The sequence below is a fragment of the Enterococcus sp. 12F9_DIV0723 genome (assembly GCF_002174375.1).
Classification (GTDB): Bacteria; Bacillota; Bacilli; order Lactobacillales; family Enterococcaceae; genus Enterococcus_A; species Enterococcus_A gilvus.
Genome location: NZ_NIBK01000003.1, coordinates 57,672 through 115,342, shown reverse-complemented (window position 1 = coordinate 115,342; position 57,671 = coordinate 57,672). Strand labels below are relative to the sequence as shown.

55 protein-coding genes (2 of these 55 cut by a window edge) are annotated in these 57,671 nt (G+C 46.0%); 15 read left to right on the top strand and 40 right to left on the bottom strand.

Going from position 1 to position 57,671, the window contains the following annotated elements; genetic code table 11:
• The 3 genes in view from A5868_RS19180 to A5868_RS17830 are tightly spaced (at most 11 nt apart) and all read left to right on the top strand, a layout consistent with a single transcriptional unit that may run on beyond the window.
• Nucleotides 1-93: the 3' portion of a hypothetical protein gene (locus A5868_RS19180; protein WP_010779473.1), read on the top strand. The gene continues 48 nt to the left of window position 1, outside the view; 93 of the gene's 141 nt are visible here — the last part of the coding sequence; its start codon lies beyond the left edge, outside the window; its stop codon occupies nt 91-93.
• Nucleotides 93-1,406, top strand: a complete 1,314-nt coding sequence (locus tag A5868_RS17835; protein ID WP_086306318.1) for a glycosyltransferase family 2 protein — start codon at nt 93-95, stop codon at nt 1,404-1,406. The genes A5868_RS19180 and A5868_RS17835 overlap by 1 nt, the downstream gene beginning before the upstream one ends.
• Before the next feature lie 11 nt (nt 1,407-1,417).
• A complete protein-coding gene (locus A5868_RS17830) occupies nt 1,418-2,536 on the top strand; it encodes a glycosyl hydrolase family 8 (protein WP_086306317.1) in 1,119 nt (372 codons plus the stop codon).
• Between the two features lie 35 nt (nt 2,537-2,571).
• Here A5868_RS17830 and A5868_RS17825 read toward each other — a convergent pair whose 3' ends face one another.
• The 10 genes from A5868_RS17825 to A5868_RS17780 all read right to left on the bottom strand — a co-directional run bounded on the left by A5868_RS17825 (nt 2,572) and on the right by A5868_RS17780 (nt 10,894).
• Complete coding sequence (locus A5868_RS17825) at nt 2,572-3,423, bottom strand: arginase family protein (protein ID WP_086306316.1); 852 nt, start codon at nt 3,421-3,423, stop codon at nt 2,572-2,574.
• A 155-nt stretch (nt 3,424-3,578) separates the two neighbouring features.
• Nucleotides 3,579-3,695, bottom strand: coding sequence for a putative metal homeostasis protein (locus A5868_RS19175; protein WP_010779469.1), 117 nt, complete (start codon nt 3,693-3,695; stop codon nt 3,579-3,581).
• Between the two features lie 34 nt (nt 3,696-3,729).
• Complete coding sequence (locus A5868_RS17815) at nt 3,730-5,250, bottom strand: zinc ABC transporter substrate-binding protein AdcA (RefSeq protein WP_086306315.1); 1,521 nt, start codon at nt 5,248-5,250, stop codon at nt 3,730-3,732.
• A 260-nt stretch (nt 5,251-5,510) separates the two neighbouring features.
• Nucleotides 5,511-5,852, bottom strand: a complete 342-nt coding sequence (locus tag A5868_RS17810) for a hypothetical protein (RefSeq protein ID WP_176281409.1) — start codon at nt 5,850-5,852, stop codon at nt 5,511-5,513.
• Nucleotides 5,853-5,957: 105 nt separating this feature from the next.
• Nucleotides 5,958-6,557 (bottom strand): hypothetical protein, encoded by a 600-nt coding sequence (locus tag A5868_RS17805; protein ID WP_086306314.1) that lies wholly within the window; start codon nt 6,555-6,557, stop codon nt 5,958-5,960.
• A complete protein-coding gene (locus A5868_RS17800; RefSeq protein WP_086306313.1) occupies nt 6,557-7,987 on the bottom strand; it encodes a glycoside hydrolase family 1 protein in 1,431 nt (476 codons plus the stop codon). The genes A5868_RS17805 and A5868_RS17800 overlap by 1 nt, the downstream gene beginning before the upstream one ends.
• 75 nt (nt 7,988-8,062) lie before the next feature.
• Nucleotides 8,063-8,863 carry a histidine phosphatase family protein gene (locus A5868_RS17795; RefSeq protein ID WP_086306312.1) on the bottom strand — a complete coding sequence of 267 codons (801 nt, stop codon included), beginning with the start codon at nt 8,861-8,863 and terminating at the stop codon, nt 8,063-8,065.
• Nucleotides 8,864-9,220: a PTS lactose/cellobiose transporter subunit IIA gene (locus A5868_RS17790; RefSeq protein ID WP_086306311.1), complete on the bottom strand. Its 357-nt coding sequence runs from the start codon at nt 9,218-9,220 to the stop codon at nt 8,864-8,866.
• A gap of 18 nt (nt 9,221-9,238) precedes the next feature.
• A complete protein-coding gene (locus tag A5868_RS17785; protein WP_176281408.1) occupies nt 9,239-10,507 on the bottom strand; it encodes a PTS sugar transporter subunit IIC in 1,269 nt (422 codons plus the stop codon).
• A 72-nt stretch (nt 10,508-10,579) separates the two neighbouring features.
• Nucleotides 10,580-10,894, bottom strand: a complete 315-nt coding sequence (locus A5868_RS17780) for a PTS sugar transporter subunit IIB (protein ID WP_086306310.1) — start codon at nt 10,892-10,894, stop codon at nt 10,580-10,582.
• Nucleotides 10,895-11,074: 180 nt separating this feature from the next.
• Between A5868_RS17780 and A5868_RS17775 the strand changes: the two genes are divergently transcribed.
• Complete coding sequence (locus tag A5868_RS17775; protein WP_086306309.1) at nt 11,075-12,994, top strand: BglG family transcription antiterminator; 1,920 nt, start codon at nt 11,075-11,077, stop codon at nt 12,992-12,994.
• A 71-nt stretch (nt 12,995-13,065) separates the two neighbouring features.
• On the opposite strand, the gene aspT is transcribed toward A5868_RS17775, so the two are convergent.
• On the bottom strand, nt 13,066-14,733 hold the full coding sequence (gene aspT / locus A5868_RS17770) for an aspartate-alanine antiporter (protein WP_086306308.1): 1,668 nt from the start codon (nt 14,731-14,733) through the stop codon (nt 13,066-13,068).
• Between the two features lie 12 nt (nt 14,734-14,745).
• The gene (locus tag A5868_RS17765; RefSeq protein WP_086306307.1) at nt 14,746-16,332 is read right to left on the bottom strand and encodes a bifunctional aspartate transaminase/aspartate 4-decarboxylase; all 1,587 of its coding nucleotides are present in this window, start codon (nt 16,330-16,332) and stop codon (nt 14,746-14,748) included.
• Nucleotides 16,333-16,556: 224 nt separating this feature from the next.
• On the opposite strand from A5868_RS17765, the gene A5868_RS17760 reads away from it, so the two are divergent.
• Nucleotides 16,557-17,977, top strand: a protein-coding gene (locus tag A5868_RS17760; protein ID WP_441316144.1) for an IS3 family transposase whose coding sequence is annotated in 2 segments (ribosomal slippage) — nt 16,557-17,034 and nt 17,034-17,977 — 1,422 coding nt in all. Because the reading frame shifts where the segments join, the coding sequence is not laid out codon by codon here.
• Nucleotides 17,978-18,108: 131 nt separating this feature from the next.
• Here the strand turns inward: A5868_RS17760 and A5868_RS17755 are convergent.
• The 4 genes from A5868_RS17755 to A5868_RS17740 form a co-directional block, all read right to left on the bottom strand.
• Nucleotides 18,109-19,488, bottom strand: coding sequence for an MATE family efflux transporter (locus tag A5868_RS17755; protein WP_086306306.1), 1,380 nt, complete (start codon nt 19,486-19,488; stop codon nt 18,109-18,111).
• Nucleotides 19,489-19,643: 155 nt separating this feature from the next.
• Nucleotides 19,644-20,930, bottom strand: a complete 1,287-nt coding sequence (locus A5868_RS17750; RefSeq protein ID WP_086306305.1) for an L-lactate MFS transporter — start codon at nt 20,928-20,930, stop codon at nt 19,644-19,646.
• 331 nt (nt 20,931-21,261) lie between these two features.
• On the bottom strand, nt 21,262-21,693 hold the full coding sequence (locus tag A5868_RS17745) for an effector binding domain-containing protein (RefSeq protein WP_086306304.1): 432 nt from the start codon (nt 21,691-21,693) through the stop codon (nt 21,262-21,264).
• Nucleotides 21,694-21,845: 152 nt separating this feature from the next.
• Nucleotides 21,846-22,376, bottom strand: a complete 531-nt coding sequence (locus A5868_RS17740) for a helix-turn-helix domain-containing protein (protein WP_086306303.1) — start codon at nt 22,374-22,376, stop codon at nt 21,846-21,848.
• A gap of 225 nt (nt 22,377-22,601) precedes the next feature.
• On the opposite strand from A5868_RS17740, the gene A5868_RS17735 reads away from it, so the two are divergent.
• The gene (locus tag A5868_RS17735) at nt 22,602-23,054 is read left to right on the top strand and encodes a LytTR family DNA-binding domain-containing protein (protein ID WP_086306302.1); all 453 of its coding nucleotides are present in this window, start codon (nt 22,602-22,604) and stop codon (nt 23,052-23,054) included.
• Complete coding sequence (locus A5868_RS17730; RefSeq protein ID WP_086306301.1) at nt 23,039-23,449, top strand: hypothetical protein; 411 nt, start codon at nt 23,039-23,041, stop codon at nt 23,447-23,449. Before A5868_RS17735 ends, A5868_RS17730 begins: the two co-directional genes overlap by 16 nt.
• Nucleotides 23,450-23,491: 42 nt before the next feature.
• Here the strand turns inward: A5868_RS17730 and A5868_RS17725 are convergent, their stop codons facing one another.
• From A5868_RS17725 to A5868_RS17705, 5 genes are all read right to left on the bottom strand, one after another.
• A complete protein-coding gene (locus A5868_RS17725) occupies nt 23,492-23,812 on the bottom strand; it encodes a DsrE/DsrF/TusD sulfur relay family protein (RefSeq protein WP_086306300.1) in 321 nt (106 codons plus the stop codon).
• Between the two features lie 149 nt (nt 23,813-23,961).
• Nucleotides 23,962-25,074: a hypothetical protein gene (locus A5868_RS17720; RefSeq protein ID WP_086306299.1), complete on the bottom strand. Its 1,113-nt coding sequence runs from the start codon at nt 25,072-25,074 to the stop codon at nt 23,962-23,964.
• 18 nt (nt 25,075-25,092) lie between these two features.
• Nucleotides 25,093-25,833: a hypothetical protein gene (locus A5868_RS17715; RefSeq protein ID WP_044926337.1), complete on the bottom strand. Its 741-nt coding sequence runs from the start codon at nt 25,831-25,833 to the stop codon at nt 25,093-25,095.
• A gap of 15 nt (nt 25,834-25,848) precedes the next feature.
• Nucleotides 25,849-26,418 (bottom strand): signal peptidase I, encoded by a 570-nt coding sequence (gene lepB, locus A5868_RS17710; RefSeq protein ID WP_086306298.1) that lies wholly within the window; start codon nt 26,416-26,418, stop codon nt 25,849-25,851.
• Between the two features lie 16 nt (nt 26,419-26,434).
• Nucleotides 26,435-28,684, bottom strand: a complete 2,250-nt coding sequence (locus A5868_RS17705; RefSeq protein ID WP_086306297.1) for a glucosaminidase domain-containing protein — start codon at nt 28,682-28,684, stop codon at nt 26,435-26,437.
• A 786-nt stretch (nt 28,685-29,470) separates the two neighbouring features.
• Here A5868_RS17705 and A5868_RS17695 point away from each other — a divergent pair.
• Genes A5868_RS17695 through A5868_RS17685 form a run of 3 tightly spaced genes read left to right on the top strand, consistent with a single transcriptional unit; the run spans nt 29,471 to nt 33,377 of the window.
• Nucleotides 29,471-29,905, top strand: coding sequence for a MarR family winged helix-turn-helix transcriptional regulator (locus A5868_RS17695; RefSeq protein WP_010779443.1), 435 nt, complete (start codon nt 29,471-29,473; stop codon nt 29,903-29,905).
• A 9-nt stretch (nt 29,906-29,914) separates the two neighbouring features.
• Nucleotides 29,915-31,636, top strand: a complete 1,722-nt coding sequence (locus tag A5868_RS17690) for an ABC transporter ATP-binding protein (RefSeq protein WP_086306295.1) — start codon at nt 29,915-29,917, stop codon at nt 31,634-31,636.
• Nucleotides 31,578-33,377, top strand: coding sequence for an ABC transporter ATP-binding protein (locus tag A5868_RS17685; RefSeq protein ID WP_176281407.1), 1,800 nt, complete (start codon nt 31,578-31,580; stop codon nt 33,375-33,377). The genes A5868_RS17690 and A5868_RS17685 overlap by 59 nt, the downstream gene beginning before the upstream one ends.
• Nucleotides 33,378-33,425: 48 nt before the next feature.
• Here the strand turns inward: A5868_RS17685 and A5868_RS17680 are convergent, their stop codons facing one another.
• From A5868_RS17680 to A5868_RS17625, 12 genes are all read right to left on the bottom strand, one after another.
• Nucleotides 33,426-33,893: a VOC family protein gene (locus A5868_RS17680; protein ID WP_086306293.1), complete on the bottom strand. Its 468-nt coding sequence runs from the start codon at nt 33,891-33,893 to the stop codon at nt 33,426-33,428.
• 169 nt (nt 33,894-34,062) lie between these two features.
• Nucleotides 34,063-34,767 (bottom strand): D-allulose 6-phosphate 3-epimerase, encoded by a 705-nt coding sequence (alsE, locus tag A5868_RS17675; protein WP_086306292.1) that lies wholly within the window; start codon nt 34,765-34,767, stop codon nt 34,063-34,065.
• A gap of 18 nt (nt 34,768-34,785) precedes the next feature.
• Nucleotides 34,786-35,886: a PTS fructose transporter subunit IIC gene (locus tag A5868_RS17670; RefSeq protein ID WP_086306291.1), complete on the bottom strand. Its 1,101-nt coding sequence runs from the start codon at nt 35,884-35,886 to the stop codon at nt 34,786-34,788.
• A 13-nt stretch (nt 35,887-35,899) separates the two neighbouring features.
• The gene (locus tag A5868_RS17665) at nt 35,900-36,349 is read right to left on the bottom strand and encodes a fructose PTS transporter subunit IIA (protein WP_010779437.1); all 450 of its coding nucleotides are present in this window, start codon (nt 36,347-36,349) and stop codon (nt 35,900-35,902) included.
• An 11-nt stretch (nt 36,350-36,360) separates the two neighbouring features.
• Entirely contained in the window at nt 36,361-36,678 is a 318-nt protein-coding gene (locus tag A5868_RS17660; RefSeq protein ID WP_086306290.1) for a PTS fructose transporter subunit IIB, read from the bottom strand.
• A gap of 12 nt (nt 36,679-36,690) precedes the next feature.
• A complete protein-coding gene (locus A5868_RS17655; RefSeq protein WP_086306289.1) occupies nt 36,691-37,119 on the bottom strand; it encodes a PTS sugar transporter subunit IIA in 429 nt (142 codons plus the stop codon).
• Complete coding sequence (locus tag A5868_RS17650) at nt 37,106-38,593, bottom strand: BglG family transcription antiterminator (RefSeq protein WP_086306288.1); 1,488 nt, start codon at nt 38,591-38,593, stop codon at nt 37,106-37,108. The genes A5868_RS17655 and A5868_RS17650 overlap by 14 nt, the downstream gene beginning before the upstream one ends.
• A 339-nt stretch (nt 38,594-38,932) precedes the next feature.
• Entirely contained in the window at nt 38,933-40,246 is a 1,314-nt protein-coding gene (locus tag A5868_RS17645) for a TPM domain-containing protein (protein WP_086306287.1), read from the bottom strand.
• Nucleotides 40,247-40,262: 16 nt separating this feature from the next.
• A complete protein-coding gene (locus A5868_RS17640; RefSeq protein ID WP_010779432.1) occupies nt 40,263-40,835 on the bottom strand; it encodes a LemA family protein in 573 nt (190 codons plus the stop codon).
• 228 nt (nt 40,836-41,063) lie between these two features.
• Nucleotides 41,064-42,050: a hypothetical protein gene (locus A5868_RS17635; protein WP_086306286.1), complete on the bottom strand. Its 987-nt coding sequence runs from the start codon at nt 42,048-42,050 to the stop codon at nt 41,064-41,066.
• A gap of 231 nt (nt 42,051-42,281) precedes the next feature.
• Nucleotides 42,282-43,313, bottom strand: coding sequence for a C39 family peptidase (locus tag A5868_RS17630; protein WP_086306285.1), 1,032 nt, complete (start codon nt 43,311-43,313; stop codon nt 42,282-42,284).
• A gap of 84 nt (nt 43,314-43,397) precedes the next feature.
• Nucleotides 43,398-44,237, bottom strand: a complete 840-nt coding sequence (locus tag A5868_RS17625) for a LysR family transcriptional regulator (RefSeq protein WP_176281406.1) — start codon at nt 44,235-44,237, stop codon at nt 43,398-43,400.
• A gap of 175 nt (nt 44,238-44,412) precedes the next feature.
• Here A5868_RS17625 and A5868_RS17620 point away from each other — a divergent pair, with 175 nt between their 5' ends.
• On the top strand, nt 44,413-45,420 hold the full coding sequence (locus tag A5868_RS17620) for a YeiH family protein (protein ID WP_086306283.1): 1,008 nt from the start codon (nt 44,413-44,415) through the stop codon (nt 45,418-45,420).
• Nucleotides 45,421-45,453: 33 nt separating this feature from the next.
• Here A5868_RS17620 and A5868_RS17615 read toward each other — a convergent pair whose 3' ends face one another.
• Nucleotides 45,454-45,876, bottom strand: a complete 423-nt coding sequence (locus A5868_RS17615) for a RidA family protein (RefSeq protein WP_086306282.1) — start codon at nt 45,874-45,876, stop codon at nt 45,454-45,456.
• Nucleotides 45,877-46,403: 527 nt separating this feature from the next.
• Here A5868_RS17615 and A5868_RS17610 point away from each other — a divergent pair.
• From A5868_RS17610 to A5868_RS17600, 3 genes are all read left to right on the top strand, one after another.
• A complete protein-coding gene (locus A5868_RS17610) occupies nt 46,404-47,195 on the top strand; it encodes a TraX family protein (RefSeq protein ID WP_086306281.1) in 792 nt (263 codons plus the stop codon).
• Between the two features lie 677 nt (nt 47,196-47,872).
• On the top strand, nt 47,873-49,243 hold the full coding sequence (locus A5868_RS17605) for an MFS transporter (RefSeq protein WP_086306280.1): 1,371 nt from the start codon (nt 47,873-47,875) through the stop codon (nt 49,241-49,243).
• A gap of 98 nt (nt 49,244-49,341) precedes the next feature.
• Nucleotides 49,342-49,788, top strand: coding sequence for a helix-turn-helix transcriptional regulator (locus A5868_RS17600; protein ID WP_086306279.1), 447 nt, complete (start codon nt 49,342-49,344; stop codon nt 49,786-49,788).
• A 35-nt stretch (nt 49,789-49,823) separates the two neighbouring features.
• Here A5868_RS17600 and A5868_RS17595 read toward each other — a convergent pair whose 3' ends face one another.
• Entirely contained in the window at nt 49,824-51,032 is a 1,209-nt protein-coding gene (locus tag A5868_RS17595) for an MFS transporter (RefSeq protein ID WP_086306278.1), read from the bottom strand.
• A 210-nt stretch (nt 51,033-51,242) separates the two neighbouring features.
• Here A5868_RS17595 and A5868_RS17590 point away from each other — a divergent pair, with 210 nt between their 5' ends.
• Nucleotides 51,243-51,596 (top strand): winged helix-turn-helix transcriptional regulator, encoded by a 354-nt coding sequence (locus A5868_RS17590; protein WP_010779422.1) that lies wholly within the window; start codon nt 51,243-51,245, stop codon nt 51,594-51,596.
• A gap of 74 nt (nt 51,597-51,670) precedes the next feature.
• Here A5868_RS17590 and A5868_RS17585 read toward each other — a convergent pair whose 3' ends face one another.
• The 5 genes from A5868_RS17585 to A5868_RS17565 all read right to left on the bottom strand — a co-directional run.
• A complete protein-coding gene (locus tag A5868_RS17585) occupies nt 51,671-52,387 on the bottom strand; it encodes an MIP/aquaporin family protein (protein WP_010779421.1) in 717 nt (238 codons plus the stop codon).
• On the bottom strand, nt 52,388-54,226 hold the full coding sequence (gene glpO / locus A5868_RS17580) for a type 1 glycerol-3-phosphate oxidase (protein WP_086306277.1): 1,839 nt from the start codon (nt 54,224-54,226) through the stop codon (nt 52,388-52,390).
• Between the two features lie 18 nt (nt 54,227-54,244).
• On the bottom strand, nt 54,245-55,744 hold the full coding sequence (gene glpK / locus A5868_RS17575) for a glycerol kinase GlpK (RefSeq protein WP_086306276.1): 1,500 nt from the start codon (nt 55,742-55,744) through the stop codon (nt 54,245-54,247).
• A gap of 213 nt (nt 55,745-55,957) precedes the next feature.
• Nucleotides 55,958-57,427 (bottom strand): helix-turn-helix domain-containing protein, encoded by a 1,470-nt coding sequence (locus tag A5868_RS17570; protein WP_086306275.1) that lies wholly within the window; start codon nt 57,425-57,427, stop codon nt 55,958-55,960.
• Nucleotide 57,428: 1 nt separating this feature from the next.
• A protein-coding gene (locus A5868_RS17565; protein WP_086306274.1) for an FAD-dependent oxidoreductase crosses the window boundary here: on the bottom strand, nt 57,429-57,671 show its 3' portion. The gene runs 1,047 nt beyond the window's last position; the window shows 243 of its 1,290 coding nt (coding positions 1,048-1,290); the start codon falls outside the window, past its right edge; the stop codon is at nt 57,429-57,431.

Genomic DNA, 57,671 nt, shown 5'->3' with positions numbered 1-57,671 from the left:
GGTATATTTTTTGTGGCAGCCGTCGTCTTATTCCTCTGTCTGCTCGTCATCAAGGATCGGATCTGGCGTTATTTTAGGAGGCGTGATTACTGATGGCAAGTATTCTATTGATGTTTGGGATTATTTCTATTTGGTTTTCACTGCTGATTACTTTGGTCGTCTTATTCGGGGCTGTGTTTTTCCTGCTCAAGAATATTCGCCCGCCAAAAAATCGGTTGGACCCGCTGCGCGCATATCCGATCGTGACGATCGTTGTCCCTGCCCATAATGAAGAGATCGTTATCCAAGATACCGTGAAGGCGATTTTAAACATGAACTATCCCAGAGAAAAGATGGAGATACTGGTGTTTGCAGATAATTGCGACGATGCCACGTATGAACGGGTCCAGTCGATCTTGCAGCAGCCAGAATATACCGGCTATTATCTGACTAATGTCATTGACCGCCGAGGCACCGGAGGAAAAGCCGGTGTATTGAATGACTCCTTAAAAATCGCTCACGGAGAGTATCTTTGTGTTTATGATGCCGATGCGATGCCTGAACAAAATGCCCTGCATTTTTTGATCGAACGGGCATTAGAAGACCCGGAGCGTTACGGTGCTGTTTTTGGTCGAAACAAAACACGGAATTACAAACGGAATTTTTTGACCCGTTGTATCAATTTAGAGATCGTGACAAGTCAACGAATCATTCATACTGGCATGTGGCAGCTTTTTAAAATCGGACAGATTCCCGGTACAAACTTCATTATTCAGACAAAAATGATCCGCGACTTAGGCGGCTGGGATAATGGGGCCTTGACCGAAGACACCGCTTTGAGCTTTAGAATCATGAAAATCGGCAAATTGATTGCTTTGGCCTCCCGTGCAGAAGCTTTTCAGCAGGAGCCAGAGACGCTGTCCGTTTATTATCGGCAGCGAAAACGCTGGGCAAAAGGAAATTATGAAGTCATCGTCAATAACCTAAAAAACTTTTTTGGCGGCTCCAATTGGCGTATCCGTCTGCAAAGTGTTTATTATTTTAACACCTTCTTTTGGTTTACCAGTGCGATCATTCTCTCGAACATCATGTTCATCGTCAATTTTATCGCGATGATCTTACACCTTTGGTTTCCGTCCATCGACGTGATCTTTACCTTTGGCGGCAGCAATCGTCAGATCGGCGCGCTCTTATTCGTCAATTGGGCGTTGATGTTTACGATCTATTTGTTACAGATCCAACTGGCGTTATCTAGCCAATTTGGACAGGCCACGACGGCGAATTTCTTCTATGCCATCGCGTCCTACTTTACCTACTCCCTACTCTTTATCGGCATCTCGATCGCAGCATTCTTTTCCTATATAGGAGACAAGCTGTTTCGACGTGACGGTACGAAGTGGTACAAAACTCAGCGTTTCGATGATTAGGAGGCGAACGTATGCGCAGACGTCCTGCAATTATGTGGCCGCTGCTGGCATTGCTCTTTTTTTGCTATGTCGCAGCCGTCATCATTACTATAAAAGACAATCAGAAACAGTTAGAAAAAACGACCTATCAGCAATGGCAAACCGCGTATGTCAAAGAATCTGGCGACGGTTCTTATGTCCAAACCAATCCAGAGGAGAAAGAAGCAGTTTCACTCTCAGAAGGTCATGGCTACGGGATGTTGATCACGATGCAAGCGGCCAAACGCGGCTGGGCTTCGGAGAAAGAGTTCCGCGATTTTTATCGCTATTATGAACATTTTCAGCTTAGCGACGATGTGCCGCTGATGAGCTGGCGGCAGAAATTCGAAGACGAACGCTTGCTGGAACAAGAAAAGACCAATGCGACGGACGGCGATTTGGATATTGCCTACGCCTTGATCGAGGCAAGCAAGCAGTGGCCAGACAGTCAAACGAATTATAAGGGTGCCGCTAAAAAATTACTTACAGCGATCAAAACCAAAAACTATAATTCAACCAATAAGCTGTTGACCGTCGGCGCGTGGGCGACAAAAGAGTCTGATTCCTACGATTTGATCCGCCCTTCAGATATTATCCCAAGCTATTTCGATGCCTTTGCTTCTTTTACAGGCGATGATTTTTGGAGGACGCTAAAAAGCCATTCGCTAGTGGTCCTAGAAGACCTCAGCAAACAGCATAAAAGCGGCTTGATTCCTGATTTTGCCGTCGTGAAAAACAACCGTGTCGAACCAGCAGAAAAGAATCTGATCGCTGGTCCCAACGATGGCAATTACGGCGCCAACGCCTGCCGCATCCCATGGCGGTTGGCTAGCTCATCCGACAAACGCAGCAACCAAATCTTGAGCAAAATGATGAATTTCTTTTTGAAACAGGGCAGTATCGCTGAAGGCTATACCCTCTCAGGACAACCCTTGTCCCAAAATTTATCGAAAAATTTCTCTGCGCCCGTTTTATTTGCGGCGGATCAGAAAAAAGCTTATGGCAATCTCGTAACGACAGAATCGTGGGTCATCAATGACGGGATATCGAAAAATGATTATTACGGTGACACATTGACAACCTTGATCACTCTGCAAATGGATCAAAAATAAAGACGGGAAGAGGCAGGCCTCTTCTCGTCTTTTTCTTATCGAAAAATATCAAATCCGTTTAGCAGATTCTTCAAATTCTGTGCATCCCATGGCAACAGCTCTGCGATAGTCAACCCGACGATCTCGCTTTGCTCTGCAATGGCCTGCATCGTTTCCTTCACTTCCAGCAGGGACATCTTCCCAGCCTCTGCCGAATGCTTCGCAGTAGCGGGTTCTGAAAAGTAAAGCGAGCGGAATTCATTTGGATCTAGAACATCCAAATCAAAATGAACCGCAACTTTCGTAAATTCGTTGTGCTTCAACCATTGGATGATCGTTTCCGGTGCGAGCCGTGACTGTGCTTGGACTTGATACTGAAGGCCTAACCGCTGCATGATCGCTTCCTCATCTACTGTCGGCTGCTGCAATCCCACATACAAAATATCTTTTGCCTCAAAGGGGTGCTGCACCTTTTCCGCTAAGACAGGGTCTCCATCCTTCAATAAATTGCCTAAAACCATCGCATGAGCATTGAAAAAAATAGCCGGTGTCGAAATGTCCGGATGGGCATCTAGCCAGATGATCCCGAGCTTGTCCTCGTATTTGCCATGCAGGTAGTCAAACGGAGCCTGTGAGACTAGACAATCACCACCCAGTGTAATGATTTTGTCAGGCGCCTCCTCTTGGATGATCGCCGTCATCTTATCGACATTCTCCGCAACGACAGACTGACCAGTCACACCGTTTTCTCTGATCAAGGGTTCTTCCAACTCAGAAATCGGCACGATGATTTCTTTTTGTTCCAAATTCTTAGGGGCTAGAAAGGAAAGAATATCTGCACCCAGTGCGTAAGTGAGATTGTTTCCTCCCTGCCATTGAGGGACTTTCAATCGAGTGGTTTTAGTCAATGGAACCTCTCCTCTGTAGGGGTATTTGATACGTTCATCTTACCCTTCTTTCCTCTGCCCATGCAACTCTTCGTGCTCGACTTGTTGAAAAGCAATCCCCTCTTTCTAACGAATCCTGCGGGACTTTGTTAAATCTCAGAAGCTGTAAACTGTACTTATTTCTTTCCTGATTGTCGTTTATTCTCTTTGATAATCTTTAATGCACGCTTGCGTGTCTTGATATTGGGGCTTTTTAAGCGGCGGTAGGCACTTGATACATCTGATTTTTCCATGGATTCTTCCTCACTCTTTCTTCGATCGTCTTGATTAATGCGCCATCATTTCTTGGGCAATCTCCGGACCACTCATCGTTTTCGGATAATACGTAGGCCAGTGGTCCAGCTCCTTCAGCAATTCCTTTTGACTGCTTCCCCCAACATAAATATGGAAGTGGGCGGCTTTTGCCGGCGCGATCCCGTGATCGCTGAATTGAACATACCGATAGTCCCCTGCGTCTGGGTCTTTTGTCTCAAAGGTAAAGCGAACACCGCGATTGCCTTTTTCGTAAGTCAACACTTCGTGACCGGCGTATTCATAGGTATACTTGTGGTGTTTACCATCCACGAGAAAATCAATCTGATTGTCTGTGATTTTGATTTCATTTACATCGGTTTTGTAGCCTGTTTCATAATAGTCTTTATATTCCTCCGGTGTTTTATCTTTTTTCAGCTTCGCTTTATAATCGAATACTTGATCCAATGTTCCCTTTTCCAACAATGGATAAACAGATTGCCAATCACCGGCGTAATCGGACAATGGACGGTCTTTGACCTGCGCATCTTTGAAGTAGCCATTATAGACAGTCTGTTCCTGTTTTGCAGCTGTTTCAGGCGTTACTTCTTTTCCGGGTGTATTCGTTGTTTTCTTCAAGGCAGACAAGTTTTCTTTCATGACAGAGATATAATCCTCTCCGGCGTCCATTTGCTTTTGCGTCAAGCTTTCTAATGGATTCAGCACGGCAAGTGTCACGTTGGTTTCATCCGCCAATGTCTTCGCAGCTTTTCCTTGATTGTTGTTTTCGAAGTAAATGTACTTGATGCCATTGTCCTCGACATAGTGCTTCAGCTCCGCGATTCTCGAAGGATCTGGCTCCTGATCGGGATTCAATCCTGAGATGCCCACTTGATTCAGGCCATAATCCACCGCAAGATAGTTGAAGGCGGTATGCTGTGTGACGAAATCCTTTTGTTTGGCGTTCTTCAATTCTGCTGAAAATTCTTTATCCAAAGCCTCTAGCTTCGTCAAATAGTTTTGCGCATTTTTTTCAAATGTCGCTTTTTTATCTGGGTATAATGTGATCAATTGGTCCTTGATCGAAGTCACTTCCTTGATCGCTCGATGAGGAGACACCCAAGTATGGGGATCGAGTTCATGGTGGTGTCCCTCTTCATGACTGTGGTCGTGTTCTTCCTCGCCGCCTGGCAGCAAGACCATTCCTTTTGTTCCTTCAATAACATTGGGTGCGCCCTTTTTCCAAGATTTGATCGCGCTGGGAACCCAGCCCTCCATGTTTTCGTTGTGATAGACAAAAGCATCTGCTTCCGAGATCTTTGCCATATCTTTTGCAGAAGGCTCATAATCATGCGGCTCTGATCCTGCCGGCATCAATAGACTCACGTCGCCGGCATCGCCGACAATATGTTTCGTAAAATCATACATGGGATAGAAGGTCGCTACGATATGCAGTTTGTCTCCCTTGCTATTGCTTGATGCTTGATTATCCTTGCAGGCACCTAAACCAAAAAGTGCCAATAAGCCGATGATGAGAATACCTATTTTCTTTTTCATTTCAAACCTCCAGTTGATTTCTGCTCTGAGCACTCGTCGGTCCACAGGGTCTGTCGATTACTATTTGCACCAGACAAACCGTAACGATTACTATTTAAGCAGAAATACTTTACCATCTACTAGAAGGTACGTCAAGATAAAATAACATGAAATTCTATTCATTTGTATCCTCATTCATATGAGGTTCCTCGTCTTATTCGTATTCTGGATCTGTGACTATTTATTTTTATTACAAAAAAAGCGATTGAGATCACTGGATCTCAATCGCTTCTATGTCTTTTCAAAATCACTGTAGTCACGTCGCAGAGTGCTGCACAGACCAAACAAGCAATTGTCGCCGCAAGCACCTTCTGATCCGCCGATATAGCAAAAAACTGGAAGCTGAGATACAGGAGGATCCCGAGAACGACAAAGAGAATACCGAAGAGTCGATTGGAAAACTGCCAGATTCGTTTGCCATAGATCAAAAATGCAATCCCTCGATAACCAAGACCACCTGTATAGCCTTGCAGACTAACAACAATCGTCAGCACTCCTGCTGCCGCAAAAAGGAACGGTACCCAATCAACCTCTAGACGCTCTATGATTCCTATAACGATCATCTTCTCCCTCCTACTCGTACTTCATAAATAAAGAATACCTGAATTTTATAAATAATCATACCCATCAAAAAAAGGATTCAAACGTTTCCGTCTGAATCCTTTTTCTTACCCTAACAATGGTGACATTTTTTCTCCACAATAGCTGCTTGTTCGCTTCAATAGAGGCCCGATCAATAGGACACCCACGAATGGTCCGATCATAAATTTTCCACCGAGGACCATGCCAGCGATAAAGCAGATCAGATCCAAGCTCATTCGCACTTTTGCCAGATCGACTGAAAGACGATGACTCAAGGCAAAACTTAGCGCAATGTAGCCTTCTTTGCCTGCATTGGTTGCGGCGGCGATCCCAGACCCGATGCCGATGAATGAGATCCCAAGGACAACCAGCAGGAATTTCACGATCACAGGACCCTCGATCGTCCATTGGCGAATCATCCAGTCGGTAAAAATACTGGTCGTAATAGGATTGAACAAGGTTGCTGCGCCTAACTCGTTTCTATCGATCACCAGTACCAGCAGCAGGCACGTACAAGTGACTAACAAAGACGCTTGTCCGACGGTGATCGGCAGATGCTTGGCCAGTCCTTCCCACAGGACACCCAGTGCATCCGCACCGAGGCCTGTAGCAACGCAAAGCCCAACGCCCACGCCTACTAAAGAAGAACCCAGAATAGAAATCAGATTTCGTAAAAGCATCTTCATCAATCCATCTTCGTGCCGTTAGACGCGATCACTTCTTTGTACCAATAGAAAGAATCTTTTCTGATTCGTTTGCATTCTTTTACATCGTCGTCTGTACGATCCACATAGATCAATCCATAACGCTTCTTGTAGCCATTGCTGGTGGACAGCAGATCGATCGCTGACCACGGCATATAGCCGACTACTTCTACGCCTAGATCCATCGCACGTTTCGTCGCTTGGATGTGTTCCCGTAAATACTCGATGCGATAATCGTCATGAACTTTGCCGTCAGGCGTCAACTCATCGTAAGCACCTAAGCCATTTTCAGTGATCATAAATGGTACGCGGTAACGAGTGTAGAGATCTCGGTAAACATACTCTAAACCGATCGGATCGATCGCCCAATCCCAGTCTGTTGTGCGCAGCTCTGGATTTGAACACATTTGATAAAATCCAGGATGTGTTTCAAAACCAGACATATCGCCTTTTTTACCCGATAAATTGTAGCCGGACCAACGGCGCTCTTCCCCTTCAGGACACGCATGAGCACACTGACTGTCGTAATAATTGATGGCAAAAAAGTCCGATAAGTTTTCCGCGAAGAAGGCTTCATCCCCTTCTTCCATTTCTGGTGCCAACCCTGCTTGCTTCAAGTAAGTCAACGCTGCGACATTGTAGTAGCCGCGGAAATACACATCCAAGTAATACGCATTACGTAGGTCATTCGCGTTCAAAGCCGCTAACTGATCTTCTGGTTTGCAGGTGCGGGCATACACAGGAGCATAGCCTAAGGCAGGACCTGCTTTTGCGCCCACCTCATGCGCAGCTTTCACCGCGACTGCTTGCGCCAAATTCATGTGGTGATTGATTTGATACCGTAGTTGATTGTTATCTTGATATTCTGGCAATACATAGCATTTTTGTGTCCAGTATTGCACGATGATGCTTTGCTCGTTGATGGTGATCCAATATTTGATGTCGTCTTTGAATTCATTGATCACGTATTTCGCAAAGACTTCAAAATCCTTCACCACTTCACGAGACAGCCAGCCGCCATATTTTTCAACTAAAGGCCATGGCAAATCATAATGATACAAGGTTGGGATCGGTTCGATACCATTGTCTTTCAATTCCTTGATCAGATCGCGGTAAAATTGGATGCCCGCTTCATTGACTACATCATCCCCATTTGGGAACACTCGTGACCACGCGATCGAAAAGCGGTAGCTGGTGAAGCCCATTTCTTTGAACAAAGCGATGTCTTCTTTGTATTTATGGTAATGGTCGCTGGCGACACTCGCATCGGCAAAGCCGAATTTTTCGTGGCGTTCGCTGTTGATGATATCTTGTTGGGATAGTCCTTTCCCATCCTCTTGTGCTGCGCCCTCTACTTGGTACGCGCTGGTTGCTGCTCCCCACAGGAAGTCTTTTGGAAATTCGTTGTTCATCGTTTTCGCTCCTCATCTTTTTATTTAAAACTGAAGGATGAGTCATTTACCGGACTGCTTCAGGTTTTCCATAGGTTATTCTTTTTGGTCAACAAAGCTAGTATCACCGATCGTATCGATCGTGTATTTCCCATCATTATAGGTCAACGTAGTGACACTGCAATTGGCGATTTTTTCTCCTTGATAGCTTCCAGGGGCGATGCTTTCCAGTAAGATCGGAATGATACCGCCGGATGAAACGATCAAAACATTTCCGCCTTTTTTGGTCACTTTTTTCAATGCTTGCGGCATTGCTTTTTCTACACGCTGCTTCATTTGATCGTAAGTTTCAGCCGTCTTCGTTGGATCGACCTCCGCTACTTTATTTGCCAGCTCTTCTTCCGTCAGTTGCTCCTTTAAGAAATCCCACAGCTCATCGCTGCCTTCGGGATAATCCAGATTCAACGACTTGGCAACAGCGAGATTCATGTCATCATTGGACTGACCTTCAAAGCCGCCAAAATTCTTCTCTCTAAAGCCTTTGTTCTCAATGATTTGCGGTGTTTTCTTGTTGTTCTGCTCTAAAATCAACTGGGCTGTTTTTCTTTGGCGACCTAAATCACCGGAATACGCCGCGCGGAATTTGACTTCTTTCAACCCTTCACCGACTAATTTTGCCTGTGCTTCCCCTTCTTCCGTCAGCAAGCTGTCGCAAAATCCTTGGACTTGATTCTGCGTATTGAACCACGTTTTTCCATGTCTGACTAAATAAATTGTCGTTTCCTTGGGTTGCTTGGCTTCTTTGGCTGCTGCTTCACTTACTCCGCTGGTCACTGTTCCGGCAGCGACCAGCAGAATGCTCATCAGGAATAATAGCCCTACTAATTTCTTCTTCATTTAAACGGTCTCCTGCTTTTTCATCACTACTTCAAACAGATCGACTAAATCTCTGGTCATATTGACTTCGCTGGTGATCGTCATCAAATGATCTTGCGCATGGGTGAAAAGCAAGCTAGGCTGATAGCTTTTTCCTGCTGCTTCATTTTGGATGATCGCAGTTTGAGAGCGATGGGCCAACACGATATTGTCCTTTGCTTCCTTCAGCGCGTCATGAGCCGCCCCGAAATCTTGTTCTTTTGCGTATTTAATGGCTTCTTGCGCCTTTGTTCGGCCGTTGCCTGCGTGTAAAATGATTTGCATGGCTACCGAGATCAGTTCATTTTCTTCTTCGAGTACTTCTGTTTCTTCCATCATTTTTTTCACCTCATCCTTTTATACAGCTTCTACAGGTGCCGTTAATTCCGCACCTACTTGCTCTTCTTTGACTTCTTCAGCCAGCACTTCTCTTTCATACACTTTGAAGAATGGGTACCACGTCAACAGGTACATCGCGAACAATAGGACATACCAGAGGATCGCGCGGAAATCTTGCAGGATCATCACACTGGAGATCGGTGCTGGGATCTGCGCCACTTGCATCAGCTCTTGGGGAATATTCAGCAAGCCGCCTCGCATCGCGAACCAAACAACGATGCTTCCTGTAATCGAGTTGATCCACATAGGCATCATCAAGATCGGGTTCATCACTACGGGAGTACTGAAGACGACGGGTTCGTTGATGTTGAATAACGAAGGACCGATACAGATGCGTCCCAATGTTTTTAATTTCTTCGCTTTTGAGAAGCACATCAGCAGATTCAGCGACAAGGTTGCTCCTGTCCCGCCCATCATGATCAAGCCCAAACTATAAACGGTCTCATTCGTGACGATATTCATGCCGGTATCTCCGCTTTTCAGAGCGAGGGCGTTGGCCGCGATCCCGGCGATAAAGATCGGGTTTTGGATGGCTGACCATAACCATGTTGAGATCCCCATCGAGTAGAAAAAGGCTGGGATCAATACAAGCAGGATCAGTCCTGGCAATGATTGCCCGAAGCTTTGGATCGGCTCAAACAGATTGATGATGACTTCGAAAACATCGATCTTCAAGGCGAAGATCAGCGTGGACCATAACGCCAAGCTTAAGAAAATTGGGATGATGTTGTTGATCCATTCAACAACGAAATCCGGCAATTCTGAATTTCGCAATAAGTGAAGCTTGCTGAAATAATGGAAGATCACGCTTACGACTGCGCCGACGATTACCCCAATCAAAATCCCTGTGGGTCCGACACGTCCCATGTCATAGACGCCTTCTTCGGCTCCGACTGGCTGCAAGGTCATCATCAAAACACAGACTGAGACGATCCCTGCGGTAATTGAGTAATTCGCATGTTTGAATTTCTCCATATACTGATTCGCTACCATGAACGCGGCAATCAACCCAATCATGCCGAATGAATAATTTGAAATATTGCCTAAATCTGGCAGCTGCGGAATGTACGAGCGAAAAACATTGTAAAAGAAGACGATCGATCCCGTCATAATGAAGGGAATCAATTTTTGCATCGCACTCGATAATCCAGCAACGGACGGGCGCTGCGTCAGATTTTTTGCTTTTGGCGCAAACGAATTGGCCAGCCAATCCATAAATTTTTTCATTTTTTGTTCCTCCTATTTTTTATACCGTCTCTTCTCTAACGAAACAGCTACGAGAAGACGGCGATCTTTTCATTACTTCTCCAGTTTGCTAAGAGCAAAATCCAACAGCCCTTCGCCATCTAACATGCCGTAAATATCTTGAGGAATGACGTCCACCACCACATTATAGGGCGCTGCCTGCTCAGACATTTCTTCTTTGAATGACGCGTAATGCGGGCCTAAAAGTAAAATATCGATCGCATCTAGATAAGAAGCCACTTCACTTTCACTTCTTGCATCGATAGACCCTGAGATCTTGCGCTTCTTTGCAGCCTTTCGTGTTTTTTGAGCTAAGAAACCACTAGACATACCGGCACCGCAGCAAAGTAAATTATTGATCGTTTCCATAATAAAATCCTCCTAAGAATCTATTTTTTTCTGTACGTGCTGTTCTCTTTACACCCTCATTATTCCGATTTTTCACATTTCCCTCAACCAGACTCTTGCACGCTGACCGTGCAACTCTCTATTTTATCTTCTAGTGTTTCACGATATAATAATAAAAAGCATTTATGAGGGGATGAGGAAATGAAGGAAAAACAAGACTACCTGCTGAGATTGCTGCTGCAGCAAGATACTCCTGTCTCTTCCAGAATTTTGGCTGAAAAAATGGGCGTTTCTATCCGAACGGTGAAAAATTATATCTATCAATTAAATAGATTGGGCTCTGTGCCCGTGATCCATTCCTCCAATCTAGGCTACACGATCGTCCCGGAGGAAGCCGCGAAGCTATTAGCCACGCCGCAAAATGAAAACGATTTACCTCAAACCTTCAAGGAACGGTCTTTCTTTATCATCAAACAAATCTTGATGGAGCATCAACAGCTAAACATTTTTGACCTCTCCGATGAATTATTCGTGAGCTATTCCACAATAAAATCAGATCTTGCCCGAATGAATAAGGCATATGAGAAATACCACGTGAAGTTCGTACTCAAGCAAGATGAGATCCAGATCGTGGGGGAGGAAAAGAAAAAACGCCGGCTGATCTCTTATATCATCTTTGAAGAAGTGCCCCATAAATTTATCGACAAGCAAATTTTAGAAGCCACCTTCGATAAGGCGGACATCGAAAAATTATCCACTATTATTCACAGCATCATGCACGAATCTAATTATCATTTGAATGACTTTTCCTTTGTCAATTTGATGCTGCACTTATTGATTCTGCTAGATTCTGTGCGGAACGATAAATCTTTAGTCACTCGAAATTGGTTCAGCTCCTGGCTGCGGGAAGACAAAGCGCAGCTAGTCACACAAATGATCGCCATGATCGAAGAGGCGTTTGAGTTGTCTTTGAATAGTTTGGAAAAAGAAGAGATTCACATGATCTTTCAAGCCAACGCCAACTATATTCCTTCGAATAATTTGAAGGAGCTGGAGCAGATCATAGGAAGCGATATTTCTCAGGCAGTGGATGAGGTGTTGGAGGATGTCCGGCAAACCTTTGGGATCAATCTCATGAGCGAGAATTTTCTTGTTCCCTTCTCGCTGCATATCAGTGGGCTGTTCTCTCGTGCCAAGCAGGAGACTTCTTTGAAAAATCCCATGCTTGAGTCGTTGAAAAAGAGCTTTCCGATGGTCTACGATGTCTCGGTCTACCTGTCGTTACGGTTAAGCGCCTTGTTTGATATTTCCATCAGCGAAGACGAGACCGCCTATATCGCCTTGCATATCGGTTCTGAACTGGAGGGGCAAAAGCGCAACCTTTCAAAGATACGGACGGTTCTTTTATGTCCAAAATACATGAATCTAGATGAACAGCTTTATGAAAAGCTGCATCAACACTTCGGCAATGAGCTGAACATCCAAACCGTCGTCTCCAAATTTTCTGAGGTGGCAGAATTGGATTTTGAACTGTTGATCACTACGTTGCCTGTTTCTGATTCACAGGACTTTCTCGTGATTAATGTTTCTCCGATCTTTACAGAAGAACAGCGCGTAATGCTGCTTAATGAGCTGGGAAACATTCGACTGGATCGAAAGAAGAGCATCCTGCGCCAAAACTTTGACGATTACTTCAACGAAATCTTTTTTACCAGTGACCTGAAGGCGGATAATTCAGATGAGGCGATCACTGAGATGTGCCATGTATTAGAAAAAGAAGGCGTGATCCCCGCCGTGTTCACGACCCATGTATTAGAAAGAGAGCACGCGTCTTCAACAGCCTTTGAAGCGATCGCGATCCCCCATTCTGTCTATATGGATGCCCATCGAACCGTCATTAGCATCGCCATTTCTGAAAAAGGGATCGCTTGGGGAAATCAAAAGGTCCACATCATCCTATTGGCTGCGATCAACGATGTGGATCGTCGGAGGTTCACGGACATTTACGAGGCCTTGATCTCTCTTTTCGAGACGGCTGACGGCTACCAAGAAATCAAACGGATCAAAAATTTTTCTGCCTTTCGCTCGTTTATTTATGCGAAGATCAAACGGAAATATTAAACAAAAAAAGACTTCATGAACCCGCTCGATCAATGACTGATGGAGCGAATTCGTGAAGTCTATTTTTTTCGTTAATGTGCCAGCAACGCTACGACTAAAGGACCCATTACGGTGAGTGTAATGTTCCCGATCGCATAGGCTGGGGTGAAACTCAATGAAAAGACACTGCTTTGTGTTTCCTCACTGATGGCATTTAACGCCGCGTTGATCGTCCCAACGCCGGCTAAGGAGCCAATGTTGTCGACTGCGTTCAGCTTCAATACATACTTGCCGAACAGCAGCGTGAGCAAATGCGGCAAAATCGAGATCACCGCACCGATCAGCAATACTTGGATTCCCATAGCGCCTAATGCCTTGATAAATTGACTGCCTGCTTCTAACCCGACGGCAGCTATAAACAGGTTTAGGCCGACACTTTTTAAGAACCAGCGAGTAGCACTGGGAATATTCCCCAAATATGCCTTTTTGTTTTGGTACCACCCAAAAAACAAGCCGCTGAACAAGGCGCCTCCGCCAGCTCCCAGCGTTAATGGCACCCCTTTGACGGTCAGTACCAATAACCCGATCAGAAGACCGACGATCAGTCCGATCGATAGAAAGCTGACATCTGTTTCTGCGCCATTTTCCACAGGATAGCCGAGTGTAGGCAAGACCTTCTTGATCGAACGGGCAGGACCGGCAAGCGTGACCCTGTCTCCTGGCTTCAACGTGGACAACTCTGTCACCTTAGTTCCCTCATGCATAGCTTCAGCGATCACGATACTGTGATCCGTCAAACGAGACAGTGCAGAATAGCTGTATTCGTTCGTCAGCATGACTTCCACAGTCAGCAATGGAATCTTACGATACGCATCGTCGAAGACCTCTTTGTAGTTGACGCCCTCTTTGATGAGCTTCCATAGATCCTCGCTGTCTCCTAGAACGGTGACTACCTGTCCTTTTTTCAATAAGGTCTGAGCATCAAAGTCCACGGGTTTCCGTTGGCTGAATAGCTGTTGAAGGACGATCTTGTCATGGAACTTCTTTTCAAAGGCCGCCACTGTCATGTTTTCTTGAGGCAGTTGGAGGATCTCAAAGGAGCGGGTCGCAAGTGTGCTTAATAAGGGCGAACTGCTGTCAGAAGTATCCAGATTTAACGACTCCATCATTTTTTTCGTTTCATCTTTTAAATTGACTCGTAAGATCGCGGGGGCAATATTCTTCAAAAAGATCACTACACCCATCGTTCCGAAAACATAAGTCACTGCATAGGCAATGGCTACATTCGAAGTCATCGCAGATTTTGCCGCAGCCGATATCGCCAGCCCGTTGATCGCAGAAGTCGCCGTTCCGATCGTGGCTGACTGTGTAAGTGCTCCGGCAATGATCCCGCCAGCTTCACCAGCATCGATGTCCGCTATTTTGAAAATGACCATCGCGATCCCAAAAGCGACCACCGAGAAAAAGAGAGATTGGATCACGAGCTTGATCCCTGATTTTTTCAGACTTTGGACAAACGCGGGGCCAACTTCATAACCGACAACAAAAATGAATAGATCAAAGAAAATACTTTTTAGTATCGGCGCGATCGTGAACGCTCCGACTTGGCCGATCAGCAGTGCCACTAACAGCACGCCGACGGTCGATCCCAGACTGAAGGATTTGATTTTTAACTTTCCGATATAATAGCCCCCTGCAAGGGCGAGAAAGAGACTAATGATTGGATTAGCCAATAAAAACGTGCTGATCTCTTTCCACATCATTGTTCCTCCTTAGTGTTGTAAAAATTGCGCATGGTATTCACCAAGCAATTCAAGAATTTGTTTTGCCAAGATCTCATAGTCCTCATCTGGCAGATTGGCTTCTGATACACGCAGTTCTCCCGGTTGCGTCCCGAAACCAACGCCATCCATCAGAACCACGCCATTTTTCTCTGACAGATTATAGAGGAAATCTACCTGTTCAAAATTATCGACTAAATAATCCTTGAATGCTGAACCGTACAATTCTTCAGCAAGGCCATAAATATCAATCAGGCTATAATATTTACTGTTTTCTTTGCTTGCGTTTTTTTCGATTTTCAAGCCTTTATACAAGGCATCGTAGCGTCGATCAACGATGGCTTTTGACGCATCAATGTAGGCATCCTTTTCCCGATTCAGCAAATGGGTCAATGAAAACAATACTTCCATGATTTGCTGCGGTGTCGACAAGCCGGATGTATGGTAAAGTCCCACGGAGCGGCTGTCTGCCACCATTCGGTCGATGAAGGACATCTTTTCTGGATCGATGACATTGATGGCGTAGCGGGTATTCAATTCTTCCTTGTCTTTTTCGTCCAATTTGCCGATCAATCGATCAAAGACATTGTCTTTATTCGCTGCGATCACGCCTAGTCGCCAGCCGGTCGCACCAAACAATTTTGAATACGAGTAGACAAGCAAGGTATTGTGGGGAACGACACTGTACACTGTTTTGAAGTCCGTCACGAAAGTCCCATACACATCGTCAGTAATGATCATAAAATCGGGGCGTGCCTCGACGACCTTTTTGATTTCAGCTAAAGCAGCATCGTCAAAAGCCATCGCACCTGGATTTGAAGGGTTCACGATAAAGAAGGCTTTGATATCTTTGTCGTTTAATTTATCGATTTCGGAAGCTTGGATTTCCCAATTATTTTCTTCCGTCGAACGCAAATCAACTTCGACCATGTCATAGTCGTTTAGTTCAGGGATTTGCAGATATGGCGTGAAGATCGGTGTGTTGATCGCGATCTTATCACCTTTCTTGATAAGCTTGTTTTCCTTTAATGAATTAAAAATATACACGATCGCTGCGGTCCCGCCTTCTGTAGGGAACAGCTCCGTTTGATCAGCTAATTTTTCACCGCGATACAAAGCAGATTCCAAATACGCGTTGATCACACGCTCGCTATTTTTCAATATTCGGCTAGGCACTGGGTAATTATTTCCTATCGCACCATCGACCAATTCTTTCACGAATTCATCTTTGTCTGCACCAAGCTGATCGTGGGCATAGTCAACTGCGTCTAACAAAAAGCGGTCGATCTCGCTGGATTCCGAATCTAAAAACGTCTCTAAGCGTTCACGGATTCCTTCCAAAGTCGTGTAGCCAGCCAAATCTCCCTGATCCATCGTCCGTCTTGATTCCTGTGCACCAAATTCAATGATCCGTGCAAAAGCCAAACGAGCCTTTGTGTTGATCCAGTTAGGATTGCCTCTGCCGGCGTTCAAAAAGATATTGTTCTTTTCATTGTGCTGCGCCAGTTTCAACATGTCATTGCTTATTTCAAATGCGCCAAGTGTTTCTAATTGTTGTTCTTCTTTTTTTGTTACCATGCGGATCTCCTCCTACTGTGATTACTCTTTCCTTTATCAGACTAGCACTTCCCTATTTTGTTAGGAAATAAAGCGACTCTATGTAAGCCTTTGCTCCACAAAATCTTCATTATTCGAAAATCAAAACCGTTTCCAATAAACAAAAAAAACACCTTATTTTTGACCTTTCTGAGCCGACCCCCAAAAGTTAGACCAAAATCTAACTCTTGGAGGTCGGTATTTTTATGGCTAAATATAGTTTTGAATTCAAATTGAAAGTAGTTCAAGAATACTTAGATGGGAAAGGTGGTTATAGCTATTTAGCAAAGATACATTCGGTTAAGGATAGGAGACAAATACTAGATTGGGTGAACTCCTACCGGGAATTTGGCGAAGAAGGTCTTCTCAGAAAACGTAAAAATGCGAATTATTCTGTTCAATTTAAGTTGGATGCGATAGAGTTATATCAAACTAGTGAGCTGTCTTATCGTGAAATTGCCAATGTACTTAAAATGAATAATCCGTCTCTCATTGCCAATTGGATGAGAAAATTTCGGGATGATGGTATCGATGGACTCACAAAAACGAAAGGATGTCCATCCGCCTTGGCTGAGAAAAAAGAACAGAAAAAGAAACGTTCAATTGAGTCAACACCGGAAGAACAAGACCGTATTAAAGAATTAGAAAAACAAGTGCGTTCCCTTCAGATTGAAAATGCCTTTTTAAAAGAGCTGAGGAAGCTGCGAAAACAGGAAGCCCAACAAAGACGAACGAATCAATCGCACGAATCATCAACAGCCTCCGAGGATCATTCAAATTAGTTGAGCTTCTTGAGACGTTGAACTTTCCTAAAGCGACGTTTATGTACTGGCAAAAACGATTTGACAGAGAAAATCCCAATCAAAGAATCGAAGCCGAAATGCTTCGTATTCGTAAAGAACACAAAGATTATGGCTGTTTACGAATGACCAACGAACTAAAAGATCGAGGCTTTCATGTCAATAAAAAGAAAGTTCAACGTTTGATTCGAAAACTAGGGATCGAAGTCCGTTCCTACACACGGAAATCACGTCGCTACAGCTCTTACCGAGGAAAGGTCGGCAAAGTGGCGAAACACCGAATTCGTCGTCATTTTTACACGAGCATTTGTCATCAAAAAATTACGACCGATACAACAGAATTCAAGTATTTTGAAATAGATACCAAAGGCGTGATCCGACAAAGAAAGTTATACCTAGACCCGTTCATGGACATATATAATAGCGAGATTCTTTCGTACCGCATTTCAGAAAAGCCGAATGCCTTGGCAATTATGGAAGGTTTAGAAGAAGCCATCGCGATCACGGCTGATTGCCCCTATCGCCGCACCTTCCATTCGGATCAAGGTTGGGCTTATCAAATGAAGGACTATCGTCAAGAACTAAAGAAACAGAAAATCTTTCAAAGTATGTCTCGCAAAGGAAATTGTTTAGATAATTCAATCATGGAGAACTTCTTCAGTCTTCTGAAACAAGAAATCTTTCATGGAGAAACCTATCACAGTTTTGATGAACTAAAAAAGGCGATCGATGACTATATCTATTACTACAACAATCACCGGATGAAACAGAAATTGAACTGGAAAAGCCCTGTTCAATTTCGAAAAGCTGCACAGAAAGCGGCATAATTGCCAGCTTAACAAACAAAAAACGGAGTAGAGAAATCTACTCCGAAATAAGTCTAACTTTTTGGGGTCACTTCATTCTTCACAAAAAAAGACTTGGAGATTTTTTATCCCCAAGTCTTGTATCCCTCGCTTTATTCGATTTCATAATCCAACCGATCCCCCTCGGCTTCTTCCTTCGTCAGCCGTTTGATGCCGCCAATGTAAAAAACGGCTGTCAATAATCCGGCAGCGGCATCTGAAAAGGGTGCCGCGTGGAGCAGGCCAGCCATCCCCCATGTTTGGGAAAAAAGCAGGATGGCTGGGATCAACAGGATGATTTGACGCGTCAGCGTTAGAAAAATAGCTGACCTTGTGCGCCCAGTCGCTTGGAAGAAATTTGACGCTACGATTTGGAAGCCAATGATCGGCAACCCTAGGAACCACGTCTGCAATGCTTGTGTGCCAAAGGCCAACAATTCTGGTTCGCTGTTGAACAGCCGAACGAGCGGCTCCGGGATGATCCTCGTTGCCAGCCACCCGATACCAACGATCGTAGTGGCAATCAGGATCGCATATTTTTGCGTTTCTCGAACGCGATTGAATTTTTTAGCCCCGAAATTGAAGCTGACGATCGGTTGAGCTCCTTGGACCAGTCCTGTGATCGGCATCAGTAAGATCGTCTGGAGGCTATTGACGATGCCCATGCCCGATACAGCAATATCCCCGCCATAGCTCAGCAACGTCATATTCAACACGACGTTCAGCACGCTGTTTCCCAATTGCAGCAGAAAATTAGGCAGTCCCAATGCCGTGATCCGAATCGCGGTCCCCCACTTGAGCACCATATTTTTCAGGCGAATGGGATGATGGCTTCGCTTGCTGAAAAAATAGGTCAATATCCAGACCATTGAAATGAACTGCGACAGGATCGTCGCCAACGCCGCGCCTGCCATGCCCATATCAAAGACATAAATAAAGACTGGATCGAGGATGATGTTGACCCCCGCCCCCATAAACATCGTCACCATCGCCAGCTTCGGTTGCCCGTCTGCCCGCAAAAAGTTGTTTAAGCCAATACTGACGATTTGGAACACGGCGCCCCAAAAGATGATGCGCATATACCCGATGGCATAAGGCAAAACTTGCGGACTGGCACCGAATGCGGCCAGCAGCGGGGACAGAAACACCTGTCCAAGAACCATGAAAAGAACCCCGCTGATCAGCAGCAGGGAAAAGGCATTCCCTAACGCAAGCTCCGCCTCTTCTGTTTCCCCGGCGCCCAATTTCATGGAAAACAACGTCGCACCGCCAACACCGAACAATATTCCGATCGACAACAAAATGATCATGATGGGAAAGCCGATCGTGATCCCCGCTAACCCGTTCGCTCCTAAACCCGGCGCATTTCCAATGTAAATACGGTCCACGACATTGTACAACGCATTCACGACCATCCCAGTGATCGCCGGAATGGAGAACCGCCATAACAACCGCGAAACTTTTTCAACCCCTAATGGATTCGTTCCCTCCATTTTTTATCCCCCTTTTCCCTTTTATAACTCACTGTTTCAAATTAAAGATACGTCAAAATTTCTCCCAGCCGCCCAAGCCAGTGTCCGATCTTGATAGATTTTTCTTGTTCAAAAAGCGGTCAAAACCTGTCGGCTCTGACCGCTGGAACGATTTTTTAAGCATGTTTCGTCTTGTCGTAATTTGATCCTTTCGGTGTGCCGTGATCGTCCGAATTTGCCAGCTTTTTGATTGACGAACGAATCAGCATCGACGCCGCAAAGCCCACCAGCGCAAGCACCGCGAAGATCCGTAAAACCGCGGTATAGGAGTGGAACATTTCCGTGACTTTGCCCAAAAAGATCGGACCAAACATCCCCGCCGCTGCCCAAGCAGTCAGGATATAGCCATGGATCGCACCGACCTCCCTAGAACCGAAAACATCGCCGATATACGCCGGAACGATCGAAAATCCCGCCCCGTAGCAGGTCATCAATAGACAGATCAACGCTGCGAAAAGAAACGGCGAACGCACGACAGAAAGGCTTAGTAATACCGCAATATCAATGATGAAGAGAATCGTAAACACATTTTTCCGCCCGAGAACATCGGAGATCAACGCCCAGAACAATCGCCCGCAGCCATTGAAGACGCCCATTACGCCCACCATCGTTGCTGCCATGCCGGCAGACATCCCGGTGATTTCCTGCGCCATCGGAGACGCTTCGGAAACCAAAGAGATCCCGCACGTGATATTCAAAAAGAGCATGAACCACAAGAGCCAAAAAGTCTTGGTCCGAATCGCTTGATTGGCGGTCAGTTGAATGCCTTTATATTGGATCGTTACTTCTTTTGTAGGATTCGGTGCCTCAAAGCCCTTTGGCGCCCAATCCGCCGCAGGCTTTTCTAAATAGCGAGAAGCCGTGAACATCACTAAGAAATACGCAACGCCTAAGATATAGAAGGTTTTAGCAACGCCGACATGCACCATGAGCTGCTGAGCGATCGGTCCTGTGATCATGGAGGCAAATCCAAAGCCCATGATCGCCAGTCCCGCGGCCAGCCCTTTTCTATCCGGGAACCAGCGGATCATCGTGGACACAGGTGTCACATACCCGGCCCCTAATCCAATCCCCCCAATGATCCCATAGGTCAGATACAGCATCGGCAGCGAGTGGCTGGAAATGGCAAATCCTGTTGATACGATGCCCAATCCGAACAAAATCGATGCCACTGTGCCTGTTTTCTTAGGGCCAAATTTTTCCACAAATTTCCCCATAAATGCCGCGGATATTCCTAAACAGAAAATAGCTAAACTAAATGCAAAAGAGATCGATGATTTGTCCCAACCAGTCAGCTCTTTGATTGGCTCTTTGAATACACTCCATGCGTATGCCGAACCGATAGACAGATGAATCGCCACACCGGATAAAGCGATCAGCCATCTATTTTTTTCCCTGCGCATTCTTTTCCCTCCTGATTTCAATCCATTTGTATGTGTGAGTGCCTGTGATAAAACAAATAACTTTTGTTCTGTCTTTTTCATCAAAAAAATAGTTTTTTCAAACACTCAATAATCACGAGTATACGCTCCCATTTTGTTAAATTCAATAAAAAAATTAATATAATCCGAATACATTCCTTCTTATTAAAAAAAAAAATCGAACCCGCTCATTTTATGTATTTTTCTCTTATTTTTTAAATTACCACAGTTTTCTTTTACTTTTTTTCCATAAAAAACTGCCAAACCGTCGTGGCTTGGCAGTCTTCCTTTATCAATTTTCTTCAGCGATGCTTTATTTTTCTTTCTTTTGGACAGGGACGTAAAAGGAGACTTTCCCCACACCTGAATATTCTTCCAGATTAAAGTTTCCGGCGACTTGATACGCGTCACTTTGCATGACTTCCGCGTAACTATGACCAATCAGTCGATCCAGCTCTCCTTGATCGGTGTAGGTCAAGTCAAAACCGGCATAGCTCCCAGCCGGCAGCTCGAATTCTGAAGGACGCGTCTTTTCAGTATCACTATTTCCGATCAAATAGCATTGGTCCCCATTGATCACAGCATTCACTGCGTACAGGTCCCCTTCGATTTTCGACGCGTATTCCTCTTTTGCCCGCATCTTCTGTTTGCTCATTTCTATCAATTCATCCGGTGAATCCATCGAGTGCAGCGTTGTGATCCACCCGTGAATCGTCAGATCGTCTCTTTCAACTAGCTTCAACATCACTAAGCGCCTTCTTTCTTTTCATATAATTGACCAGCAACCCTTCGTTTCTCAAAGAAAACCAGAGAGTCATCCATTACAGGCTAAATATATGCCCCTTATTTCCCCAATGCAATAAAAACGCTTACTGACATCTGTTCCTATTTCCTCCATTAAAAATAAATGACGCCCATCAATGCAAGGATCAAAAGCACCAAACAAAAGAATGCTGTGACGAATGTCCCTATCAAGAAAATACTAACGACCATCCCAATCGAAGCAGTCATGTCCTCCTTCAAATTTTTGAAATGGATGACACCGACCCAAATCGCAGCGACGGTGATCCACAGTTGCTCTGGAAGAATATAGGCGATTTTTCCGCCATTGAATGCGGCGACCAACGTGACCATCGAAAGCAAAAACAGGATTCCGCCAGCAATCACTGAAAATAAGCCCATCCGAATCGACTGCATCAACCTAGCCTCTTTCTTCATCTTCGCCATATACCTGTTGTCCCCTTTCATCAAATAGTCCAAAGAGATTTCATAATACTCGCTGATTGCCACCAGTGTCGGAATGTCTGGATAATTTCTTTCATTTTCCCAATTTGAAATGGTTTGACGTGTCACATTAAAAATTTCTGCCGCTTCCTGTTGCGTGATGCCTTTTTGTTTTCTTTCTCTTCGTAAAATTTCGGCAATCATGCTGCATCTCCTCCTAACTTGATGATAGAATCCTCACTTCAAGTATACTAGAGCGCGTCGCTTTCATCGCTGCTTTTTTCCGCAAGGGATGTTTGACATCCTGCTTTTTTGCAACAAATGGTTGTTTTCTTGCAACAAACGAAAAAAAGATTCTTTCTCCGCAAAAACCTTGCTATGCTAGGTTCATGAAAGAGAGACATACAGAAAACAAAAGGAGGAGAATGAGTGAACATCCACTTTACTTGGGTAAAAGAAAAAGCCATAAACGAAATAGATATCTTTGCACATCCAGAAAACAAACAACAATTGCTTCAACTTGAAAAACAACTCCAGCAGGAAAGGGCGCTCATCGCCATCGATCCAAAAAACAATCGTTCCGTCAAACTGCCCATGAGTCAAGTCGTTGCCTTTGAAACGATGGGACACCTTGTACAGGTAACGTTGTGTGATCAGCGCACGTATCTTTTACAAAAACGGCTCAAGGAATTGAGCGGGCTCGAAAGTCTGAATTTTTACCGTATCAATAATTCGCAGATTTTAAACTTAACGACGGTTCAAGCGTTTCAACTAGGCGAGCACGCGCGCTTAGAGGTCCACACGAAAACAAATGCCGTGTATGTCGTCAGCCGCCACTATGCCAAAAAAATTAAGGAGAGACTCTCATGTACAAACAATTAAAAAATAATTTCTTTCAAGCTGCTTTCGGATCATTGGTTTGGGTCACACTGCTTTGCTCGTTCACCGATCTTTTTTCTCAGGTCGCCTTTAGCTACTTCTGGCATCTGATCGCCATCAGCCTAATCATCGGCTCGGTATTCGGCATACTGTATCCTTATTTGTGGAGCTACGCGACCTTGAAAGCACCTCTTACGATCCTGATATGCACAGTGATCAATACGTTGTGCGGGTTTGCTTGTGTGTATTTATATTCCCCTCAAATGTTTGAGCTGGTTCGCCCCTTCTTCTTTGCAGTATTGCTGTTGACGTTGGTTTTACACATCCTGATGTTCTATTTTTATTCCAAGTACGAGAATAAAAAAATGGCCATGACATTGAATCGCTTGCATCATTAAAAAAATCCCCGGCTTGAACCCAAGCTGGGGATTTCTTGCTCTTTAAAACGTGACGACTTTGTCTGCCCATTCCACCATTTCGACACAATCGACCATTGTTGAGATCGGACAAGACGTTTGTTCTTCTAACTGCCGAGAGTTTAAACACGTCCCGCAGGCCAGCAATTCGCCCCCTTGCTCCGTCAGCTTCTTCATTTGCGCAGGCACATCGTACGCCTCATCCTCGATACTTTCGACTTCTACCGCTTCCCCCATCAAGAAAAATTTCACGTGATGCCTCTTGTTTAAGGCGGCTACTCCAAACCGAAACGCGTTCCACGCTTTCTCATGTTCCTTTGTCTCCAAAATGATCGCTACGTTCATTTTATTCCCTCCTTCGTCTGCTTGCTGGTTTCTCTCTTAAAGTATAGCGGTTTCATAAATCAAAGACAATCACCGCAAAGGCGCGTCGTCTCCTCGCTAAAAAAAAAGACACCCGCCGATTTAGGAGGATGTCTTGAGGCGTCACAAAATTATTTTTCAAAATTGATCAACTTATTATTTGTTACATCTTCTTGCATTTTTCCTTGCGCAAGGATATTTACTCGAGTTTGTAACTCTTCATACATAGAAAGAACCGATTGACGAGATTCATTGACTTCTTCAGAGATTTCTTTGGCTTGCTCATTGATCGTCGCCAATTCATTTTTGGCTTCTTCAATGATCCGATACGCTTCCATCTTTGATTTTTCAACCATCCGATTGGCTTGTTTCCGAGCGGTGATCAAGACCTCCCCGATTTCTTGTTGGGTCGAAGTCGCCTCTTGCTTCAGCTCCGCATTTTCCGCAGCTAATCCAGCCATTTTTTCCCGCAGCTCTGCTAATTCCTTTTCATAGCGCTCATTGGCTGCCTGTTCTTCCGACATTTGATCGATCGCTTGATCCTTTTCGACGATTACTTTGTCCAGTTGAGAATATTGTTCATCCTTTTCATTGATCTCAACTAACAATTCGTTGATCTGCGCTTCTAGCTGATGGATTTTTTCCAGACGTTGGACTTCTTCGTCTTTTTGCTGAGCAATCAAGGCCTGATGCTCTTCATGGATCTCTTGCAGTTCCTGTTCGACGGTCGCCAGATGGGCAACAGAATTTCTTAATTTCTCGTTTTCTTCCTGCACTTGCTCTAATTGCTGCTTCAAATTGTCTAATTCCTGTGTCTCTTTCAGACGCTGGACTTCTTGCCGTGCACGTTGGACTTCGGCTTCCAGGTCTTGGATCTGCCGCCGATTTTGGGCTTTTTCCTCGCCCATTCGTAAAACAGATTGCCGGTAGTTTTCATTTTCTTTTGTCAGCTGCTGTGTTTGTGCCGCCGACTCTTTTTTGTACTTTTGCAGCACCTGTTCTTTTTCAAAAATCAATCGCTTCAATTCTTTGATCTCTTCTGCTTGCCTTTCCGGCGACTCAGGAACGGTGTTGTCAGAGACCATTTTTAATGTCGGCGCAGGTTTTGCTTGTGAGTGCGCTTGGGCCTGCGGCTGGACATGGGTCGGTGTGTCAGTTTCCACTTTCTCTTCAGGAACGGAATTAATCTCATCGATAATGTTTTTATTGAAAAACCATCCGTTCTTTTTTTGCTGTGCTACCATCTTTTTCCCTTCTTTCCATTAGTCTTCTTGGATCATCGCAAATTTATCTTCTCCATTCTCACGAGAGAAAGTGCAGCTATAATCTTGCGTTTGTTTCTCCCCATCCCTTACATTCAGTTGGAACGTGATTTGTGTCAGATTCGATACCCCCTCTGCTTCAGCAGCAAAGGCCTTGATATTTTCTTTGATCTGTTTCCGATTGGCTTCGCTGGTCAAATCGCCAGCCAAAGCAATGTTCAACGTTTGAGTCGGTATATCTAAGACGATCAGTGTCGTCGGTAAACCAAAGTAAGGACTGAGTTTATTCGAAAGGTCGCTTTCCATCGTGTATTGCGTCTCGCGACTTTCTTCGGAGAACAATTCCTTCCAAGAATAGTCTTGTAAGCCGATGCCCTCTGGCGGGTACTCTTTGACCGGTAGTTTATTGACCAATTTTTTTTGTTCCTTTTTCATCAATTGTAACTCATCCTTCAACAGACTGTTCTGCTCGTTTAATGCGTAGAGCTGCTCCTGTGTTTGGGAGGTCTTATAGGTGGTCAAAAGTATCCCCAGTGCTAAACAGAAGGTAATGAACAGCAGCGACGATACGTGTTTGGCTTGCTGGATCTGCTTGACGTAATCCAGCTTTCGCTGAAATGTCACCGAAGCATCTCTTGGCGGTTTGATCATCTGCAGCCGGACATTGATAATCATTCGAAATCCCCACACGAGGAGTGCTAGAATGATAAGTCCAATGCAGATCCAATTAATGATCATCACGTGTTTTCCCCTTTTCTATTCGTTATTCGGACGAGCAAGATGGATCGCTGGAAAGCGAAATTGGACGGTCCCTTCGATGGCTTTTCGATGGACAAATCCAAAAGTCCGACTGTCTTTAGAAACATCCACATGATCACCGATCACAAAATAGGCCTCTTCTGGAATAGTGTTGAGTGTTTGAAATTCCTCCGCCACCGTTGGTGAAAGCTGATACGTGTAGGTCGTTTCAAAATCTCCCTGCTCTCCCAGGTCCAACATCATTCGTTCATTTCGTATAAAGATCTTGTCGCCAGGCAGCCCGATCACGCGTTTGACAAACATGCCCTCTTCCTTTCGGACAGAAAATGCAACGATGTCGTAGCGCTGGATCAGCGTCTTCTTTTTTACGAGAACCTGATCCTTTTCAGTCAATGTCGGTGTCATGGACGTTCCTGAGATCGTGTGGACGCTGTAATGCTTTTGCACTTGTCCTCTCACTACAAGCAGCAGCGTTACAGACAGGAGAACTAGGAACACCACCGTCAAAAGCTTGTTTCTCCTGTCATTTGGCGAATCTTCTGCGTGTCCATAGTGCGTATTTGCCACGAGTGATGGCACCCCTTTATTTTGCTTTGATATACGTAACTAAATCTGATTTCGCTAAATTCGCATCAATGACGCGATAAGAAATGACTGTTCCCCCATAAACATTGCCTTCCGAGATCAAGATCCCCTCCGGCTTGACTGCTTCAACAAACGCTACGTGTCCGTACCGGGGATCTGAGCCTGCGGTGCCTGGTGTAAAGGAGATCAACCAGCCGGCTTTCGGTTCGCGGCTGACTTCATACCCCAGAGCCTTTCCTTTCGCTCCCCATTCTCCGCCGTTGCCCATGAAATCATCCACGCTCTTGCCTAGCTGCTTCACCCGATTAAAGGCATACCAAGTACATTGGCCGACTGGATAAGAGCCCGACGTGTTGTAATTTACGCCATTATAATCTGGGTAACGCATCAGAGAACGGTATTCTGCTGGGATTTCTGCTTTTCCTTTAATGAAGACGCCGGAGGATTGATCCACCTTCGGACGGTCATATTGCGTCAAATGGTACACAGCAATGATCGAATTCAGCTTTCTATTATAAGAAGTATCGGTAGCGTAGGTGCCCGTCAAGGCTTGGGTCGACCGCAAATAATTCTTTGCCGTAGAGCGCCAGGTCTTTTGGTAATAGCCGTCATTTCCAGAGATCCCGCCCCGCAGCAACTGCACATAATCCCCTAATGAGGCTGCATAATTCGGGTATTTTCGGAACGCCGAATTGATTGAATAGAGCGCGCCATTTCCGCGGTCTTCTTGCGTTGCCATCGAAACAGCTTGTCCTTGGTAGGTTCCTTTGATCCCAAAGAGATTGTGATTCGGCGGCAAGGACAGTCCGCTGGTCCCCGAACCGCTCTCTAACAAGGCTTGCGCGATCATCACGGACGCAAAAACATCGTATTCCTGTCCCAGCTTGCGAGCGTCTTCTGCGACCTTTGAAATAAAGGTCTTCGCCCCTTCATTTTCAGTGAAATTGTGGGACGCCGGATACTCCTTCAAGATCGTCTGACCATATTCTGTCAGCGTCACGTCTGGCAAAGGCTGAACGAATAGCTCGTCTTCCATTGACATCGGCTGAAGAACGACCTGCCGCTGTTTTTCTTTTTTATCGGTTTTCTTTTCTTTTTCCTTATTCTCTGCGTTCGAGTTCGCTGTTTCCGTTGGTTCGGCAGAGGCGTCCACGTCGACATCTTCGACAGTCAAGTAATACTCTTTGCCGATAGACACACCCACCACTTTTAGCTGGTCTTTTTTCTTTTGATAGAGCAGACTGCCGGCGCTGATCTCATCCTTCATCTTCACAGGTGTTCCTGCGATCTCGATCGCGAAAAGGTCTTGGTAGAGAGTAGCCGCCAGTTGTTCAGCAGTGAATTCTGCGGGCTGCTCTTTCCCTAGCTTTTTGATCCCGTCGTAGATCAAGGCTGCTTGCGCTTTATTCTCAATACTCGAAAGCAGCGGCAATTCATAGCCCTTCAGATCTGACTGTGCCACTTCCGACGTTTTCAGATCACTCGGCAGCTGCAAAGTGCTGGTCTCCGAGAATGCGTCAGGTGTCTCTTGAGTGATCGCCGGGCTCGTCTGAACATTTGGCTCGCTTGGTGCAGGCGGTGCTGGCACCTGCTGCGGCGGTACATCACTAGGTGTTGGCGGACTAGGTTGCGGGTCTTCCTGACTAGCGCTTGGCGTCGTAGAAGACGGGGTCGTTCCCGTACCGCTTGACCAACCGCCGATCGTGCTGCTGCTCGTACTCGGCGTCCCCGTACCGGCACTTGACGTCGAGGGTTGTTCTGTCGGCGGCGTTGTGCTGGTCGTAGTCGATGTTTGAGGTTGGCTGGTCGTAGTGCTGGTACTGCTCTCGCTTGCCGAGCTGCCACCACTGGAACTCTCTTTACTCGTACTTTCACTTGATGGTTGTTCGACCGTGCTGCTTTCCAGTGTTGCCTCCCCCGCAGGTTCCTTCGGCGGCACCGTCTCTTCCGCCGGCTGCTCGACCGGCACTTCTGGCACCGCAGCAGACTCCGCTGCGGGGGGCTCTGGTGCAGGATTTTCCGGCGCTGGCGCAGGTTCTGGTGCCGGCGCTTCTGATGGCGGCTCCGGTGCTGGAACGGCTGGCGCTGGCGCTTCCACAGGTGCAGCGACCGAACTTTCTGGCACAGTCGTTTCAACAATGGCAGATTCTTGAAGCAGTTCGTCTGCTTTCAATGCTCCGCTGCGCAGGCTGGCAACTCCCCAACAAACTACTGCTGCCCCGCAAATGACCATAACAATCTTTTTCATGAATAACTTCCCCTTCTTTCCTTCTTGAATCCCTAAAGCCTCTCTCTAGCTGTTGAAGACGATCAGTGAACTGAAAAAAATCAAGGATGCTGACACCGATCCGCATCCTTGATTCCTTCTTCGATAATGATGCATCCCATCCATCACTTAAAAGTCCTTCAATGAGTGCTGATCATTCCCCACCGTTCATTCCTAACAGTGTAAGCTTCACCTGAACGTCCTCTTAGTTCTCTGACTTGCGGCATCTTCCCATCTATCAAGGAGAATGCGAAAGAACAGAGTCACTGATCGAGTCCCCCTCACCCTTCAGCATGCTGTCACTATTAAAATTACAATGAACGGATTTCTTATGTAGGTTTGTTTTATAAACTTCTATACTGCTTGGTTCTGGAAAAAATAGGCCGCAGTCCTTTCCCGCGACACGACCAGAAAGAACTAAAAATACCTTCATTGTACATACGAGTGGTTACACATATATTCTACCCGCATTCCTAAAGAATGTCTCAGCCATTTTTGCAATATAAAATTTAATTTTTGGGTAAAAACATCCGCAACTCAAGAGTGTATCCGCTTTCAACTTTACCGTAGCTTTACTCTTTAATCCTCGAAAACAGTCAAAATATCCAATAAAAAATAAATTCTTTTTTCTTTCCTTTTTATTCATTTTTTGGGTTATTCCTCAAGCAATCTGTGTCTCATCCATTTGAAATCGTTGCACCCGCAACGTTTTTCTTTTATACTGTTAGATGCTTGTTTTAATCAGAACGTATCAAGGAGGAAAAATAAATGGATTCTTTTGTAAAGATGGTCAATCGTATCTCACGGTTGTCCGCTCTTTATCGCGAAAAGGAATTTAAAAAAATAGGCTTAGGCGAAATGCATCATGCTTATATTTTGACGGTCTGCGGAGAGCCGGGCATTTCTCAGGAGGAGCTGGCCTGCAAGATTTTTATCAACAAAAGCAACGTCGCCCGTCAAGTCGCTCAATTGGAGCAAAAAGGATTCATCCTTCGACAAAGCTGCGCCCGTGACGCACGCAAGCTGCGGCTTTTCCCAACCGAAAAAGCCGTGGCGTTGGCACCTAAAATTCGGGCGATCTTAGCCGATTGGAACCAACTGTTGCTAGACGAACTCTCGGTAGAACAGCAAGAAGCCGTATTGACGGGATTGCAGACGATCATGGAAAAGGCCGAAGCAGAAATGTGCAAAAAGGAGGAATGACGAAGAACAATGAACTTGATTTTGAACTATTTAAAACCCTATCGCACCCGTGTCACCTTGGGTGTGATCATTAAATTTCTAGGAACTATGATGGAATTGGTCCTACCATGGAATCTGGCCTATATTTTAGACCATGTCATTCCAGAAAAAGAGCCGAAGAAGATCCTTTTTTGGGGCGGTGTCATGTTGGCAGCCTCCGCCTTCGCTTTATGGGCGAACATCCTCGCCAATCGCATGGTCTCACGGGTCGCAAAGGATACGACCGAACATCTTCGCGGCGATCTTTTTCAAAAAATCACCTACTTAGATACGACACAAGTCGAAGAAGTCGGGGTCTCCTCATTAGTTTCACGTGTAACATCTGACACTTACAATATTCATTTGACCCTCGGCGTCATGATGCGGATGGGGATTCGTGCACCGATTTTGTTAGTCGGCGGTATCTTGATCACTACCACGCTAGACCCGATCTTAACGCTAGTATTGGTCGCTGTGATGCCCATTATTTTTGTGATGGTGACACACATTTCTAAAAAAGGCGTGCCGCTTTTCGGCAAGCTGCAAAAACAGGTCGATCAGCTCGTTTTGTCGGTGCGTGAAAATGTGACCGGGTCTCGTGTCATCAAGGCATTATCTAAAGAAGCGTATGAACGGCAGCGTTTTGAAACGGTCAATCAATCGTTAGTGACGGCTGAAACAACGGCAAATGTCACGTTGGCCGCTTCCCCTGCCCTGCTGGATCTATTCTTGAACTTGGGCCTGACTCTCGTGATCGTCGTTAGTGCCTACCGCGTGAATGCTGGATTGACGCAACCGGGGGTCATCGTCGCCTTCTTGACCTACTTCACGATTATTTTGAATGCGATGCTGTCCATCACGCGGATCTTCGTTTTGTATTCTCGCGGACTCGCTTCTGCCAACCGTATCAAAGAAGTCTTGCGGAAGAAGCCCACCGTCGTACCCGGTACCTTGGAACAGCGAAACGCCGCGGATACCACCTTGGTTTTTGAAGAGGTGACCTTTGCTTACCCAGATGGCGGCCCTGCGATCGAAAAAATCAGCTTCCAAGTCAATCCCGGGGAGACCTTAGGGATCATGGGTGCGACAGGCAGCGGAAAAACAACGATTGCCAGCCTGATCTTGCGTTTGTACGATCGAACGTCGGGACAGATTCTCTTGGATGGGCAAGAGATCAAGCATTATTCTCTGGATGCCCTTCATCAAAAAATCGGCGCGGTTTTGCAAAAGGATGTCCTCTTTGCGGATACGATCCGAGAAAACATTTTATTTGGTCGGTCTTTTTCAGAAGAAGAACTCCAGCAGGCGATCGATGATGCGCAGGCACGTGAATTTATTGATAAATTACCTGACGGACTGGATCACCCTTTGGAAGCCAAAGGACAAAATCTCAGCGGCGGGCAAAAACAACGGGTACTGCTGGCTCGTGCATTGATCGGGCAGCCGGATTTGTTGATCTTAGACGACTCCTCCAGCGCATTGGATTACCATACCGATGCCAATCTGCGGAAAGCCTTGCGGACCCATTTCGTTTCAACAACGAAAATCCTGATCGCTCAACGGGTCAGCTCGATCCAACACGCGGATAAGATTTTGTTATTAAGCAAAGGAAAAATGATCGGCTATGGGACTCATGAGGAGCTCTTGGCTGAAAATGCGACGTATCAAGAAATCTACCAAGGACAGACAGGAGGGCAAGCCATTGAAGACTAAGGATTCACGCAGAGGCACACTGCTCCGTTTGTGGGGCTATCTGTATCAATTCAAATGGCTGTTGGTTTTGGCTGTCATTTTAACGATTGCCAGCAATCTTTTCGCCTTGGTCGGACCCCTGCTGTCTGGGTACGCCATTGACGCGATCCAGATCGGCAAGGGCCGCGTCGCCTTTGAGAAAGTGTTCTACTATTGTAGTTTGATGGTCGGCTTTTACGTTGCCTCAGCGATCCTGAGCTACGGCATCAGCCGCTTGATGATCTATTTGAGCCAAAAAATCGCCTTTCGTCTGCGAAAGGATCTATTTGAAAAAATCGTTTCTTTGCCTGTCGGCTATTTCGATCAGCACCAGACGGGAGATATCGTCAGCCGCATGAGCTACGACATCGATACGATCAATACGTCACTAGCCAGTGACTCGGTCCAAGTGCTCAGCAGTTTAGTGACGATCATCGGTTCCTTCGTCATGATGCTGGTGATCTCGCCCCTGATGGTGACGATCTTCCTTGTGACGGTGCCCGCTTCAATTCTGTTGACGCGCTTTTTAACCAAAAAATTTCAGCCGTTATTCCGAAAACGATCCGCCGAACTGGGGGAATTGAATGGACTGACTGAAGAGCTGTTGTCTGGTGAACAAACCACCAAAGTCTACCACCAGGAAGAGACAATGATCGCTCGCTTCGGCAAGAAAAACGAAGAAGCCATGTCCGCCTATTACAATGCCGAATACTACGGCAGTATGACAGGGCCTTCCGTCAACTTCATCAATAACGTTTCCTTGTCATTGATCAGTATCTTAGGAGCCTTCCTGTTTCTCTTTGGACACCTGACGTTAGGAAAATTGTCTTCCTTCGTGCTGTATTCACGGAAATTCTCTGGACCGATCAATGAGCTGGCAAACATTTTCAGCGACCTGCAATCCTCGATCGCCGCAGCCGAACGAATCTTCAAGCTGTTAGACGAAGAACCGGAAGTGCAAGATGTGCCCCACGCCCATGTGTTCCAAAAAGCCCGCGGAGAGGTTCGTTTCGACCATGTCTCCTTCGGCTATCAAGCGAATCAACCCGTGATCAACGACCTGTCCTTTGCTGTTTCAGCCGGCAGCGTCGTCGCGATCGTCGGACCAACAGGCGCTGGAAAAACGACGATCGTGAATTTGCTGATGCGCTTTTATGATCCCGACAGCGGCGCCATTTATTTAGATGGTCAGAACATCAAAGAAGCGACCCGCAGCAGCCTGCGGAAGCAATACGCGATGGTCTTGCAGGATACGTGGCTCTTCACCGGAACGATTTTTGAGAATCTGACCTATGGAAACGACGACGCCACGATGGCGGATGTCCTCCAAGCAACCAAAGCCGCCCACATCCACGACTTTATCATGCAATTGCCAAAAGGCTACGATACGGTGATGACCGAGGATGGCTTGGCGATCTCTCAAGGGCAAAAGCAGCTATTAACGATCGCTCGGGCGATGCTTTTAAATGCCGAGCTGCTGATTTTAGATGAGGCAACCTCAAATGTCGATACGCAAACCGAATTGCAGATTCAAGAAGCCATGGGCAAGCTGATGATCGATAAGACTTCCTTCATCATCGCCCATCGCCTCTCCACGATTCGCGAAGCCGACCTGATCTTAGTGGTCAACGACGGCAATATCGTTGAACAAGGCACTCACGAAGAACTATTAGCCAAGCAAGGCCGCTATTACCAACTGCATCAAGCACAATTTGAACATTAAAAAAGAGGAGCCACGCGACCGTTATCCCTTCGCGTGGCTCCTCTTCTTTTAGCTCTTTAACATATTTTCAACCATTTCTTTTCCAAGAAACGTTTTTTCCCCTAATTCATCCACGGACATTCCCTCAGCGGCTAGCCGTTTCACCATGACCGTCAGATCCTCGCCAACTTGGATCACATGCTTATCTGGATCATAGAAGCACGCCACTCGCTGCCCCCAAGGCATCGTTGCGACGTCTCGTAAAAAATCCAGCTCCTCGCCGCTGATCCGTTCAAGAAATCCGTCAAAGTCCTTCGTTTCAAAATAAAATTCCACCGTGTTGCTCTGATAGTTGAATATCTCTTGGTCACAGCCAGTGAAACGTATCCAAGATTCTTCCGTTTGCAGCGACAAGCCGCCGTTGAAGGTCACATTCTCACCAAAATCCGATACGATCGCTACCTCAAGAATCTTTCGATAGAAGGCCTTTGACCGCTCCATATCCTTCACTACCAGCATTGGTCCCCGATAGTCCATAGCATTCCTCCATTCTATTTGAAGCGTTTACATTTTTATTTACTATATCATAAAAAAGATGATTTTTGGAAAGAAGTCACGATTGGCTCCTTATTTTTTATAATAAAAAAACACCAACTTCAAACAAAAAAACCTGCAGTCTCTCGACTACAGGTCTCATACGTTTACGTTATGTTGCTTCGCTGTACTCCAGCGCTTTTCCGGTCATTTCTTCGTAATCTGTGACCATGATTTCCCACGCCTTTGCGATTTCTTCATCTAGACCGAAGAGTCCGCTGCGACCGACGATGTAAATGTCCGGCCCGGCTGCATCGATGCGCTTAAAGGATTTCCGATTGGAGGAGCCGTCCATCTCGATCACATAGCCGTACCCTTTTTCTTCTCGTAATTCCCGTAATGCAACGATCTTGTCTAGGGTGCTTTCGATGAAACGTTGTCCCGCGAAGCCGGGATCGATCGTCATGATGGTGATCTTATCCAACAATTCGATATAAGGGAAAATCGCTTCGATCGGTGTCTCAGGATTCAAGACGATCCCTGCTTTTAGGCCGGCGTCATGGATTTGATCGATCAAGCGGAATGCCAAGCCGTCTAAGACTTCTGCGTGCATGCAGATCCACTCACACTGTAAGTCGATGAGCTGCTGCACCCAAAAGCTCGGATCTGTCACCATCAAATGGGCAGACATCGGCAGCGTCGTGATCTTCCGCAGCTCTTCGATGAACCATGGCGACAACGTGATGTTCGGTACATAATGACCGTCCATGATATCGATGTGGTAGGAATCCACATGATCGTTCAGAAAGGTAATTTGCTCTTTAAATTTATCTAAGTCCATCGTCATTAATGATGGAGAGAATTCTACTTTTTTCATGGGTCACACTCTTTCCGTTTAAAAGATTTGGATGTCTTCTAAATTAATGTCTTCTTCTTCTTTTTCAACGTGCATCGCCGCGTCTTCTTCCGTGACGTTTTTCTTGATCACTGCCAACACGACAGCCGTGACTACCACATTGACTAAGATCGCGATCACCCCTGCCCATGGCCGAGACATCGTCGGGATCATCAGCACCCCGCCGAATGGCACCGTCGCATCTGCGCCTAAGATCATCGTTGTCGCGCCTCCGGCAAAACCGCCGATCGCTGTTGCGGCAACGCCGCGTACAAGGTCGTTCATGACTAATGGGATAACTCCTTCAACGATATTGATGACACCCATCGGTACCGCTGATTTCAATGTTTCTACTTCTAATTTGGTGTAGATGTTTTTGCCGAACAATTTTGCGATAAAGAACGCCAGCCCAAAGCCGATCGGTGTCGCTGTGTTGACCAATTGCAATGCCGTGATAGGCCCATTCAGACCTTCAGCCTGCATCGTCAATACGAAGGCAAAAACTGTTTTGTTGATCGGACCGCCGTAATCGATGCCGCTCAATAATCCGATCACACCTCCGAAGACTAATAGGGATGAGTTGCCCAATCCATCTAAGAAGTTTGTCAATAATGCGGTCAAGGCTGCGATCGGTGCGCCAATGATGTACACCATGATCAAGCCGCCGATGATCGAGGTTAAGAAGGGGATCACCAATGTCGGCATCAAGCCCTTGGCCCAGTTTGGTAATTTTACATATTTTAAAATAGCTACAACTAAATAACCGGCTAAGTACCCGCCAAAAATGCCGCCGATGAACCCTGCGCCGATCGCGTTTGCCGTCAACCCAACGATAAAGCCGGGAGCGATCCCTGGCTTGCCTCCGATCGAATACGAGATCCCCGTCGCAATAACAACCGGTAACAAGCCTAAGCCTTTACCGCCCATCGTCGCTAAGGCATCCCAAATTGAAAATTGCCCTTGCACCAATGCATCTTGGCTTGATCCGCCAAACGCCATCCCGATCGCGATCAAGAACCCTGCCCCGCAGACGATCGGAATCAAGTAAGAGATTGCTGTCAATAAATGCCCTTTAAGGTTTAACTCTTTGATTTTTTTCATTTTTCTTCCTCCATTAAGCGAATGCTTCTACAACATCTTCCGGTTTTTTCGCCTGCAGCAAATTACCGACGACCTCATCGTTTCCAAGCTTTCTGGCAAAAAGCGACAATAATTTCAAATGCTTGGTCGCCCCCTCATTGTCGTTTCCGACAGCAAAAAGAATGATGCCCTTCACGCCTTTACCGTCCAAGCTTTCCCATGGGATCTCCTCTTGATTGATGCCGATAGCGACGCCGACTTTATTGACGTAGGCGCTTTTACCGTGAGGGATCGCGATGTAATTGCCTATGCCCGTTTGGCCCTCCGCTTCTCGTACATAAATGTCTTTGATAAATCCTTCTACTTCTGAAATGTAGCCATTGTCCCTCAATTGCGTCGCCAAATCATTCAATGCTTCGTCTTTGGTTTTGGCGGCCATATTGGTTTTGACGATCGCTACGTCTACAATATCCTTTACTTCCATCTGAACTCCTCCTAGACCTTTTGGGCAACGACTTCCTGCGCTTTTTCAATCAATTTATTGGGTGATTTTACAGCGATCTCTGTCGGCACTTGGATGATTCGTTTGCCTTCAAAGCGTTCTCTTCCAGAAATTTTTACGTCCACTGCTAGGATCACGATGTCCGCTTGGTCGATCTCTTCTTGCGTCAAGGCGTTTTCGATCCCGATCGTTCCTTGTGTTTCTACTTTCATTTCACAGCCCGCTTTTTTTGCGGCGTTTTCTAATTTTTCTTGGGCGATATACGTATGGGCGATCCCCACTGTACACGCGGCTACTCCGACGATTTTCATTTATTGTTCCTCCTAATGGTTGTCTTCTAATAGTTGGTAAAAACGTGTGTCACTTTCAACAGTTAGTAATGCTTCCAAAAAATCCTCATCTGCTAATCGCCGGGTAAACTGCGCGATCTGCTTTTTGATTTCTTGGCTTTCCTGACTTTTCAGTAAGATCGTCACGACGAGCTGGACCTCAGGGGTCTCTTCGTCTAAATCTACAGGTGCTGCCAAACGGATCAGCAGGACTTGGCTTTGCTTGATCTTCGGACTTTCCAAATGCGGCAGGATCACGTGCTCCGCGATCATGGTATTGCCGACTTTTTCGCGTTGTTTTAATAAATCGATCAACGCGTCGGCTTCCTCTGGATTGGCAAACATTGCGATGAAGCGTTGAAGCTGCTCTTTATTCGTCAGCTCTTGGTTTAAAAACACATGGAATAGCTTATCGTTCATCATAGATCGCCTCGATTTTCTTTTGCAGTCGGCTTTGATCGTCTCGAGTGAACATCGCGCTGACCAACAAGGATGGGATCGGGATCGTATCGCTGACACTGACCGTCGTTAAAATCAAATCAATGCCCGGATATTTTTCCGTAAAACGCTTCGCATCTCTTGAGGCAATCACGTCTACGATCTCCAGCTCAGGAAACTTCTTCTCGATCTTGACTCGTAAAAGCTCTGAAGTACCCACCCCCGTCGTACACATGATCACGGTGCGGATCGGTAACTGGTTGGTCTCGATAATCCGAGCAAAATACAAGGTGATAAAGCCGTTCTCATCTTCATTGATCGGCGGCAGCTTGAAACGCTGACTGACTTCCTGCGAGACACACGTAACATCTGAATAGATCGTTTCATACGTCATTTTGATCTGGTCCAGCAAACTATTTTTCACATGAATCCCATGTTCCAACCGGTTGATCATCGGCTTGATGTGGTTTGCCAGATCAAGAAAGATCGAATCCCCTTTAATAGGGATATTCAGCCGTTGACCCATGCCCTTCAGATAGGTATTCGTGATATCCACGACGCGTGAAGAAAACTTCGTTACTTTGCTCAAGGACCCCTGCATCCGAGAAGAGGTCAAATATTGATACAGGTAATACACCTCTGATTCCGGCAAACTGCTGTGGAGGTAATTCTCCACATTCCCGATCGCTGCCTTAGCCACCTGGTAAAGCGCGGTGTCCTGCTGCAATCCTTCTTGTTCCTTTTTAGAAAGCGGACTCATTTCGCCGTTCGGCAGTTTGTGGACCTTCCGCAGTCGGCTGATCAAAATATACAAATGGGAAAAAATATTGACGTTGTAAGGATACGGGATCGTCAGCTGTAATTGCTTTTCGATCACCTTTAACTGGTCCAAGATAAACAGCACATCGTAATTGTTGAAATTCAATTCTGAATTGTTTTTCAACTCGTCGATCTCAATAATGTTGTGCATCTGGATCAAATCAGCGATGGCACGACGGAGATTGGCTTCTTCCCCCAAAACCGCTAATGTCCGCTGTTTTCGTTCTAATTTCAACCGATAGCTTTGCAGATGCTCTGCGATAAGCTGCTCATCACTGAAGATGACCGACTCGCCGACATAATATTCTTCAAACAGGTCATAGACATTTTTCGCGTTGGGTGAAGAGAGCAGCAGCTCCTCCATCACACGGTTTCTGCGTTCCTGTGGAGAGTATTGGCTGCGCTGGCTGGGTTGATAATTGGTTTGATTGATGTATTTTTCGTAGTCTAATTTGTAGCCTCGCCCCTTTTCTGACTGGATCAGGCCCTCGCCCTGTGTTTCATTTATTTTTTTGACCAGGCGATAAATCGTTTTTTGCGAAGTTCCTAGGTGCTCCGCTAATTCATCGGACGTGATATAGTCATGTCGTTTTGTTAGAAGTAGTAACAGCCTTTGTTCACGATTATTCTTTGCTCCCATGGCTATCGACCTCCCCTTCTTGTTTTTATCATAACGCGTCAGAAAGAAAACGCTTCACTTGGTTTTGACCGTTGCAACGGACAAAAAAGAAAGCTCCTCGACTTATTATAGTCAGGAACTGTTCAGAATGTATAAGGATTTGGCTAACTTCTAGGATTTATACAGGACGATCCTCCAGAAAAAATAGGCAGCCTCTTCACTAAAACTGCGAACACATAAACTATAAAACCAAAAAAACCGTCAGACAGAAACCTCTATCTGACGGTTTTTCGATTGAAATCGAGACGTATTTATTCAGTTAGATCGTTCAAAAGACAGCCATTGGTGCAGACTCGCGGATTACCAACCGCCGGACGCGCCGCCGCCACCGGAAGAACCGCCGCCGAAGGAGCCCCAAGAGCCGCCTCCGCCTGAGCCGCTGTCGTTGTTGTCAGACCAGTTGCTGGAGTTGTAATTCGATGCTAAATACGCGGTAGTCAGGATATCCCCATTGCCGGAATACAACGTGTCCCCGATCAAGACGCGACCAAACATCTTCCGTTCTGCACCCGGATTTTTCAGTAATCTACCTTGGATGATCGCCCGTTTGATTCCACGTACAGACAATCCGACCATCAAGCTGCTCAAAAGAATTTGATACAGCGCCGAATGTTTGACCGTCCGCAGCAAGTCCTCATCACTGGCAAGTGTCGCCGTATCGGATTCATAGGTTTTATAATTTTCCTTCAAGAACACTCTCGCCCGTAAAAGATTGATCAGCATCAGCAGTCCCACGACTGCTAACAGACCCAGCACAACGATCCCTGACCAATGGAGGAACATGAGCTGTGTCCGCTGGCTCTTGATGCCTTTGATCTGAGAATCCACCAAAGCGGTCTTCGTGTTCATGATCCCAAACACCTCGTCCAGCACTTGGTTGACCCCTTTGTCATAATCCTTGTCTTTAAAGGCATCCACCACATCATCGTCATTGATGATGTCATCCGCTTTCCCGTCTGGGATCAGCCCTTCAAACCCATAGCCGACTTCCAATCGGAATTTCCGTTCATCTAAGGCGATCAAGTATAAGACCCCATTGTTCTCGGTCTTATCCCCGATACCCAGCTGATTGAAAATCGTATTTGCGTAGGATTCGATGTCTTCTCCGCGCGGCAGCTCAGGGACCGTCACTACTTCAAACTGTGCCCCATTCGTACTCGCTGCCAATTGTTTATTCAGATCATAGATTTTTTGCTTCGTTTTCTGACTCAGCATGTTGGCATTGTCAGAAACAAAAATATTGTTTTTATTGATGGTCAAATGACCGTCTGTTCCTTTGATCGCCACGTCATAATTATCGGCCTGTTTTGGATACTCCTTCAAGTTCGCCAAATTCTCATCCAGCGTCGTTTTGAAGGATTGGCTGACGGTGACTTTTTTACCAGACAAAATATCTTCTCGTTCTTGATTCAATGTCGTCAACTGCTGATCATAACCCGCTTTTTTCTCGCTGTAGTCCTTCCCTGCAAACAGATTGAACAGACCAAACCCGCTAACCAGCACAACGATGATCAATAGGAAAGAAAAGACCCCGTTGCGTTTGCGCAGCTTTCGGTAATTCTCAACGACTACCTGATGGAGCTTTTCCCCTGAAGTACGCTGTTCCCTTCTCATTTTCCCTCACCCATTCTTATTGAAAACTAACATCTGGCACTTCTTTGGCCTTGTCATCGGCTTTGAAATTCGCCTTTTTATCGAAGCCTAACACTTTCGCTGCCATATTTTTCGGGAAGCGAACCAAGCGTTGATTGTAGTCATTGACTTGGTCGATGTAGTTCTTCCGTTCAACAGAGATTCGGTTTTCTGTGCCTTCCAACTGGACCATCAAGGTTTTCACATTTTCATTTGAAGCCAGTGTCGGATAATTTTCCTGAATGACATTTACCATCGTACCTAAACTTTGGTCGATTTGATTGTTCGCTGCGTTCTTCTCAGAGGGCGTTTTTGCACTATTATAAGCTTTACGCGCATCTGTAATTTCCTTAACGATTTTTTCTTCATGATTCATGCTGCCTTGCACGCTGTTCACTAGATTCGGAATCAAATCTGCCCGCCGCTGCATCACATTTTCCACCTGCGACCATTTTGCATCCACGTTATTTTCTTCTGAAGCCAACGAGTTGTATGTCGTTACCAAATACACGCCGATTGCTAGTATGATCACGCCTATACCAACAATGATACCTGAACCTCTTCGTTTCATTTTTATCCCAACCTTTTTCTGATTATTTTATTTTTTGTGATTGAGCTAATTATATCACTCGGGAAAACCTGCACCTCAGACTTTCGACTGATTTTTCAGCTAGGCGGTTGACAATATAGGTTTATGGCTTTTCTTCACGTCATTGGAGAACGCCTTCGTTGGTTTCATTTTACTTGAAAGAAAGAAACGTGGCTATTTTACTGACTTTTCCTGTAAGACAGCTTTACCTTATTTCCTTTTCTTTTTTATCTTGCCGCTTGTCTTACTGCTTCTTTTGCCGCTATTGGTTTTTTGCCTTCTCAAGAGCATCTCTTTGTTTTCTTGTTCTTTCTGCTTTTCACTTTTCGGCTTGCGAAAATCCACCGGCTTCTTCTTCCCTCTGGCGATCGCTGCAACGGCGGCTTCTGCAAGCTCATAGGTCTCTTGATCAACGTATTCCTCTTCAACCGCCACGGCTGTTGCGGCAGTTGCCTTGTCCTCAATCATAGCTTGCTGCGGCAGCATTTCCCCATGCGTCACTGGACGTTTTTTCGTCACTGCTGGTTTTTGACTCGGCGCTTTTGGCGCTTCTGCTTGCACTTCTGCCACTACCTCTTCTTGCGCTTCTTCATGGACCATATCCACACTCGTTTCAAAGCGTTTGCATCTCACGTATTCCGCAAATTGACGGGTGCCGTTCGTTTCTAGAATCGTTAGACTCGTCAACACCTTCAGTAAAGCGGCCGTGTCATTTTCCGACCTTGCTGCATCGACATCACGCAAGGTCCATGTGTGCCGTTTGCCCTTCGCGTCTTTGAAAACGGAAGTAAGATTGAAGACGGAAACGGTGTTCGTGTCGTGCCGCTCGCGTTTTTCTGTCAAATAAACGTTGATCTTCTCCACAGCTTTTGCTGCGGTGTGATACTCCTGCTGCTGGTTGAATATCCGGGCGACGATACTGCGCCATTCGCTTTCGTCAAAAAATACTTCGAAGAACGGGCTGAAGCGGCGCATCGTCGGATCAGCAGCTTTTGTTAGGAACAGTTCGCGGATCAGAGGAATCAGCGGCTGCGTAAATTCCTCCCTGCATAACGCCTGACGAACCATGATCGCGACGAGGCATTCAATGATAAACGCTGTATTCTGCGTTTCTTGGTAAGAATCCTGTACTCTTTTTGCCAAGCTTTTTGGTTTCATCGTGAAAAGTTGTCGTTTTGATAATGGTTTCGTCTGCATGTGTCCTCTTCTCCTTTTCGTTCTCGCATACTCAGTCCTGCGAGCGCTTTCTTTGATAAATCTAGAATACCGCTATTCTTAAAAAATACGAATTCTAAATAAAGCATTTTTTTTATAAAAAGGAATAAATAACAATGATTTTATTAACGGACTGCTTTTAGGGACTTGAAAATCAAAAAAAGTTCTCATCCCCATCGGACAAGAACTACTTTCCTTAACGCGAGGTGTCGCTTAACGCACGACGACCGCATATTTTTTCAAATTATAGCTTGCTTCAAACTTATTGGCTGCGACCCAATACTTCCCAGCATTAGGATCTGAAACATGGTACGTGTTGCTGTTTTGATTGTACCCGTCTAAGGTCATGATGTGGGCATTATTGATCCCTGTTCCCCAGAAATAGTTGCCATATTGCGGGCCGGCAAAGTTCAGTGTTACATATACCACGACTGGATTGCCATTGCGCAATTCTTGTTTCAAGGTGTTTGTCGAGCTGCCGGAAATATTCGCGACCTTGCCGTAACGACTGCCCCAGCTTGCTAAAGGCGCTGGAAAGATCGACTGATAGACATTGTTCATAACGGTATCCGGACGACCCGCGAAGCCGTGATTCGGATTGTTATCCGCGGCTAACGGCATCTCTTTGATAAAGCTTTTCAGATTGTAGTTTCGCGCGTACCCTTTCGTCTGCAATGCCTGCAACAATGCCGCCGCTTCACAGCCCATCGGCATCCCTGCGGAATTTTGATTGATGTAAGGCGCGTTCAACAATACATAGTCCGATCCGTTGCCCTGAAGCCCGAACCAAGCGATCCCCTCATCACGCCAGCCGGCACGCTTCAAGTCGTCGCGTTCATACGCATAGAGCGTATAATGGTGGGAGCCGCTTCGTGCGTTGGGATTGTATAAGCGATACAAGGGCGCACCGCTGCCTGGTGAATACCACGAAATCCCTTCGTAACGCCAACCTGCGCGCTTCAACGTATCACGTTCCCCCGCGTTCAGAGTGTAATGATGATCGCCCGCATTGGGATTGTACAAGCGGTACACTGGATTGCCGCTTGTGGGCGCATTCCAGCCGATCCCCTCATAGCGCCAGCCAACTCGAGTCAAATGATCCCGTTCATTCGTATTCGCCGTATAAAAATGTTCGCCGCTATTGGGGTTATACAGCCGCGACATGGCAACGCCGGCAGCCTTTGCAGAAACGGGCAGACAAATCAGCCCTATCAACAAACCAACAAGTAAACCAATCCTTTTCATTTTCCTGTCCTCCAATTTATTAAGCTCACTAAAAAATAACGTGTCAAATCGCATTCTAATCAAAAATTTTTTCTACTTTCTTGATTATAGCATCTCTGACGTGAAATCCCCCGACCGTTTACTCCACTTGCAAATAAATTCGGTGCACTGCTCAATTTCCTCCGAAGCTTTGGCTTTTCGTTTAAGCAAATAGAAATTCCGTTTAAAACTGTCATCTAATACTTGATACGAAATCCCCTTCGCCGCCCGCTCTGAAATCAAGGAACAACCAAACCCCTGCTTCAAAAGACTGACGATGATCCCGTTATTCTGGATCTCCATCACCGGGTCTTTGATATCCTTCTCTTCTAAAAAACGCTTCGTATAATAATAGACTCCAGATGAATTTTCCCGCACCAGCCATGGGCCTTTTTCCGTATCGCCAGCCAAAACCAGCTGATCCTCCATCAAAGGGAATCGCTTGATACTTACCGCAGACAGCGGCTTTTCAATAAACCCCAGATCCACCGAATGATGCTCTGTTGCCTGTAGGACCTCCAGCGAATTCATCATTTGAACACTGAAGCGAATTTGCGGAAATTTTTGATGCAGCTCGATCAAAAGTGACGGCAGCATATAATTCGCAAACGTATGGGAGGCGCCGATCACACAGCGAACGATCTGCTGCTGGTTGGTCTGAACCGCCTGATAAAGATTCTCCCAGTCGTCGATCAAATCCACGACCCGTTCATACAAAATATCCGCTTGCGGTGTCACCAATACTTCCTTCCGCCCGCTGCGTATAAAAAGCTGTGTCGTCAACTCATTTTCCAACTGCTTGATTTGAGAGGAGACCGTTGGTTGGGAGATGAATAAAATCTCTGACGCCTTTGAAAAATTCCTCGTTTCATAAACAACTTTGAAGGTTTCTAACCATTTGAACATCGCAATCACTTCCATTATGTTTTTCTATCTAAGCTATTATATCAATAAATTATACTAATGGAAGATGTTCTGTATAATATATTCCGTCAAGAGCAAAAAACGCGCGTATTTTCGCTTTTATAATCAGCTATTCTCAATTTTTGAAAAGCGACCAAACAAAAAAAGGAAGATGTACATGTCTACTCATACAATCATAAAAATAAAAACATTGCTCCCCGGCTTCGGCTTATCTCTCGCTGTTGCTGTCGGTGCGAAACTGTTAGCGCTCCTGCTGCCGAAACTCGGTGCAGCGACGTTAGCGATCCTGTTAGGGATACTTTTAGGAAACACTTTTTTTAAGCAGCCCAGCTTAGCCAACGGAACCAAATTTTCTGAAAGCCGCCTGCTGGAATATTCAGTCGTCCTATTAGGCTTTACTGTGACCTTCCAAACCATCAGCCAAATGGGGCTCAAAGGCCTGATTTTTATCGTGCTGATGATGACCACCGTGATCATCGGTGCCTTCACGATCGGCCGCAAGTTAGGCTTTAATGAAAAAATGGCCCTGATGATGGCTGGCGGAAATGCCGTCTGCGGCTCCTCCGCGATCGGTGCGATCGCACCAAGTATCGAAGCAGACGATACAGAAAAAGGCCAGATCATCACCCTCGTCAATTTACTCGGAACGGTGATGATGCTGACCTTGCCATTTCTCGGAATGCATCTATTCGGAAACGCCCTGCTCTCAAAAAGCGCGTTGCTGGGGGGCACCCTTCAATCGGTCGGGCAAGTCGTTGCCGGTGCCAGCTTGATCAATGGCGAAACCGTCAAATTCGCGATGCTTTATAAGATCACACGAATCATCTTTTTAGTCGTCGTCGTCTTTATTTTTGAACAAAAAGTTCGTCGTGACGGTGTCGTAACAACTACATCCGCTAAAAAGAAATTCCCGATCCCTTGGTATGTGCTCTGTTTCCTGATCGCTTGTATCGCCAACAGCTTCTTTCCACTACCCGCTTTTATCAACCAAGCGGCGCACTTTATCAGTACCTGGTTTGAAACGATCGCCTTGGCAGCGATCGGCCTGCGATTGGATTTCAGAAAATTCCTAAAGGAAGGCCCCCGTTTCTTGATTTACGGCCTGTCCGTCGGCGCTGTCCAAACCATCGCCGCCTTGCTGTTTATTTTCTTATTGCATATCTAATAAAAACAGAGCGGGAGACCCCGCTCTGTTTTTTTACTCATCCACTACCGCTAAGATCTCCACTTCCACCAATGCACCCTTAGGCAAATCAGCGACGCCCACACAGGAGCGGCTCGGTTTTTCATTGTCGAAAAAGCTCGCATAGATTTGATTGAATGCCGCGAAGTCGGAAATATTTTTTAAGAAACAGGTGGTTTTTACTACCTGATCATAATCTGCCCCTACAGCCGCTAAAACACCGCCGACATTGCGCAGCACTTGATACGTTTGATCCTCGATGGTTTCACCAACCAATTCACCGCTTGACGGGTCCAACGCGATTTGCCCTGACGCGTAAAGCATCCCGTTAACAACTTTCCCTTGAACATACGGCCCAATTGCTTTTGGTGCCTCCACTGTGTCGACCGTATAGATCGCCGATTCTTGAAAATTCACTTTTTTAACGTTGTTTTCCATCTTTCCCACTCCTTTTTTAATTACGATCAACAAACCATTGGTTCGCTGTAAATCCCTTCGCTTCCTCACGGCAGCGAATAGGACTGACAGCGGATGCTTCATTAAGAAGTCATTTTTTGTGCCCTAGCCTCCAGCGGCTCTGACTGACGAAACAGTCCCGCTGGATGAATAAAAAAAGCACCTCACTAGAATTAGTGAGATGCTGGAGAATCCCACTCAACAAATGTCAAACAGGACTTCAAACTGTTTTTTTCAAAACCAGTCTCAAGTCCTAAGCCTAATAATAATGATCATTTGCTTCGTAGTCGTCGCGTTCATAGAAATTCTCCTTTTTAAAATTAAATTTAAATGGCATTTAAATTAATTTATGATTGTAATCATAACGGAGGTTCTTTTAATTGTCAATAAGTTTATAGAATTTTCTGACACTTTCTCTCTCATTTTTGTAAGTTGATTGTTCGTTCAAAACATGGTGCTCCACGTTTTTTTTCGATAAAGTGAGATTATTGAAAGAGAGGGGTTTTTTAATGCACAAAGGTATGACTGGTTTTCAGTTGAAAGTTATCGGGGTCGTAACGATGGTGATTGATCACCTTGCGGAATTTTTCCTGTTTTTAGGTATTCCCATGTGGTTCCATTGGATCGGGCGGATCGCCGCACCGTTGTTCTTATTTGAAAGTTCAGAAGGATTCGTTCACACGAGTAATCGTAAAAAATATATGTTCCGTTTATTAGCAGGCTACTGGTTGATGGGGATCATCAATCAAATCTTGAACCATTTCTTTACTGTTGGCGACGCGATCGTCATCAATAATATCTTCGGCACGATCTTCCTAGGCACGGTCTACATGCAGGCCTGTGAGTATTTTAAAAAGAGAAATATTGGAAAAGGGCTCCTTTGGTTCCTTGTTCCGACGCTTCTAAGTGTCTTTACACTGATGCTGTTGTCTAGCGGGACTCTTTTTGAATCAAAATGGGGCATGCTGTTTTTCCAAATCTTCACCATGATCGTCCCAACAGTGATGCTGACAGAAGGCGGCGTCTTGTTGGTTCTGCTAGCCGTGTTGTTCTACCTGTTCCACGGAAAGAAAGCTCTGCAAGTGGCATCATTGATCATCATTGCGATGATCACGCTGATTTTTGGCGGCGGTATTCAATACGCCTTCACCTTCAACTACCAATGGATGATGCTGTTAGCCGCTATCCCAATCATTTTATACACTGGTGAAAAAGGCCGCGGAATGCGCAATTTCTTTTACATTTTCTATCCCGCACACATCGCATTGTTCGCGATCATCAGCTTTTTGATCCAACGATAAGCTTGACCTTCGATATAAAAAGCTTTACAATGCTCCTTGTGAATAAATCGTACAGATAACACGCACGACGTGTCGAGAGAGAGGCGGTTTCTATTAATTTAGAAACCCCCTCTCTTTTTTTGTCAGTTCTGCTTTTTGCAGGATTCTAATGCGAGGTCGATCTTCTGCATTGATACGCAACATCCTAATACGTGATGTCTAGCAGAATGATAGGCGTGATGAGGATCATTGGTTCTTTTTTCGGGTTTTGAAAAAAGAACACTCCTTTTGACGAATTAGCTGCGAGTCCAACTTTTTGCAGATTATGAAGTTCCAAGAGAAGCATAAGCAATTACTAAATACATGAGGTATGAGTCGTTTAGTTGGATCGTAGGCGGGGCGAAACGAAGCGTATTTTTCTGCTCTTAGAAAAATACATTCATTCCATTTGAGCTAGCTGTCAGTTCTGCTTTTTGCAGGATTCTAATGCGGGGTCGATCTTCTGCATTGATACGCAACATCCCTAATACGTGATGTCTAGCAGATTGACGAATTAGCTGCTTTTCCCAACGTGTCGGTATTCATTGGCCCTATCAAAATACATCCTGCAAACCGGGGACAGCGCTCCCCAGCCAAATCCCTACATCCCGCGGTCGTCGTAGGGCGCGTTATCTGTCGAAATAAAGTGAGGTTATTACATGAAAGAAAAGAAAATCCATTTGTTGTTAGCGGTCCTTGCCACAGGGATCATGTCCTTTGCCGGTGTGCTGATTGAGACTGCCATGAACGTCACGTTTCCGACACTGATCAAGCAGTTCGACATCTCTACCGGTATGGTGCAGTGGGTCACGACGATCTATCTCCTAGTGATCTCCATCATGGTGCCTTTTTCCAATTATTTATTGAAGAATTTTTCGATTCGGAAATTATTTATCGTTGCCAATCTCTTTTTTATTGCAGGATTAGTGATTGATCTCTGGTCGCCTTCCTACAGTATTTTATTGATTGGGCGTCTATTCCAAGGGGTCAGCACGGGAATTGCTTTGCCCTTGATGTTCCATATTATTTTGAATTTCACGCCTATGCACAAGCGCGGGACCATGATGGGGGTGGGAACATTGACCACGTCCATCGCGCCAGCGATCGGCCCGACGTATGGAGGGATCATGACTGCGAGTCTTTCGTGGCATTCGATTTTCTTATTCCTGTTGCCGGTATTGGCGATTTCATTGGTTATCGGACTTTATGCGATTCCTGAGATGCCTGTCAAAAAGCGGGGCACATTGGATTTTGTCAGTCTGATCGGTGTGGCACTGCTCTTCAGCGGCCTGCTGATGTTCTTGAATCAAATCGGCAGCCTGACCAGTCTCCTTTCGTTAGCGATCGGTCTTGTCGGACTAGTGATTTTTTACCGACAAGCAACACGAGGGAAAAATCCGCTGGTAAGGATCGACGTATTGAAGAACCGTGTGTTTGTTTTATTTTTATGCGGCTTTTTAGTCTGTCAGTTCTTGCTATTGGGGATCTCCTTTGTCTTGCCAAACTTCATTCAGATCGTTTTAGGCAAAGATGCCTTTATCGCAGGACTTGTAATGATGCCCGGTGCAGCTGTTGGCGCGCTTTTGGCCCCTATCTCTGGCCGTGTCCTTGATACCTTTGGTCCGAAAAAGCCGATCCTGCTTGGCTTGAGCTTCGCTACGATCGGTTGGATCATTTTGACCGTCTTGTTACGTTCTCCGCTGCTCCTTGGATTTGTTGCAGGACACGTCTTTTATATGATCGGTATCGGTTTTTCCTATAGTAATTTGATGACGACGGGAATGAATCTTCTTTCAGAAGAAGCCTATGGCGACGGCAATACGCTGTTCAATACCCTTCAGCAATTTTCTGGTGCAGTGGCTACAGCGATCGTTGCCACCATCATCAATTTGGCACAACAATCGCAACCGGACTTTATCGCCGCGACCGTGACTGGCTCACAGATTTCTCTGCTTTTCTTATTGGCTTTGTTAGTCCTCGTGCTTATCGCGTGCGTCCTTCATTTCCGCAATGAACCAGCAGTCGATTAAATCAATGGAAAGAAAACGGGCGAATCTTCAATGAAGGTTCGCTCGTTTTTCTGTTTTATCCTGTTAAACTGAAGGTATCACGTTTGGAGGGAGCACCTATGACATTAGGAACAAATTTTTTTACCGCTCGCAAGAAGCAAAGTCTTTCTCAAGAGGACGTCGCAGAACGCCTTGGTGTCAGCAGACAAACCATCTCGAAATGGGAGCTGGATGAGACACTGCCGGACATCAATCAATCGAAAAAGCTGGCCGCCATCTATAAAGTTTCCTTAGATGAATTGATTGAATTTGATCCTGATTTGAACGACATCAAAGAAGTGATCGCAAAGACCAGTGAAGAGAAGCAGCAAAAAATCGACTGGACGTCGGTATGGTCGGAGAAATACCCAATCTTGGGAACCTATCAAAAGACCGTTGATTTGAATGATTATGTTCCGAAACTGATCGACCTGCTTCACCGTTTGAAAAAGGATTATGGCTACAACGACCAAGAAGCCTTCCTTGTATTGAAGGATCTCTTGGCCCACGTTTGGAAAAACAACTAGCAAAGAAGCCGTGACTCAAAAGTCACGGCTTTTGCTTATTCTTCACATTCTGTCCCTTGACTTATGGTCACTGTGGATTCGCTTTTTTTCACTTGGAAAATCAATAGAATCGCCAGTAAAACGATCCCTGCACCAAAAATCGGGGTATAGGCGATCCCCATGCTGCCGGTGACTTGCGCACCGATCGTTGAGCCTAAAGTGATCCCGATATTGAAGGCGGCAATGTTCAAAGCAGAAGCCAGCGTGATATCTTGAGGCACGTATTTTTCCGCTAACTGCACGACGTACAATTGCAGGCCCGGGACGTTCATGAACGCGAACAACCCTAAAAGCAATGCTGCAAACAAGCCTAAAAGGCTGTTGCCAACCACGATCGTCACAAACAAAAAGACCAAAGCTATCATCAAAAGGCCAAACATCTTGATCAATGACGCGAGGGGCTTTTCATTCGCGAAATGTCCGCCGACGGTATTGCCGATCGCCACCATCACACCATAAACGATCAGGATAATCACAACGGCACTCGCAGAAAAACCAAAGCCTTCTAAAATCGGGGACAGGTACGTGTACGCCGCAAACGTACCGCCGTATCCAAAGGCTGTGATCAAGAAAGACATCACCAACGGTTTATTCGTAAAGATCCGAGCAAACCCCTTCAAATCGACTTTACCAGGAATAGGTAAATGACGCGGCACCAAGAAACTGCTGGCGATCAAACCGATCAGGCCGATTGCCGCGATAAAGAGAAAGGACATATTCCAGCTTGTTTGCTGTCCAATAAAGGTTCCCAAAGGCACCCCTGTTACAGTCGCTACAGTCAAGCCAGTAAACATGATGGCGATCGCACTTGCCCGCCGTAAAGGTTCAACGACATCGGCGGCGATCACGGTTGATACCGACATAAAGATCCCATGTGCCAGCGCGGCTAAAATACGCCCCAATAATAATATCGTAAAGGTCGGCGCAAACGCGGCTAACACATTCCCGCTGATGAACAACAGCATGATCCCCAGCATCAAGCTGCGGCGATTCCATTTCCCTGTTAAAACGGTGAGCAGCGGCGCACCGATCGTCACGCCTAGCGCGTAAAGGGAGACCGTCAGCCCTGCTTGCGCCAAGGTCACATGAAAGCTATTGACGATCATCGGCAACAGGCCGACGCTGATAAATTCGGTTGAGCCGATCGCAAAGGCGTTGATCGCGAGGGCTAATAACGTGAAGTTTGGTGAAATTTTCTTTTCCATTTTGTTCCTCCTCAGAAAGGTTTTACGAAGTCTTCCGCACTGGCAAAGCACTGACGCGCGTTCGTGAAACCAGACATCAAAAAATATTTGTAAGCTACGAGAAGATACTATATACTGTTGATGATCTTTTGATAAGTACCCACTTTTTTGTACTATAGGTACCTTTTTGTAACTTTTGGATAGTATCAACGTTTTTTAGGAGGAATTTTTTTGGAGAATCGTGCATATATGATCGGTGTAGAAGCAACAATGGATGTCATCGGCGGCAAATGGAAGCCCATCATCCTTTGCAACCTACGCCACGGACCGATGCGTCCCAGTGATTTGAAACGGAGCATCACAGGGATCAGTCAAAAAATGCTGACACAGCAGCTTCGTGAATTAGAAGAGGACAACATCATCGATCGGAAAGTGTATCAGCAAGTCCCGCCAAAAGTGGACTATTCCTTGAGTGAATATGGCCGCAGCCTCTCCGATATTTTAGACAGCCTATGCAGCTGGGGCGAGCACCATGTCGCTCACCTGCAAGATCAGGGGCAGGATGTTTGCTTGAAGGCCAACTAAAAAGCCGTTCCTCTTTTACACGACGGCACAAAAAAATAGACCCGCGCCGCAAAAAGCAGCATGGGTCTATTTTTTTAAACCATCAATTGGAAAACACCATAGGCGATGATTCCGCCGATCATAGGACCTACGACAGGTACCCATGCATAGTGCCAATCGGAGGTTCCTTTATTGGCGATCGGCAAAATAGCGTGGGCCAAGCGAGGACCTAAATCTCTGGCCGGATTGATCGCATAGCCTGTTGGTCCTCCCAAGGAAAGACCGAGTGCCAAGATAAGACCGGCTACGGCAAAGATATTCGTTCCAGGTGCGAATGATGTTTGTGTGAATGCAAACAGTCCTAAGACCAAGACAAACGTACCAATGATTTCTGTTATTAAGTTTGCAGGATACCGGCGGATCGCAGGTCCCGTCGCAAAGGTTCCTAAAATCGCTGCCTGATCCTTCGTGGCTTCCCAATGAGGCAAATACGCCAGCCAGACAAGTGCGGCGCCGACAAAAGCACCCGCCATTTGCGCGACGATAAAGGGAACTACTAAACTATAAGAAATCGAACCATTCAGCGCCATCGCCAAAGTAACTGCTGGATTCAAGTGTGCGGGCCCCATGAAGCCGGAGATATACGCCCCCATCATTACCGCCATTCCCCAGCCCATCGCAATCACGATCCAACCGGAAGCCTGCGCCTTACTCTTATTCAGATTTACCGCTGCACAGACACCGTCACCTAATAAGACTAAGATCATCGTGCCGATAAATTCACCCATTACCTGTGTCATATCACCGCTCATTTAGTTGTTTCCTCCTGTCTTTAGCTGGGTCAGATCTGATTCGTCGATCGCCGCAACCAATTGTGCAGCGACCTCTGCTTTTTCCGCTTCTTCCCATTCGAAGTAGGCAGCCATCGCATCAAGGACTGGTTGACGCAGAGCATCTACCGTATCTCTTTCAAATAAAAGATGATTGGTTCGACGCAATAAATAATCTACGGGAGTTAAGACCATTTCTTCTTCCATGCCATAGCGCAAACGTGCCGATTCAGCCAGACTCATTCCCGGATACGCGTCCATTTCTTTTGCCAACTGGAAGATCTTGCTGGCGTTCGTGCCGTAAAAATCAGCGATATACGCGGCCTCTTCCTCTGAAAGACCTGCAGCAACGCCGATTTTGGCTTGTTCAACCACCATTTCAGCTACTTTGGTCGGATCAAAATCCCCACCGGAAACGGCATAGGTTTTTGAATCCACTTCTTTAAAGGTCAAGTCGTAGTCTTCCTGCAAGAGCTTGCGGATCAATTCGATGGCACCGGCCGCCATTTTACGATAATCCGTGATTTTCCCTCCTGATAAGGTGATCATGCCATCGGGTGCCTGCTCCAAAGAACTGCCGCGAGAAACCGAAGAAGGCGCCAACCGTTTTTCTGCACGACTGCTTTCAAGGTTGTTCAAGACATCCTCTACTTCATCTCGGGTCGCTTTACCGTCTTTATAATCTGTCACTACGTCCACGGCTTGTTGGAAGCTTTGGGTCGAGATATTGCCGTTGTCGCCGCCATTGTAGTCTGATCCAGCATTTCCGATCAGCAATGGCCGCAGTCCTGCCCAGCTGCTCTCGATATCTTGGAGCGTCAGCTTCGCTTCAGGATAACGGTGGTTGATGACTGTCAGTAAATAATCCACGTCTTCTTGCGTGACCTTCGGATCGACATAATCTCCTTGGTAATCCGTGTCCGTCGTCCCAAAATAAGTTTTGTTTTCCCGCGGGATCGCAAACACCATGCGACCATCATTTTGAGCTGTATCAAAATAGGTCGGCTGAGGAACGGGTAATTTCTTTGCATCGACCACTAAATGAACGCCTTTTGTTGGACGCATTTTAGGCAAGATAGGCTGCGTAAAATTCATGTTGCGAACTTTGTCGACCCATGGCCCGCTTGTGTTGATCACTAATTTTGCGTGGATCTCGATCGTTTCGCCCGTCAACAAATCGCGCGCTTTGACGCCGATGATCTTATCCCCTTCATAGAGGAAGCCGACTGCTTTCATTTTGCTGACCATGTGACCACCATCGGAAGCGGCTTGCTTGATATTTTCGATCACCAACCGTGCGTCGTTGTTCCGAAAGTCCAAATACACGCCTGCACCTTGAAGCCCTTCCTTCTTGATGAAGGGTTCTCTCTCCAATACTTCTTCCGGGGTCAATGTGTAATTTTCAAAGTTGGTTCCCTTCACATTGGCTAATTGATCGTAGATGTCCATAGCGACTTTGACTGAGAACATGCTGAAGGTCGTGGGTCCTTCGTCATTATAGATAGGCAAAAGCATGGGATCAGGTTTCGGAATATGCGGAGCGATCCCTTGAACGATCGCTCGTTCCGTGACCGTATCTGCGACCACTTCTACATCAAAGTTCTTCAAATAGCGAATACCGCCGTGGACCAGCTTCGTGGAGCGGGAAGAGGTTCCCTCTGAAAAATCCTGCATTTCGATCAGCCCGGTCTTCATTCCGGCTGCGGCTGCTTGGATCGCGACGCCCGCACCTGTGATGCCGCCGCCGATGATCAATAGATCCATTTCTTCCTTTTTAAGGACTTGAATACTTTCTTTACGCGTTGCTTTTGAAAATGACATTTCGTTCACTCCTCACTTTTATTCAAATACTTGGGTCGCTTTTACTGCTTTCTTCCAACCGGCGTACAATTTCTGACGGCGTTCAGGTGCCATCTCCGCCTCAAAAATCTTTCCAGCCTCATAAAATTCTCTGATTTCGTCCATATCCTTCCAGTAGCCTACCGCCAATCCCGCCAAGAAGGCAGCTCCTAAAGCCGTCGTCTCAAGATTTGCTGCACGTTGGATCGGTACATCTAATATGTCTGATTGAAATTGCATCAAATATTCATTGTTCGCTGCCCCGCCGTCTACCTTCAATACTGGAATCTGGATGCCGGTATCTTCTTGCATCGTATCCACGATGTCCCGCACTTGATAGGCAATGGATTGAAGGGTTGCTTTGATCAGATCTTCTTTCGTCGTCCCCCGGGTCAATCCGAACATGGCTCCGCGAGCGTTTTGATCCCAATACGGCGCGCCTAGACCCACAAACGCTGGGACGATGTACACTTCGTCTTGGTTGGTGGAGCGCTTGGCAGCATCTTCCGAATCACTCGCCTTTTTCAGCATTTTCAAGCCATCCCTCAGCCATTGAATGGATGAACCAGCAACGAAAATACTTCCTTCTAAGGCGTAATACACTTTACCGTTGATCCCATAGCCAATCGTTGTCAATAAATTGTTTTTTGATAATTGCGGCTTCTCACCTGTGTTCATCACGATAAAGGACCCTGTGCCATAGGTATTTTTGACCATCCCAGGCTCAAAAGCCATTTGGCCAAACAATGCGGCTTGCTGGTCCCCAGCCATCCCTGAGATCGGTGCTTCGCTGCCGAAGAAATGATAGCCCTGTGTGTAGCCGTAAATCTCAGAATTTGAGGTCACCTTCGGCAAAAGCTCGTTGGGGATATTCAGCAGATCTAAAATTTCTTGGTCCCAAGTCAGCTCGTGGATGTTGTAAAGCATCGTCCGGCTGGCATTGGAATAATCCGTCACGTGCGCACCGCCATCTGTCAATTTCCAAACAAGCCAGCTATCGATCGTTCCGAAAAGCAGCTCGCCCTGTTCTGCTCGTTCCTGTGCGCCTTCTACCTGATCCAAGATCCATCGGATTTTCGTTGCGGAGAAATACGCATCGACGACTAAGCCGGTCTTTTGATGGATCATTTCTTCGTACCCGTCAGCCTTTAACTGATCCGCGATTTGCGCGGATTGCCGCGACTGCCAAACTACCGCATGATAGATTGGGCGGCCGGTATCCTTTTCCCAGATAACCGTTGTTTCCCGCTGGTTCGTGATCCCGATCCCCGCAACTTGATCCGGCTTGATACCTGAATCGATGAATGCCCCTGCAATTACAGATTGAACAGAATTCCAAATTTCATTGGCGTCGTGTTCCACCCAGCCCTCTGTTGGAAAATACTGCGTAAATTCCTTTTGCGAGCTTGCCACCTGATGCCCAAACTTATCATAGATAATTGCTCGTGAACTCGTTGTCCCTTGGTCGATCGCCATAATGTATTGTTGTTTTTCAGTCATTTTGATTGGTCCTCCTCGTACTAAAGCTTTCTTGCAATCGCTTTCTTTATGGACTTATCCTAACGTGCATTTCGCATTGAAAACAGTCAATTATTAAAGCGATTTCACGTTTTAGTGGCAGTTTCGCTCCAAAACTCCGTTATATCAAAGAATCTAGAAAGCCAAAATTTTTTTCTTTCATCAAAAAAAGCAGCTCCCTAAGGAACCGCTCCATCAATTTTTCTCTTTTTTCAATTGCTCGATCAGTTGCTTTATTTGGTCAAGATCATAGGCAGATTCAAATTCGGACAGGCAATAATGGATCGCCTCAGAAGGGTCTTCTCCATCTCGGGTACTAACAATCAAATCATACGTCGTTCCCTCACGCAGTTGTTCTACCTGAATCCCCGGGATCGGACGCAATTCTGAAAACAAATAATGATAATAAGAAATACGGTACACCGGCAATGCCTCCAGATCAATCCCCACGATGACTTCCTTGGCGATGTAAAAATCGATCATCGACAGGATACTCGCGTAATCGATCAGCAACGCCTGTGTGAGCAAGGTGTCTTGTGCCTTCGCCGGCTCCAAAAAATTACGAGCTGTTTCCTGAAGCATATCTAACAATCGGCTTCGCTCAATGCCTAGTTTTTCTCGCTGCCGCGCAAGCAGACGTTCAGGCTCGTACCGCGGGAGATAGCCTTGAAAGAAATAGATGCGGTTGTTGATCTGGGAAAGCTGATAACCTACCGCTTTCTCCTGCTGAATGGACAATCGCCTTGGCCGGTAATGGACAAGGATCATCTCACGGATGTACATATCTAAAAGAGCCGGCAGCAGCTTTTTGCTCCGCTGCAATTCATACCGATAAAACGTCTCTTCATCCAAAATCGCAAAGGACACCAAAAAGCTGTAAAACATCATCGGTTCATACTGGTTCAATTCAAAGGAACTGCGGCTGTTGTATAGGCGGATCAACGGTTCGATGCGTTGAAACAGCGCGTCCTTTTGAAAGAGCCGATACGTTGTTTTCAACCGTGTCTGCTGTGTTTTCTTAGCAGACATGCGCTTCAAGCTGATCCCTAGCCAGCAGGCGATCTCGCTTTTGGCCTCAGCAGAAAATTCCGTCTCTAGCGCACGCTCAAGTCCTCGGAAGAACAGTTGATTCTGATCGGATGCAACGAGGAAACGAGGCCGCATCCTAACTGGAAAATAGCTATAGATTTGAAAGTAGAAATACCGAATCTGTAATTCTTCCCCCTGCAAACGGCCATTTTTTATCCGAATATGAAATTCCGCCAGCACCTCATTCAGCTCGCGAAATTTACGAAACACGGAGGATTCGCTGGTCGCAAATTCCTGTGTGATCTGCGGGATCGTGAACGTTCGATGTAGCAGCATGTATTCCAACAATTGGAATTTAAAGCTGTCTCTTACCAGCGTGGCCGTGATCCCCTCAAGCGTCGTTCTTCTTTCTAAGGCTAGCACCAGCGTAGTGCCCTCTTTCGTAAGCAAGAAGCCCATGTTTAACTCTTTTCCTAAGTAGGAGAGCTCTTGGCTATACTGATCCAAGCTAGATTTTGACAAATGGATCGCTTCCGCCAACGCATTCGCAGACAGCCTGCCGCCAGATAGGACTAGATGATGGAGGATCGACAATTGCACTTGTTGATTCTTATCCAATAATTGTTCCATCCTCATCCTACTTCTCCCCTAAACCAGAGAATCCCAGTAACGGCGCACGAAAAGCTGGATGGAAGAAGCGTTCCTTCACTTGAAATTCATGAATCGTTTGCTGCTGTTGGATCGCTAGCGCGAATAGATCGAGTAAGGCGAAATCCATCCATTTTGAAACAAGCTGTACGCCTAGCAACACCTCTGTCTCTGCATCCCAAATCACCTTCAGCTTCATCTTTTCCTTTGAAACAGCCGCCACCGGCACGTC

What these genes read in the sequence shown, in the direction of transcription:
- A5868_RS17835 (WP_086306318.1), top strand. Translation starts at nt 93, where the DNA reads ATGGCAAGTATTCTATTGATGTTTGGGATTATTTCTATTTGGTTTTCA.
- A5868_RS17830 (WP_086306317.1), top strand. Translation starts at nt 1,418, where the DNA reads ATGCGCAGACGTCCTGCAATTATGTGGCCGCTGCTGGCATTGCTCTTT.
- A5868_RS19175 (WP_010779469.1), bottom strand. Translation starts at nt 3,695, where the DNA reads ATGGAAAAATCAGATGTATCAAGTGCCTACCGCCGCTTAAAAAGCCCC.
- A5868_RS17815 (WP_086306315.1), bottom strand. Translation starts at nt 5,250, where the DNA reads ATGAAAAAGAAAATAGGTATTCTCATCATCGGCTTATTGGCACTTTTT.
- A5868_RS17810 (WP_176281409.1), bottom strand. Translation starts at nt 5,852, where the DNA reads ATGATCGTTATAGGAATCATAGAGCGTCTAGAGGTTGATTGGGTACCG.
- A5868_RS17805 (WP_086306314.1), bottom strand. Translation starts at nt 6,557, where the DNA reads ATGAAGATGCTTTTACGAAATCTGATTTCTATTCTGGGTTCTTCTTTA.
- A5868_RS17800 (WP_086306313.1), bottom strand. Translation starts at nt 7,987, where the DNA reads ATGAACAACGAATTTCCAAAAGACTTCCTGTGGGGAGCAGCAACCAGC.
- A5868_RS17795 (WP_086306312.1), bottom strand. Translation starts at nt 8,863, where the DNA reads ATGAAGAAGAAATTAGTAGGGCTATTATTCCTGATGAGCATTCTGCTG.
- A5868_RS17790 (WP_086306311.1), bottom strand. Translation starts at nt 9,220, where the DNA reads ATGATGGAAGAAACAGAAGTACTCGAAGAAGAAAATGAACTGATCTCG.
- A5868_RS17785 (WP_176281408.1), bottom strand. Translation starts at nt 10,507, where the DNA reads ATGAAAAAATTTATGGATTGGCTGGCCAATTCGTTTGCGCCAAAAGCA.
- A5868_RS17780 (WP_086306310.1), bottom strand. Translation starts at nt 10,894, where the DNA reads ATGGAAACGATCAATAATTTACTTTGCTGCGGTGCCGGTATGTCTAGT.
- A5868_RS17775 (WP_086306309.1), top strand. Translation starts at nt 11,075, where the DNA reads ATGAAGGAAAAACAAGACTACCTGCTGAGATTGCTGCTGCAGCAAGAT.
- aspT (WP_086306308.1), bottom strand. Translation starts at nt 14,733, where the DNA reads ATGTGGAAAGAGATCAGCACGTTTTTATTGGCTAATCCAATCATTAGT.
- A5868_RS17765 (WP_086306307.1), bottom strand. Translation starts at nt 16,332, where the DNA reads ATGGTAACAAAAAAAGAAGAACAACAATTAGAAACACTTGGCGCATTT.
- A5868_RS17755 (WP_086306306.1), bottom strand. Translation starts at nt 19,488, where the DNA reads ATGGAGGGAACGAATCCATTAGGGGTTGAAAAAGTTTCGCGGTTGTTA.
- A5868_RS17750 (WP_086306305.1), bottom strand. Translation starts at nt 20,930, where the DNA reads ATGCGCAGGGAAAAAAATAGATGGCTGATCGCTTTATCCGGTGTGGCG.
- A5868_RS17745 (WP_086306304.1), bottom strand. Translation starts at nt 21,693, where the DNA reads ATGTTGAAGCTAGTTGAAAGAGACGATCTGACGATTCACGGGTGGATC.
- A5868_RS17740 (WP_086306303.1), bottom strand. Translation starts at nt 22,376, where the DNA reads ATGATTGCCGAAATTTTACGAAGAGAAAGAAAACAAAAAGGCATCACG.
- A5868_RS17730 (WP_086306301.1), top strand. Translation starts at nt 23,039, where the DNA reads ATGTACAAACAATTAAAAAATAATTTCTTTCAAGCTGCTTTCGGATCA.
- A5868_RS17725 (WP_086306300.1), bottom strand. Translation starts at nt 23,812, where the DNA reads ATGAACGTAGCGATCATTTTGGAGACAAAGGAACATGAGAAAGCGTGG.
- A5868_RS17720 (WP_086306299.1), bottom strand. Translation starts at nt 25,074, where the DNA reads ATGGTAGCACAGCAAAAAAAGAACGGATGGTTTTTCAATAAAAACATT.
- A5868_RS17705 (WP_086306297.1), bottom strand. Translation starts at nt 28,684, where the DNA reads ATGAAAAAGATTGTTATGGTCATTTGCGGGGCAGCAGTAGTTTGTTGG.
- A5868_RS17695 (WP_010779443.1), top strand. Translation starts at nt 29,471, where the DNA reads ATGGATTCTTTTGTAAAGATGGTCAATCGTATCTCACGGTTGTCCGCT.
- A5868_RS17690 (WP_086306295.1), top strand. Translation starts at nt 29,915, where the DNA reads ATGAACTTGATTTTGAACTATTTAAAACCCTATCGCACCCGTGTCACC.
- A5868_RS17685 (WP_176281407.1), top strand. Translation starts at nt 31,578, where the DNA reads ATGCGACGTATCAAGAAATCTACCAAGGACAGACAGGAGGGCAAGCCA.
- A5868_RS17680 (WP_086306293.1), bottom strand. Translation starts at nt 33,893, where the DNA reads ATGGACTATCGGGGACCAATGCTGGTAGTGAAGGATATGGAGCGGTCA.
- alsE (WP_086306292.1), bottom strand. Translation starts at nt 34,767, where the DNA reads ATGAAAAAAGTAGAATTCTCTCCATCATTAATGACGATGGACTTAGAT.
- A5868_RS17670 (WP_086306291.1), bottom strand. Translation starts at nt 35,886, where the DNA reads ATGAAAAAAATCAAAGAGTTAAACCTTAAAGGGCATTTATTGACAGCA.
- A5868_RS17665 (WP_010779437.1), bottom strand. Translation starts at nt 36,349, where the DNA reads ATGGAAGTAAAGGATATTGTAGACGTAGCGATCGTCAAAACCAATATG.
- A5868_RS17660 (WP_086306290.1), bottom strand. Translation starts at nt 36,678, where the DNA reads ATGAAAATCGTCGGAGTAGCCGCGTGTACAGTGGGGATCGCCCATACG.
- A5868_RS17655 (WP_086306289.1), bottom strand. Translation starts at nt 37,119, where the DNA reads ATGATGAACGATAAGCTATTCCATGTGTTTTTAAACCAAGAGCTGACG.
- A5868_RS17650 (WP_086306288.1), bottom strand. Translation starts at nt 38,593, where the DNA reads ATGGGAGCAAAGAATAATCGTGAACAAAGGCTGTTACTACTTCTAACA.
- A5868_RS17645 (WP_086306287.1), bottom strand. Translation starts at nt 40,246, where the DNA reads ATGAGAAGGGAACAGCGTACTTCAGGGGAAAAGCTCCATCAGGTAGTC.
- A5868_RS17640 (WP_010779432.1), bottom strand. Translation starts at nt 40,835, where the DNA reads ATGAAACGAAGAGGTTCAGGTATCATTGTTGGTATAGGCGTGATCATA.
- A5868_RS17635 (WP_086306286.1), bottom strand. Translation starts at nt 42,050, where the DNA reads ATGCAGACGAAACCATTATCAAAACGACAACTTTTCACGATGAAACCA.
- A5868_RS17630 (WP_086306285.1), bottom strand. Translation starts at nt 43,313, where the DNA reads ATGAAAAGGATTGGTTTACTTGTTGGTTTGTTGATAGGGCTGATTTGT.
- A5868_RS17625 (WP_176281406.1), bottom strand. Translation starts at nt 44,237, where the DNA reads ATGTTCAAATGGTTAGAAACCTTCAAAGTTGTTTATGAAACGAGGAAT.
- A5868_RS17620 (WP_086306283.1), top strand. Translation starts at nt 44,413, where the DNA reads ATGTCTACTCATACAATCATAAAAATAAAAACATTGCTCCCCGGCTTC.
- A5868_RS17615 (WP_086306282.1), bottom strand. Translation starts at nt 45,876, where the DNA reads ATGGAAAACAACGTTAAAAAAGTGAATTTTCAAGAATCGGCGATCTAT.
- A5868_RS17610 (WP_086306281.1), top strand. Translation starts at nt 46,404, where the DNA reads ATGCACAAAGGTATGACTGGTTTTCAGTTGAAAGTTATCGGGGTCGTA.
- A5868_RS17605 (WP_086306280.1), top strand. Translation starts at nt 47,873, where the DNA reads ATGAAAGAAAAGAAAATCCATTTGTTGTTAGCGGTCCTTGCCACAGGG.
- A5868_RS17600 (WP_086306279.1), top strand. Translation starts at nt 49,342, where the DNA reads ATGACATTAGGAACAAATTTTTTTACCGCTCGCAAGAAGCAAAGTCTT.
- A5868_RS17595 (WP_086306278.1), bottom strand. Translation starts at nt 51,032, where the DNA reads ATGGAAAAGAAAATTTCACCAAACTTCACGTTATTAGCCCTCGCGATC.
- A5868_RS17585 (WP_010779421.1), bottom strand. Translation starts at nt 52,387, where the DNA reads ATGAGCGGTGATATGACACAGGTAATGGGTGAATTTATCGGCACGATG.
- glpO (WP_086306277.1), bottom strand. Translation starts at nt 54,226, where the DNA reads ATGTCATTTTCAAAAGCAACGCGTAAAGAAAGTATTCAAGTCCTTAAA.
- glpK (WP_086306276.1), bottom strand. Translation starts at nt 55,744, where the DNA reads ATGACTGAAAAACAACAATACATTATGGCGATCGACCAAGGGACAACG.
- A5868_RS17570 (WP_086306275.1), bottom strand. Translation starts at nt 57,427, where the DNA reads ATGAGGATGGAACAATTATTGGATAAGAATCAACAAGTGCAATTGTCG.